Origin of the sequence: Mesorhizobium sp. Pch-S (assembly GCF_004136315.1) — a bacterium.
Taxonomy (GTDB): domain Bacteria; phylum Pseudomonadota; class Alphaproteobacteria; order Rhizobiales; family Rhizobiaceae; genus Mesorhizobium.
On the sequence record NZ_CP029562.1, the window covers coordinates 5,901,821 to 5,959,491 of the forward strand.

Annotated in this window: 39 protein-coding genes and 2 pseudogenes (2 of these 41 running past the window's edge); 16 read left to right on the forward strand and 25 right to left on the reverse strand. The window is 62.2% G+C overall.

Annotated features, from left to right (window positions below; genetic code table 11):
- Positions 1 to 372 carry the 3' portion of a LysR family transcriptional regulator gene (locus C1M53_RS27935; RefSeq protein WP_129415337.1) on the forward strand. 552 nt of this gene lie to the left of the window's left edge, so only the last 372 of its 924 coding nucleotides appear in the window; its start codon lies beyond the left edge, outside the window; its stop codon occupies positions 370 to 372.
- A 13-nt stretch (positions 373 to 385) separates the two neighbouring features.
- Here the strand turns inward: C1M53_RS27935 and C1M53_RS27940 are convergent, their stop codons facing one another.
- Together C1M53_RS27940 and C1M53_RS27945 are read right to left on the reverse strand one after the other, a co-directional pair.
- Entirely contained in the window at positions 386 to 11,725 is an 11,340-nt protein-coding gene (locus C1M53_RS27940; protein WP_129415338.1) for a LysM peptidoglycan-binding domain-containing protein, read from the reverse strand.
- A gap of 74 nt (positions 11,726 to 11,799) precedes the next feature.
- On the reverse strand, positions 11,800 to 12,645 hold the full coding sequence (locus C1M53_RS27945) for a MurR/RpiR family transcriptional regulator (protein WP_245488322.1): 846 nt from the start codon (positions 12,643 to 12,645) through the stop codon (positions 11,800 to 11,802).
- Between the two features lie 227 nt (positions 12,646 to 12,872).
- Between C1M53_RS27945 and C1M53_RS31825 the strand changes: the two genes are divergently transcribed.
- From C1M53_RS31825 to C1M53_RS27990, 10 genes are all read left to right on the forward strand, one after another.
- Positions 12,873 to 13,046, forward strand: a complete 174-nt coding sequence (locus C1M53_RS31825) for a hypothetical protein (RefSeq protein WP_165358259.1) — start codon at positions 12,873 to 12,875, stop codon at positions 13,044 to 13,046.
- 119 nt (positions 13,047 to 13,165) lie between these two features.
- A complete protein-coding gene (locus tag C1M53_RS27950) occupies positions 13,166 to 14,134 on the forward strand; it encodes an EscD/YscD/HrpQ family type III secretion system periplasmic domain-containing protein (protein WP_129415340.1) in 969 nt (322 codons plus the stop codon).
- Positions 14,131 to 14,562: a hypothetical protein gene (locus C1M53_RS31950; RefSeq protein ID WP_186307012.1), complete on the forward strand. Its 432-nt coding sequence runs from the start codon at positions 14,131 to 14,133 to the stop codon at positions 14,560 to 14,562. Before C1M53_RS27950 ends, C1M53_RS31950 begins: the two co-directional genes overlap by 4 nt.
- An 89-nt stretch (positions 14,563 to 14,651) precedes the next feature.
- Positions 14,652 to 14,891, forward strand: a complete 240-nt coding sequence (locus C1M53_RS27960) for a hypothetical protein (protein ID WP_245488323.1) — start codon at positions 14,652 to 14,654, stop codon at positions 14,889 to 14,891.
- The gene (gene sctV / locus C1M53_RS27965) at positions 14,888 to 17,041 is read left to right on the forward strand and encodes a type III secretion system export apparatus subunit SctV (RefSeq protein WP_129415342.1); all 2,154 of its coding nucleotides are present in this window, start codon (positions 14,888 to 14,890) and stop codon (positions 17,039 to 17,041) included. The genes C1M53_RS27960 and sctV overlap by 4 nt, the downstream gene beginning before the upstream one ends.
- Positions 17,042 to 17,107: 66 nt before the next feature.
- The gene (locus C1M53_RS27970) at positions 17,108 to 18,463 is read left to right on the forward strand and encodes a type II and III secretion system protein family protein (protein ID WP_129415343.1); all 1,356 of its coding nucleotides are present in this window, start codon (positions 17,108 to 17,110) and stop codon (positions 18,461 to 18,463) included.
- 10 nt (positions 18,464 to 18,473) lie between these two features.
- The gene (locus C1M53_RS27975; RefSeq protein WP_129415344.1) at positions 18,474 to 18,908 is read left to right on the forward strand and encodes a hypothetical protein; all 435 of its coding nucleotides are present in this window, start codon (positions 18,474 to 18,476) and stop codon (positions 18,906 to 18,908) included.
- Between the two features lie 77 nt (positions 18,909 to 18,985).
- Entirely contained in the window at positions 18,986 to 19,783 is a 798-nt protein-coding gene (locus C1M53_RS27980) for a tetratricopeptide repeat protein (protein WP_245488325.1), read from the forward strand.
- A gap of 23 nt (positions 19,784 to 19,806) precedes the next feature.
- On the forward strand, positions 19,807 to 20,847 hold the full coding sequence (locus C1M53_RS27985; RefSeq protein WP_129415346.1) for an EscU/YscU/HrcU family type III secretion system export apparatus switch protein: 1,041 nt from the start codon (positions 19,807 to 19,809) through the stop codon (positions 20,845 to 20,847).
- 88 nt (positions 20,848 to 20,935) lie between these two features.
- Positions 20,936 to 21,493 carry a PRC-barrel domain-containing protein gene (locus C1M53_RS27990; protein WP_129415347.1) on the forward strand — a complete coding sequence of 186 codons (558 nt, stop codon included), beginning with the start codon at positions 20,936 to 20,938 and terminating at the stop codon, positions 21,491 to 21,493.
- A 59-nt stretch (positions 21,494 to 21,552) separates the two neighbouring features.
- Here the strand turns inward: C1M53_RS27990 and C1M53_RS27995 are convergent, their stop codons facing one another.
- The 9 genes and pseudogenes from C1M53_RS27995 to C1M53_RS28035 form a co-directional block, all read right to left on the reverse strand.
- Positions 21,553 to 22,245 (reverse strand): ABC transporter ATP-binding protein, encoded by a 693-nt coding sequence (locus C1M53_RS27995; RefSeq protein WP_129415348.1) that lies wholly within the window; start codon positions 22,243 to 22,245, stop codon positions 21,553 to 21,555.
- Positions 22,242 to 23,954, reverse strand: a complete 1,713-nt coding sequence (locus tag C1M53_RS28000) for an ATP-binding cassette domain-containing protein (RefSeq protein ID WP_129415349.1) — start codon at positions 23,952 to 23,954, stop codon at positions 22,242 to 22,244. Before C1M53_RS28000 ends, C1M53_RS27995 begins: the two co-directional genes overlap by 4 nt.
- On the reverse strand, positions 23,941 to 24,810 hold the full coding sequence (locus C1M53_RS28005) for a branched-chain amino acid ABC transporter permease (RefSeq protein WP_129415350.1): 870 nt from the start codon (positions 24,808 to 24,810) through the stop codon (positions 23,941 to 23,943). Before C1M53_RS28005 ends, C1M53_RS28000 begins: the two co-directional genes overlap by 14 nt.
- Positions 24,811 to 24,869: 59 nt before the next feature.
- Positions 24,870 to 26,054 carry an ABC transporter substrate-binding protein gene (locus tag C1M53_RS28010; RefSeq protein ID WP_129415351.1) on the reverse strand — a complete coding sequence of 395 codons (1,185 nt, stop codon included), beginning with the start codon at positions 26,052 to 26,054 and terminating at the stop codon, positions 24,870 to 24,872.
- A 48-nt stretch (positions 26,055 to 26,102) separates the two neighbouring features.
- Entirely contained in the window at positions 26,103 to 27,200 is a 1,098-nt protein-coding gene (locus C1M53_RS28015; RefSeq protein ID WP_129415352.1) for a GTP-binding protein, read from the reverse strand.
- Positions 27,187 to 28,850: pseudogene (locus C1M53_RS28020) on the reverse strand (amidohydrolase). The gene C1M53_RS28015 and the pseudogene C1M53_RS28020 overlap by 14 nt, the downstream one beginning before the upstream one ends.
- 49 nt (positions 28,851 to 28,899) lie before the next feature.
- Positions 28,900 to 29,673, reverse strand: a complete 774-nt coding sequence (locus tag C1M53_RS28025) for an SDR family oxidoreductase (RefSeq protein ID WP_207213047.1) — start codon at positions 29,671 to 29,673, stop codon at positions 28,900 to 28,902.
- Positions 29,670 to 30,467 carry an SDR family oxidoreductase gene (locus tag C1M53_RS28030; protein WP_129415353.1) on the reverse strand — a complete coding sequence of 266 codons (798 nt, stop codon included), beginning with the start codon at positions 30,465 to 30,467 and terminating at the stop codon, positions 29,670 to 29,672. Before C1M53_RS28030 ends, C1M53_RS28025 begins: the two co-directional genes overlap by 4 nt.
- 3 nt (positions 30,468 to 30,470) lie before the next feature.
- Positions 30,471 to 31,865: a transaminase gene (locus C1M53_RS28035; RefSeq protein WP_245488328.1), complete on the reverse strand. Its 1,395-nt coding sequence runs from the start codon at positions 31,863 to 31,865 to the stop codon at positions 30,471 to 30,473.
- 157 nt (positions 31,866 to 32,022) lie between these two features.
- Between C1M53_RS28035 and C1M53_RS28040 the strand changes: the two genes are divergently transcribed.
- Positions 32,023 to 32,796 (forward strand): IclR family transcriptional regulator, encoded by a 774-nt coding sequence (locus tag C1M53_RS28040; RefSeq protein WP_129415355.1) that lies wholly within the window; start codon positions 32,023 to 32,025, stop codon positions 32,794 to 32,796.
- Positions 32,797 to 33,050: 254 nt separating this feature from the next.
- Positions 33,051 to 33,998 carry a helix-turn-helix domain-containing protein gene (locus tag C1M53_RS28045; protein WP_165358260.1) on the forward strand — a complete coding sequence of 316 codons (948 nt, stop codon included), beginning with the start codon at positions 33,051 to 33,053 and terminating at the stop codon, positions 33,996 to 33,998.
- Between the two features lie 197 nt (positions 33,999 to 34,195).
- Here the strand turns inward: C1M53_RS28045 and C1M53_RS28050 are convergent, their stop codons facing one another.
- The 8 genes from C1M53_RS28050 to C1M53_RS28085 form a co-directional block, all read right to left on the reverse strand.
- Entirely contained in the window at positions 34,196 to 35,170 is a 975-nt protein-coding gene (locus C1M53_RS28050) for a branched-chain amino acid ABC transporter permease (protein WP_165358261.1), read from the reverse strand.
- Between the two features lie 5 nt (positions 35,171 to 35,175).
- Positions 35,176 to 36,066 (reverse strand): branched-chain amino acid ABC transporter permease, encoded by an 891-nt coding sequence (locus C1M53_RS28055; protein WP_129415358.1) that lies wholly within the window; start codon positions 36,064 to 36,066, stop codon positions 35,176 to 35,178.
- Positions 36,066 to 36,791: an ABC transporter ATP-binding protein gene (locus tag C1M53_RS28060; protein ID WP_348630014.1), complete on the reverse strand. Its 726-nt coding sequence runs from the start codon at positions 36,789 to 36,791 to the stop codon at positions 36,066 to 36,068. The genes C1M53_RS28055 and C1M53_RS28060 overlap by 1 nt, the downstream gene beginning before the upstream one ends.
- Entirely contained in the window at positions 36,772 to 37,509 is a 738-nt protein-coding gene (locus C1M53_RS28065; protein WP_129415359.1) for an ABC transporter ATP-binding protein, read from the reverse strand. Before C1M53_RS28065 ends, C1M53_RS28060 begins: the two co-directional genes overlap by 20 nt.
- A 144-nt stretch (positions 37,510 to 37,653) precedes the next feature.
- Complete coding sequence (locus tag C1M53_RS28070; protein WP_165358262.1) at positions 37,654 to 38,856, reverse strand: amino acid ABC transporter substrate-binding protein; 1,203 nt, start codon at positions 38,854 to 38,856, stop codon at positions 37,654 to 37,656.
- A gap of 60 nt (positions 38,857 to 38,916) precedes the next feature.
- Positions 38,917 to 39,306: a nuclear transport factor 2 family protein gene (locus C1M53_RS28075; RefSeq protein ID WP_129415361.1), complete on the reverse strand. Its 390-nt coding sequence runs from the start codon at positions 39,304 to 39,306 to the stop codon at positions 38,917 to 38,919.
- Positions 39,307 to 39,320: 14 nt separating this feature from the next.
- A complete protein-coding gene (locus tag C1M53_RS28080; RefSeq protein WP_129415362.1) occupies positions 39,321 to 40,115 on the reverse strand; it encodes a MoaF C-terminal domain-containing protein in 795 nt (264 codons plus the stop codon).
- A gap of 18 nt (positions 40,116 to 40,133) precedes the next feature.
- Positions 40,134 to 40,922, reverse strand: coding sequence for an SDR family oxidoreductase (locus C1M53_RS28085; protein ID WP_129416398.1), 789 nt, complete (start codon positions 40,920 to 40,922; stop codon positions 40,134 to 40,136).
- Between the two features lie 196 nt (positions 40,923 to 41,118).
- Between C1M53_RS28085 and C1M53_RS28090 the strand changes: the two genes are divergently transcribed.
- The 3 genes from C1M53_RS28090 (at position 41,119) to C1M53_RS28100 (ending at position 45,886) form a co-directional block, all read left to right on the forward strand.
- Positions 41,119 to 42,621 (forward strand): aldehyde dehydrogenase family protein, encoded by a 1,503-nt coding sequence (locus C1M53_RS28090; RefSeq protein ID WP_129415363.1) that lies wholly within the window; start codon positions 41,119 to 41,121, stop codon positions 42,619 to 42,621.
- 4 nt (positions 42,622 to 42,625) lie between these two features.
- Positions 42,626 to 44,215, forward strand: coding sequence for a GMC family oxidoreductase N-terminal domain-containing protein (locus C1M53_RS28095; protein ID WP_129415364.1), 1,590 nt, complete (start codon positions 42,626 to 42,628; stop codon positions 44,213 to 44,215).
- A 249-nt stretch (positions 44,216 to 44,464) separates the two neighbouring features.
- Positions 44,465 to 45,886, forward strand: coding sequence for a coniferyl aldehyde dehydrogenase (locus C1M53_RS28100; RefSeq protein WP_129415365.1), 1,422 nt, complete (start codon positions 44,465 to 44,467; stop codon positions 45,884 to 45,886).
- Positions 45,887 to 45,901: 15 nt separating this feature from the next.
- Here C1M53_RS28100 and C1M53_RS28105 read toward each other — a convergent pair whose 3' ends face one another.
- From C1M53_RS28105 to C1M53_RS28130, 6 genes and pseudogenes are all read right to left on the reverse strand, one after another.
- Positions 45,902 to 46,795: a LysR family transcriptional regulator gene (locus C1M53_RS28105; protein WP_129415366.1), complete on the reverse strand. Its 894-nt coding sequence runs from the start codon at positions 46,793 to 46,795 to the stop codon at positions 45,902 to 45,904.
- Positions 46,796 to 46,896: 101 nt separating this feature from the next.
- A complete protein-coding gene (locus C1M53_RS28110; RefSeq protein ID WP_129416399.1) occupies positions 46,897 to 47,895 on the reverse strand; it encodes a YeiH family protein in 999 nt (332 codons plus the stop codon).
- Between the two features lie 213 nt (positions 47,896 to 48,108).
- Positions 48,109 to 48,795, reverse strand: coding sequence for a D-lyxose/D-mannose family sugar isomerase (locus C1M53_RS28115; protein WP_129415367.1), 687 nt, complete (start codon positions 48,793 to 48,795; stop codon positions 48,109 to 48,111).
- 66 nt (positions 48,796 to 48,861) lie between these two features.
- Positions 48,862 to 49,617, reverse strand: coding sequence for a heme ABC transporter permease (locus C1M53_RS28120; protein WP_129415368.1), 756 nt, complete (start codon positions 49,615 to 49,617; stop codon positions 48,862 to 48,864).
- A 124-nt stretch (positions 49,618 to 49,741) separates the two neighbouring features.
- Positions 49,742 to 51,517 (reverse strand): glucan ABC transporter ATP-binding protein/ permease, encoded by a 1,776-nt coding sequence (locus tag C1M53_RS28125; RefSeq protein WP_129415369.1) that lies wholly within the window; start codon positions 51,515 to 51,517, stop codon positions 49,742 to 49,744.
- Positions 51,518 to 51,794: 277 nt separating this feature from the next.
- Positions 51,795 to 57,671, reverse strand: a pseudogene (locus C1M53_RS28130) (glucoamylase family protein); it runs 2,684 nt beyond the window's last position.

The following is a 57,671-nucleotide window of genomic DNA, read 5'->3' on the forward strand; positions in this document are numbered from 1 at the left end:
TTGCAGGAGCTGACGCGTTTTCCGGTCATCAGCTATGCTCGCACCACGCGTCCCTATACCGAGCTCTACCGCAAGTTCAGCCGCGATCTTGAGGAAATGCCGCGCATATTCCCGGCCAATTCGATCGCTGCGGCGCTGAAGATGGCAATGACGGGAATAGGCATCGCCTCACTGCCGCGCGATGTCGTTGTGGAGCATACAATGGCCGGGACCTTGCGCATCGCCGACTGCGACTGGCATCCGTCCGACCTGGAGTTCACCGCGTCCTATTCGTCGGAGCCGTCCAACCCGCTGGCCGAGCAGGCAGCGCAACTGGCGGCATGCACGGCACACTCCTATTCGGTCCGCGCCAGCAGAGCGCGGACCCAATGACGGACGATCACAGTCAACCAACTGCAACGGTCGGCAGATAGATTCGATCGCCGGCGAAGATCACATCCGGGCTCACGATGTGATCCATGTTGAGCACCACGGTATCGGCCACATCCGCGGAGTTTGTCGTGGCAATGAGCCGGATGCTGTCGCCGTTTTTCACTTCGACCCAGCGGTAACCACCCTGCTCAAGTTTGGGATTGATGCGCCCATCGCCGTTGCTGGCACCATCTTTGTGGGCTGTTACGAGATCCGCCGAAACCCAGCCGGAATGCATCTTGCCATCAGGCCCGTAACCCTTGACGGGAAGCCATGCCTTTCCTGAACCATCGGTCGACGGCTTCGCCGTCTGCTCGACGAAGGTGCCGGGCTGCAGCACCGTGACGACGGTGGCGCCACTGCCCGGCTCCGTGCGCAGGTTCAGGCCGTCATCGGCAAGAACGACAAGCTGCGGGAAGGTTTCCGGCGGTTCTTTCTCCCCCGGATCAGGCTTGTCCGTGCCTTCATCGGGTTGAGTGCCGTCGGTTCCGGTTTTGTCGTCCGTGTCTTTCGGATCCGGCACCGGTGCGGGTTTGGCTGCCTTCCACGGTTCGCTCAGCAGAGCATCCAGCGAGAAGAGCAGCATGCCGACGCCGAAGGTGATGCCCAGGGTCCACCGGTCCCAGGCGGCCCACTTCTTGTCGGACTTTTCCGCTGCTGCGATGTCGGCCTCGGTGCGCGGCACGGAACGACTGTTGACACGATCCGTCCGGATCGCCGACGCCCAGAACTCGGCACAGCCAAAGGTGAACATCGCCCCCGCTACTGTAGCGATCGGCGCCGGCCAGGAGTTCACCGTATAGACGGCACAGCCCAGCACATATCCCGGACCAGCCAGATATTCGGCCAGATTCCTGATCACCGGGCGGCCGGTGAAGGATTGCAGCATCGACTTGGTGCCGTAGACCATGTTGCCGAGCGTGAAAGTGCTGTTGACGATAAGGTCCTTGCCTTGAACCACGCCTGTCGCGGCGCCCGGCGCCGCGGCGATGAATGTAGCTCCTCCCAGCGCGTTGAGGAACCGCCCGAACGGCTTGTGGGCCGCGGTCGCGTTGGGGAATATGGCCTGCGCTCCGAAAACAAGACCGCGTACCCCGAACGAGACGGCTCCTGCCGTTGCGCTCCAAGTCGGCGGCAGCGTGCTCCACAATGTGTAGGACGTGCCGGCCATGGCGCCGAACGTATCGAGCGCCGCCTGGTATTCCCTGGTCCGGGCGTAGGCCAAGGCACCGTCGACAAGGACGCGCTGATCCGGTGTCATCGACTTCCTGTGGGTCGCCCGGAATGTGGTCAACTGCAGGACCGAGAGCCCGTTGGTTTGGTCGACGCCCATCCACTCGAACTGCTCGAGCGTGAACTTGCGGAACTGGCCGGGGCTCATTTCCTCGAACTGCTTCGGCGTCACCGCCTCGATGTGCGGTTGTGTCAGTGCTTCGGTGTGGTGAATGGTGAAATCGCCCCACTGTTCGCGGGTCAGTGCCGGGATCTGCCTGCCGGTGAGCCACGGCACCTGTTTCGGATCGAACTTTGCCATGTCCAGCGAGCTGATCATGGTCTCGGGAATCGCCGGAACCTGGCGCTCACCGAGATTCTTGAACAATCCGGTTTTGCCCAGACTCTCGAATTGCGGTGACGTGAATTTCGCCACCTGGCCTGGCTTGAACCACGGAATCTGCCGGCCTTCCAAGGTCGAGACGTCCACAAATTCGATCTTGTCTCCCTTTATCGCCTGTACCTGTGGCTCGATCAGGTGACGCGTAAGGCCGGCGATGCCTAAATCCACGAACTGCTGGCCGGTCATGTTGCCGACCTGACCTTTGGTTACCCATGGGATCTGTTTCGCATCGAGACCCGCGATGTTCAGGAAACCGGTCTTCGACTTCGGAATCCCTCGCAACTGGCTTTTGGTCAGATACGGCAGCAATCCGGCCTGGTCCATGTCGTGGAACTGCTGTTCGGTGAACTCGGCCACCTGCTCACGCTTCAGCCAGGGAATCTGTGCTGGCTGGAAATCTCCCATGTCGAGATTCCGGACCTGGTCGAGTGGAACCGCCCGCACGCCATCTCGGGTGAGCGGTCCATTGCTCGAAGCCGGCTGCCCCTTGTTGGCAGGCGCAGGGGCATACGGCCGCCCAGCGTGAAGCGGGACCTGCCCTGTCTGTCCAGTCCCGTCTTTCGTCAAACGGAAATAGGAGCCAGTCTCGTCGGCGGCACGGGTTACCGTCAAACCCGGAACCCCCGCCACGGCCTCATTCAGTACATTTTGGTCCCCAACACCCATAAGATGAACCTGGCCACCGGGTTTCAGCCGATCAGACAGGACTTTTAGCGGGATCATTGTCTGATCCGCACTGCCTCCTTGCGGAAGCACATCAGTGCCTACGACAATGCGGTCAAATGCCTTGCCGCTCCGGAGTGCAGAAATGCCGCGGCCATGTGGAGACAGCGACGTTATGTTGAGATCGCTGGTGTTGCGCAGCACGGGGCCGTCATAACCAACAACAAGTACCCGTGCTCCCGGGGCAAGCCCTTCCAGGCCATGTGCCGCCTGGTATTGCTGGTATGTCGTATCGGCATAGCGACCATAGAACTGTTCGTAGGTGCCGTCGGACGTGCTTGGGGACTTTGCTCTGTGCAGCGCGGCCATCTTGTCGACGGCTTGTCCGACGCTGATCTCATTCGCCACGTAGCTGGCAAAGGCATCAGCTGCAATCTCGTTCTGTTGATCGCTCAGGAAGGAAGCCGGCTTGCCGCCATTCACCGCAAGCTCGTCGGCGACGGTGTACTGGGCGAACATCGCCTTGCCCTCGGGGCGCATGTAGGCGTCGACGGCCGCGTCTCTGAAAGCCTGCCCGTTCGCAAAATTCTCGGGCCGCAGATCGATCGGAACATCGCTTACATGCGACAATTCGTGGGCGAGCATATCGACGAAATCAGCGAGTACCGTGTCGCCGTCCGCATCGGGTGCACGGAAGGTTTCTGCGTCCACAGAGATCAGGCGCACATCGTCCCTGTACTGCGATCCGATCGCAGTCACGTCGTCACCGGAGTGTGCATCGACGATCCGAAGATCGCTCCGAGCCGGATTGACGATGCGCACACCTTCCGCCTGAGCGCCGCGCAAAAGAGACATCAGCGTTGGCGATCGAGAAATCTGGTCGGCGAGACCGGCCCTGGTGACTTCCTTCATGCCGATATTCTGAGGCAGCACCTCGCCCAGCAGGGTCAGCGCTTCCTGGCGATTTGCCGCGATTTCCGTCCCGCTCAACGGTTTTGCAGAAGGCGTTCCCCATGGCAGTCCAGTGCCTGTGCCTTGTCTCGGCCTTGGACCTGGGGCCGCCGGTGGCTGAGCGCCACCCAGCATGGGATCTTCCGACGCACCGCGGATCCAGGGCACGACAACAGGTGCGCCACTGTCGGGGTCGCGAACCAGGATATGCGTCTTGGTTGCGGTTTCAGGAGCATCCGCAGCCAGACGAGGCCCGTCGACCGGCGGTATGTAGACCTGTTCCGGGCCTCTGGGTTCGGTCCCCAGCATGGCAGCGACAATAGCCTTCCCGTCCTTGTCCCTGAGTTCGATGGTTCGAGACGCCTTTACGGCCGTCGGCTTGTTGTGACCGAAGATGTTACCGACGATTCCGGCTTGATCCAACGCGCCTTGGAGTTCCGCGGATGGAGGCGCGTCAAGGAAGACCCAGCGCGGCTGATAACCTGGATTCTCGTTGCGCAGGGCCACGTCCTTATTGACCTGCTCCTGCAACTTTGGCGTCAAGGGTACTTCGCGCGCCTGCGCCACACCGTCGGTGGTGATCCAGCGATGATACGTTTTGACTTCGATCGCCTCGATCTCGCCTTGGCTCTTGAAGACAGGCGCGTCTACGTAGCGGCCACCTTCACCGGTAACGGGGTGCGGTCCGTTTGGATTGGCGGCAACAGGGAAATGCACTTCGCCCAGCGAACCATTGAGCTCGCGGGTATAGACCTCACCAGCCTTCCACTTCTCAGGCTGCCGCATGTTGCGGATCTGCTGCAACGAAAAGGTGGTCGGCGGCGCTGCCTCCAGTGCTTTCCTGACAGGCGCTGTCTCCGTTCCCTTCCCACCGACGGGGCCAGCCCCGTCGTCCGGCTTTCCCAGGCTACCCGGAACATGCTCCTCCGAAGCGCCACGCGTCCAGGGCAGGACATAAGCTTCGCCGGTTTCCGGATCGCGGAAGAAGATATGCGACTTGTGCATCAGGCCGGGTTCGTCGCCGCGCGCCTGCGGACCATCCGGCGGTGGCACATAGACGCTCTCGGCACTCTTCGGCAGCGGCCCAAAACGGGTTGCCGTGATAAACTGGCCGTTCTCGTCCCTGATCTGCATCGGCCCGCTGTTGCGGCGTCCCACTTGTGAAGAGAGCAGTGTCATGAGGCCGTCGGCGACGTTCTGGCGCATGAAGCCGCCATCAACGATCGAGGCACCGAACTCGCTGCGGAACTGCGCTATAGCCGCCAGTTGATCGGGCCGCGCCGTCGTTTCCAGCTTGTCGAGAAACTGCTCGAGGGATTTCTTTGCACCCTTCGGAATGCCGGTGGCGGCACCATCGCGCGAAGGCTCGACGGCGCGCGCGATCCAGGCCGGAACGGACAGATCTGCGCTTTGCCCGTCGGCAGTCTTGAACGTTACCTGGGCGGTTTCGTTCTTCGCGATGGAGCGGGCGGCGCTGGGTGCCTTCGACTTGAACTGGACCCTGACTTCAGCGCTGTATGCGAACGCTCCCGCAGGCAATGGCGGTGTCGAAAGCGAGGCGGTGTATCGCGTCGCCGGCGTGCCATCCGCCCCATAGAGGTTCTTGTAGATATTGCCGGCGCCCGGCATGTAGCGCGGCTGCGGTGTGCCTTCCGGCTGGAAGCGGGCCGGCAGCCACGACTTGACCGTCGACTTCACCTTGTAGGTCAGCGACGTCGCGATCTTGTCGGGATTCGTGCCGAGCACTCCCGGCAATCCGTTGCGGTCGTTGAAGATGATATCGACAAGCAGCGCCTCCGGGTTGAGGACGCGCACTTTCTCTCCGGTCAGAAGGACGATGTCTGCGCTTGGCGTCTTGCCCGGAACAGCCGAGAGCCGCAACCCGCTGGTCGTCGGTTCGTCGGCATATGAAACGGTGTTGGCAGGGTCTATCTGGCCGGCCTTGACCAGGTCGCGGATCGACTGGATGCCGTTCCCCTCCCCAATGGCGATAACGAGATCCGCGGCTTTCACAGGATCCTTGACCACGAACTGGACCTTCAGCACAGTCGAGCCGAGACCGGACTGGATCTGGTCGTAGGTCTGCTTGGAGACGACATCGCCTGGCTTGAGCGTGTCCTTGACAGGCAGCTCCGGGCGCATCTCCACGCCCACGCGTGGAAGTGCGTCTACCGCGTCTACATGATTTGCGACGATGGGCAGCCGCAGGCCAGCCTTGGTCTCGGTCATGACGCGATCGAACGGCAGCGCGCCCTCCAATCTGACGTGGCCGGCCTTGTTTTCGGCAGGCACACCAAAGAAATCATGCTGACCCGGTACGAGCGTAACCGCTGTTCCCTTGAGCGAAGGGGAATAGGTCATCTCGATGACAGTGCCGACCCCGTCCGGTGTCTTGCCAGCGATGGTGGCATCGAGCGGCCTAGCATCATAGCCGGCCTTGTCGTTGAAGATGCCTTCGCTCGCCTTGCCGGACAGATCGCTGGCGCGGACCGGCAGAGCCGTTTGCTCGGAAACCGGCCAGACCCCTGCCTGAAGCGCGGTGATGTTCCTGTATTCACGAGCGCGATAGGAAACGACGCCCTGCGTGCTCAACGCATCCTTGAACGGCGTGACGCTGCGCTGGCTGAAACTGTCGACGATCGACCATCCGATGGCGCCGAAATCGGTCTTTGTACCAATCCCGAAACCAACTGCCGCTATGGTGGGTGAGCCTATGTCGAAGGCCTGCCCGGTGTTGAGGCGCACCCGGAATGTCACCCCGACCCGAAAGTCCGGCAGGCTCTCGCGCAGTGGCGTGCGTGCCAACTGGACACCATCCGGCCCGTAGCGTTCCGCCATTTCACGGCTCGAATAGTAGCTCTTCTCGGTTTCGTAGCGCTGCAGCAACTGCTCGTTGGTCAGGCCATCCAGATAAGCCGAAGGGGTGCGCTCGTCCTTACCGCTGGTGTAGGTGTAGCCGCTGTTGTCCCTTTCCGGCATGCCGCTGAAGGTGCGCGTCGTCGGATCCCAGACGAGACGTACGGGATCGTCGGCCACAACCGGCATGTCCGGCACGATGATGGGGTCGCTGTCGCCCGGTCTGCCAACATTCACCTTGATGGGGTTGCCGCCAGCTCGCGTTGACGTCGCGACAGGAGGCTCCCCATTGCCCGACGGATCTCCCTTGCCGCCAGTCGGCGGTGTTTGCTCCGGTCCATGTCCTGTGCCAGCCGGCAGAGCGCGCTGGCCCGTCGGATTGGTACCTTCCGGACCATTTCGAGTGCCGAAATTGGTCCCCGATCCGCCGGGTTCTTCACCGACCACCTCGCCCTGGATGACGATTTCATCCGGGCTCGGCATGACATATCGACCTGTCGGCCGGTAAACTCCATCCGCACCCGCCTCATAGACGTGGCGCGGCCGCGGCTCGGAGCCTGCCTCGCCCGCGGGCGGCGGAGGCGGAGTATCGGTTGGTGGTCCATCGTTGGACGAGGGGCCGTCACCGCCACGGGGGCCGGGTGCTCCCGGCATGTTGTGCACCAGCCCGCGGCCACCGAGGCCTGTACCGACGGCACCCGTCCCTATGCCCATGATGGCATTGGCGAGTTCTGCAAACGACATTTCGCCACCGTGCAGCGCCAGGTCTTCAGCAGACCGCATCAGGATCGGTACGCCGGTGGCAAGGCCGGCTGCATCGAGCCCCCAGGCGGCAGTGTTGAGCCTGCCGCCGCTCTGCATGACGCTGCTAACCTCGCCGGCGTAGGATGACTGGGATACATTTACCTTGAACTTGCCGATGCCCCAGCTGGCGTCGGCCATGCGCGTCATGCCGAAGCCACCCTTGAAAGCCTGGAACGTGGACAAGGATGCGCCCGACTTTGCCAGGCCGATTGTTCGCAATGAACCCGCACCGACCGGCAGGAATGAAACGACGCCTGTCGCGATATTCCAGGCAGACTGGCTGTCGAACTCGCCACCCTGCAGCAGGTGTTCGCCTTCCTTGTACAAGGTCTTGCCGCCAAGGGCCGCGCCGGAAGCGATTGCGATCGGAATTGCCCACTGCCCGCCAGGAATGAAGGACACGATGGTCGCGGCGCCTGCCACGATGCCCAGGCCTATGTCGGTGGCCTTGTCCCAGAAGTCCACTTTGCGCCCGTCGGCAACCTCCAGCTCGTCGAGCGTGAATTTTCCGTCGGCGCCGAGCGACATGTCACCGCCCTTTGCCATCACCAGCTTCCCCTTGTCGCTGAAGATGCGGTTCTCGTGCTGGAATTCGTCGAAGCTGCCGTAGTATTTTCCGGAACTGTCGACGTAGCCTACCTCCTTGCCGCCGCCATCCTTGATGGCAAACAGCGCTGTCATGGACTCCATGCCGCCATCCAGCGAGAAGATCGGCACGACCTTCACCTGGGCGTTGTCGCCGGCACGGTCACGAATTTCATCGGTAACGTTTTCGACCCCCTCGCTCGAAGGATCGAGGCCGAGCGTCTTGGCAACGGCATCCGTCAGCTCGCCGCCTTTGTATTGCTTGTATTCGCCGGTGAAACCCTTGTCGTAGAGGTTCTCGAACTGGACCTGATATCCGGCGAGTGCCTTGTCTCTATGCTCCTGGAAATATTCGTTCTTGAGTTTCGATTCACGCTCCCCCATGCCGCTGTCGTCGAGAAGCTTAGGGTGGCCGGCTGAGAAGCTGTACCAGTCGCGTGCCGCCACCATGGCGGGTCGTGCCTCAGTCTCCCATTTCTCCAGCTGGTTCTTTTCATCCTCGGCTCTGCCGCGATCGATTTCAGCGGCGGCGACCTCCGGATGGACCCACAGCTTTTGGCCATTCATCTCGATCTGGACTGCCTTGCCACTGTCGCCGATCGCACTCGGGCCCTGCTTTCCATAGGCAGCGGCAACCTCCGGCGCGACCCAAACGTCACGGCCGTTGACCGTGATCTTTACCGGCTGCTCGCCTGGCTTCAGTGTGCCCGCGGGGGCCTCGATGGTACCACCACCGTGGTCGGTGATTGCTTTTTCGAGAGCCGTATCTGCGTTGATGAGTTTGGTTTTCGCATCTTTCAACCCGGCATCGAGCTGCCCGACCTGTGTGCCGATGATCTTGGATTTGGCGGCTTCCAACGCCGATATCGAACCCGTGCCCCCCGGTGTGCAAACCGGCGCGGAGGTCGGCGTGCTCCGGGTCGACGACATCACGTCCTGCCACTGCTTGTTCAGGGAGTTATTTCGGAAGTCGTCCCTGATGTCCTTGTTGTTGAGATCGTAAGTGAGCTGAACCTTCAGAACATTGGTGTCGTTGTTGTTCTCATCCAGGAAATTGTCGTTCTCGTAGGTGTTGACCATATAGAGCTGGCCATTTTCCTCGATGAATTCCTGTTTCAGGAGCTTGCCGGTGTAGTCACCTTCACCGTTGGTGTACCCATTCTCGTCGAAATGATGCGGATTCCTCTGCCTGGCTTGCGCGATGATCTGCTGCTTGATCGGCTCGACGCGAACGGCCAGATCCATGGCATCCTTTTGCGCAACGCCGTATTCTGCATAGGCTTCAGCCAGTGCGACCTGGTTACCTGCCGCCTTTTGCAGCGTTTTCAAACCTTCGAGTCGGTCCGTTAGCGCCTTATGCTCCGGGCTTTCCGGTTTGGCATCTGTCAGTTTCAGCTCCAGTTCGGTCGCGCTGACCATCTGGTCGACAGTTGCCTTGTTGCCGTTGGCGGTATGCAGGCTTGACTGTATGAAAAGGTTGGAGACTTCCGAGTGCTTGGCTTTGGCGTCTAGATTGATCTCCATGTTGCTCGGCCCGCCCGACTGGCCGGCCGCTGGCTTGCTCGGATCGCTGATGGCCGGCAGAGTCGACTGCTTGCCAATCGCCGCAAGAAGATCCTTCTCGCCTTGCGCGTATTCGACCCTGGCCGTCGTGGCCTTTTCAAGCGCGTCGTTGGCGAGGGTCAGTCGCTCCTGCGCCTCGGCAAGCGTGCCTTTCGGGGTCGGTGCTTTCCATTCCAGGCCGTAAGGCGCCAAAGCCTTGTCGAGTGTCGACTTGGCGGCGGTCATCGCTCCCTTGTAAGCCGGGTCGAGGGCGTAGACGTCCAACTGTGCCTGGCTTTGCACGGGCTTGGCCTGGGCCTCACCAAGGCGTGCAACAGCTGCATTCTCCGCGGCGATCGCCTTGGCCACTTCCGGATCGAACCATTGCCAGCTGCCGTCGACCATGAGCGGCACCCAATTGCCGCCGGATTTGGTGGATTCTTTCGGTGGCGCACCGAACGGGCCAACCGTCGTGGTGGAGCCGTCGAGCTGCGGCGTTGCGGGCTTTCCTCCGCCGTATGTCGCGATAGCGTCCTTTACCGCCTGTTGCTTGTTCGTGACGTCCTTGAGCAGATCCGGGCTTGCTCCGCCGAGGATGCCTTCCAGGGTGGTTTTCAGAACCGTATCTGCCTTGGCTGTCTCCGGATCCTTGCTCTTGGGATTGATCGACACAAGCAACGTGGCCAGCGCTTCCTGTGCAGTACCAACCTTGATATCCAGGTTCGCGCCGGTGGTGTTGTTGTGCAAGGTCACGCTGCCATCGGGCTTGGTCGTCAGCGTATAGCCGTTCGCCGTGACCTCGACGGTCGTCCGGGTTCCGTTCTCGATCCTGACCTTTTCGCCGGGATGAATGAGGTTCGGATCGCGAGGATTGTCGAAAAGCTCCGGATTGGTCTTCCTCAGCTCATCCAGCGTCACGCCGTGCTGCTGTGCGATGAGAGTGAGGTTGTCCCCAGGTTTAACTTCGTAATCTATTGGTTTGCCATCATTGATCTTTTCGGTGGTCGTCTTGGTAACGCGACCATCCTTGTCGGTAACGATCTTGATCTCGGTGCCAGCCTTCGGATCGACGATGGTCGTGGTGGCTTCGCCCGTCTTGGTGTTGCGGGTGGTGTTCGTCGTCTTGCCGTTGCCGTCCACAGACGCCGTGGTTTCGGTATCGCCCTTCGTGGTGACTACCGTGCGTGTGTCGTGCTGGTAGTCGTAATAATAGGACGTTTTGTCGCCGGAATGCGGATCGACCAATTCGACTGACTGCACGTCGCCATTGTCACTCTTCGGATCCCCGGTCTTGACCTGGTAACCGGCTCCCTGCAGCTCAGCGATCACCTGCTCTTTGGTCAGGCCCCGCTCCTTGGCGATCTGGTCGATGCTCTTGCCAGCGGCAAGATCATCCTGAATGCCCTTCGTCGTTGCCCCGCCCGGATCCTGGGTCGGCGCAAGCACGGTTTTCTTCCCGTCCGGTCCGGTCACGGTGGTGACCGGTAGCGCCGGTCCGCCCTTCGGCGTCACCGTTTCAACCGACGCCCCGTTCGGCATCGAGGTCCGCTCGGTTGTGGTGCCCGAGCCAAGATCGTCCTCGTAGCGGGTGGTGATGGCTCCCGTTTCGGAATCGTGGCTGCTGGTCTGCTTGCGTCCGAGGCCATCTCGAAGAGGCGTTTCGGTGGGAGCAGCTGACCCGTCCTGCACGGCCGCATAATAGGTGTCATGCTGATAGTCATAGTAGAGCGTGACGGTCTTCTGGTTTTTAGGGTCGCTGGTGTCCTTGATAACCGTCGTCCGGACATCGCCGTTGTTGCTCGTCGGATCGGTGACGGTGACTTCCAGGTTGTTGCCCGCCCTGATCGCCGCGAGCACCTGTTCGTTTGTCATCCCTCGTTCCGAGGCGATCTTTTCTATGCTTTTGCCCTTCTTCACGTCATCGATGATGCTGTGGGCCGTCTTGTCCGCAGCGGGGTCCTTTTCGGGCGTGCCGGTATTCAGCTTGACCGGAGCAAAGGCCAGGGTCGTTGGTTGAGTGTAGAGCGCCGGCTGAACGCCCGTGCCATTGGCCGGCGTTCCAGCGCTTGCATTGACGGGCGTCGCAGCGGGCTGCTGGAGAGCGTCAAGCTTGCCGGTGACCTGGGTAAGCTCCTGGCGCGCCGTCGCTGCCCACTCGCGCTCACCCATCTTGTTGGCAAGCCGGATCTGTTCCCTGAGCTGGGCGGCCTGGGCTTCCAGTTGCGCGATTTGCGCAGCATTGGCTTTAGGGTCGACCCTGGGCGTGGGGTTCAGCTTCGGCAATATCGGACGAACCACGTGAACGACCTCCGCAATGTGCTCCGCCCCAAGGGGCTGGCCGAAGGTCGTCCGATAGGCATCCCGAAAGGGTGCTAGCGAGCGGCCTTCCAATAGACGCCGAAGGCAGCGAGCTGCTCTTGCGACTGTTTGAGTTTTTCGGCGGCATCGACATCGCCGAGCGGCGCAGCCAAAGCGACCAGGATTTCAACCGCGGCAAATGCCGGCACCATGCTTGGAAAGAACGAACTCGAGTTCGACGTCACCACGATGGTCTCGCGAGCCATGCGCGCCAAAGGCGAGACGCTGCTGTCGGTGATTGCAAGGATTGCCGCACCCTGGCTTGCGCACTGACGGGCGAAATCAATCGTGGCGCGCTCGTAGGGTGCGAAGCCGACCGCAAGCACGACATCGCCAGCACCGGCATCCAGCAGTGCTTCGGCACCGGCGCCATGCGAATCGGCCACGAACATGGCCTTGCGGCCTTCATCAAGAAGAGGTGAAACCGTCTGCACGAAATGGCTGACGACCGAGCGAGAGCTTCCGAATCCCAGACCGAAAATGGTCTTTGACCCGGCGATCAGCTTGGCTGCCGCCAGAAACTGCATGGCGCTGCCATATTCGCCGAGGCTGGCAATCTGAGCGGCGAGCGTGTCCGCCGCGATTCCGGCTGCGGGATAGTCCGGATCCTGCTGCGGCGATGAGCCGGATCGCCCCACCTCGCCCACACCGCGCTCGCGCAAAGCACGCGCGTATAGGCTGCGCATATCCTCATAGCCATCGAGGCCAAGCCAGCGCGCCAGCCGCATCATAGTGCTGTGCGACACGCCCGCCTGGTTGGCCTGCTCGCGCATGGACATCAAGGCGACGTCCTGAGGATGGTCGAGCACGAAACGCGCCGCGACCTGCAGCTGCGGCGGCATCGTTTCGAATCGCTCCACGAGCAGTTCCGACAAAGGACCTTTTTCCATTTCCTAACCCCAATTTGCCCGGTTCAAATTTACCTGCTGCTTGCAGACAATGCAACAGTTGGAATTTTCATGTTTTCGATATTCCAAATGGACTTTTCATTTCTGCAGCGCTGCACTAAGTTCGAACAGCAATCTAAAGGGAGTCCATTACGCCGGGCTGTCACGATTGCGTGGAATGGTTCCTCAAGGAGACAGTCATGACCACTACCCCTCCCGTCAACGGCGGAAGTCCGGAGCAGAACCTGGACAAGATGATCAAGCACCAGGAGCGGATGTTCGGCCTGGAGATCAACAAAGAGATCGCGAAATCTCAGCACGATATGTTGATGAGCACCGCCAGGACGCTCGGCCAGTCGGCCGAAAAAGCCTGAGGCGCAGGGTTTATCAGTCATTCTGCGCCGCCGGAGGTTACCGGCGGCGAGCCGCATCTCGGTGTATGAACTTTGGACCGACAGGCGTTTGAAATCGTTTTGGCGGGAGGTTGAAAGGCATGAGCGCTCACTCGACCCAAAAGCTTGAAGGTGGCGCGGGCAGGCTTGCGTTGCGTGCCCTCGCGAGCAAAGCCACAAGCCTGACCCCTTACAAACCCACGACGCTGGCAGTGACCGGCGGCTTTCATAGTGGTGCCAGCCTTGAGTTGACCGAACCATCTTATGTGATCGGTTCGGACAGCGGTTCGGATATCGTCCTCAGGGATCCCGGCATCGCCTCACTCCACGCCAGGCTTCACCGAAAGGGTAACCTGGTTGAAATCGAAGCGATCGGCGGGGACCTGGAACTCGACGGTGGCGAAACCATCCGCAAGGGCCAGGGCTGCCGGCGCCGGCTGCCACTCGGCATTTCGTTGGGCGATGCACGGTTGCGACTCACGGGAGCTGAACCGGTTAAAAGCCGCTGGACGCTCTCCCAGCGTCCGTTGCTTGCCGGTGGCGTTTTCATCGCTGCGGTTTTTGCCATTTCCGTTGCCGCCAACGGCCTGTCCATCGCGAAGACCGATGACAAGGCTGCCAAGCTTGCGCTCGCCGACGGCGAGGTAACGGGAAGCATTCCGGGCGCCGACGCCGAACATCTGGCTGCCGCACAAACGGCATTGATCGAGCGGCTCGGGCAATCGGGACTGGGCACCGTTTCAGTCGGACGTTCGGCCGAACGTCTGGTCGTTTCCGGCACGATACCCAATGCACAATCCAGCACCTGGACCGAAGTCCGCACATGGTTCGACCAGAAATACGGACAGGTACCCCTGGTGTCGAACATCGTGGTCGGCGATGCCGCGCAGCCACCACGTCTCACCCTGCAGGCGATCTGGTATGGTGAGCGCCCCTATGTGATCGCCGGCGACGGCACACGCTACCATGAGGGCGCTTTCACGAATGACGGCTGGACCATCAAGGAGATTGGACAGACCGCGCTCGTGCTGACAAAGGGCGGCGCCACGGTCGCGCTGAAATACCAGTGAACCGCCGCGTCGACGGGCCACGTTTCGACGCACGGCCAGATTCGATCGGCAGGGATGGGCATGCGAACGCTTCCCACCCTCAACCGATCGAACGCCGGCGCCTGAATGGCGTCAACCGGACCAAAACAAAGGGCGCAAACTCCGCTTCCGGCACCGATGGACTGGAAGCGGAAACCTTGGGCGGGCCATCTGCGAGCACCACGGGCAAATCGCTCGACGAGATCCTCGCGGAGTTCGTCATGCCGGAAATCCCCGAACCGGCGATCCTGCGGCGTTCGGTGCCCATTCTGCACCATTTCATCACGGAGGTCGTTCCCGATCTGGAGGGCGGTGAGCCGCTGAGAGCGCTTGCGAGAACGCTGATGCAAGACGAGATCGAGCGTCACCGGGAGTTGCTGGGACGTCTGCAAGGAGGGACTGGAACCTGACCGGGCCACGCGAGGCTGCACATCTGCTGCATGTCCTTGGCCATCTCTATGGATGTCACGGCCAGGCCAGGCGGGGGGCAGTCTATCTGTTGATTGCAGCACAGCTTTCCCCTGAAGACCCCGGCGTACTGAGAACATTGGCACACCTGCTCATCCTGGATGGAGAAGCGGACAAGGCGCTCGCCACAATCGCCAGGCTGGAGACACTGGAAGGAATGCAACATCCCACCCTTCACCTCCTGAAAAGCCGCGCCTTGCTTGTCGCGGGACGCAAGCCGGAAGCGCGTGAGGCGTTCCAGCGCTTCCTGGCGAAAAGGCAGGTGCAATGACCCTTTCGCAACGGCTGCTATACTTGCTCGGCAAAGCATCCCAGCGCGGTGACCTGGTCATTGCAGTGCTGATTCTGGTCGCTGTGGTGATGATGTTGATCCCGCTGCCGACTTTCCTGGTCGACGCGTTGATCACCGCAAACATCGCGCTCAGCGTGCTGATCCTGCTGGTCGCGTTCTACGTTTCGCATCCGCTCGAATTCTCTTCGATGCCCTCCGTCATCCTGATCGCCACGCTGTTTCGGCTGGCAATCACCATCACGACAACCCGCCTGATCCTGTTGCAGGCCGATGCAGGCGAAATCATCACCGCCTTTGGCAATTTCGTCGTTGGCGGCAGCATCGCGGTGGGGCTGGTGGTGTTTCTCATCATCACCGTGGCGCAGTTCATCGTCATCGCGCGTGGCGCCGAGCGTGTCGCGGAAGTGGCCGCCCGCTTCACACTGGACGCCCTGCCCGGCAAGCAGATGAGCATCGACGCGGAACTCCGGAACGGCGATATCGACCAGGCTGAAGCCAGGCATCTGCGCCGGCAACTGGAACGGGAAAGTCAACTCTTTGGCGCGATGGACGGCGCCATGAAATTCGTCAAGGGCGATGTCATCGCGGGCATCGTCATCATCCTGGTGAACCTCATCGGCGGCTTCACCGTCGGTACGTTGCAGCACGGCATGTCGATCGGGCAAGCCGCATCCACCTACTCCCTTCTCACGGTTGGCGATGGGTTGGTGGCGCAGATCCCTGCCCTGCTCGTCGCCATCGCGGCCGGCACGATGGTGACGCGTGTCGGCGGTGCCGATGGTACGGAGGATCTCGGCAGGCAGATCAGCTTCCAGTTGCTGCGCGATCCACGTGCGCTCGGCCTTGCCGCGCTGATCATGATGGGGCTGGCGCTGGTGCCAGGTTTCCCCAGCCTTGTCTTCGTTGCACTCGGCATCGCCTTCGGCGCCGGTGCCTTCATGATCCATCGCAATGCCCGCCGCGAAGACGAGCCGGCGGAGACCTTACCCGCAACAACTGTACAAGAACCTGAAGGCGTACTCGCGCTCGATGGTGGTGCGAGGCCGTTGCTCGGCTCCAGCCGCATCATCGTCAGACTTGGCAAGGCACTCGCCACCGAAGTGGCCGAGCCGCAATTTCGGCAACGGACGGAGGCGATGGGTCGAAAGATCTTCGAGGATCTCGGCGTCGAGATTCCAGCCATCGGAGTTGACGTCAGCGAGACGATTTCCCCGCGCAACATCCGCATCGACCTCGAAGGTGTGCCGATCCTGGAAGCCGAAATCCCGGCCGACCGGGTGCTGGTCGAAACGGAGGCAAGCCATCTGGAACTGCTCAGCCTCACCTATGAGGACGGTGCCGCCCTAGTCGGGCAACGCAAATTCTCCTGGGTCGACCGGGACGGCGTTCCGGCGCTGGAAGAGGCACAACTGCCCTATTCGGAGCCGCTTGATATCGCTTCCAAATGGACCGCGCATGCACTCCAGCTCTATTGCGGCCATTTCGTCGGCATCCAGGAAACACGCAAGCTGCTCTCCGAGATGGAGACGGACTATGCCGACCTGGTACGGCAGACCGCCGAGATCGTACCACTGCAGAAGATCGCCGACGTGCTCAGGCGGCTGGTGGCCGAAAACGTGCCTATCCGCAATCTGCGCCTGGTGCTGGAAGCGCTGGTCGAGGCAGGCCAGCACGAACAGGATGTCGTCCCGCTCACCGAGCATGTTCGAACGGCGCTGAGGCGACAGATCAGCTTTCGCGTTGCCGACCGCAACAACATCATCTCCGCCTACGTGCTGCAGCGTTCGGCAGAAGATCTCTTGCGCGATGCGGTGCAGAAGACATCGACCGGAGCTTTCCTCAACACGGCGGATGCTGGTGTTCAGGGGCTGGCGGCCGAGATCGAACGCCATCTGTCACGCGCTGCCGCCAGCGTCTCGCCGGTGATCGTGACGGCCGCCGACGTGCGCCGTCACATGCGCGCGCTTCTGGTGCAGAACGGCATCGAATTGCCGGTTCTTTCCTTTCCTGAACTCGCCCCCGAATTCAACGTCCAGCCATTGGCGACGATCTCGGGAAACTCAGGACGATCCAGAACCCCATCGCTGCCATCCGCCGGGGTGCTGGGGGGACAAAACACGGCCGGATGATTTGGGGACGAACAGCAACGGCATCGGGGACCAACGAATGCCGGGAATGCTCGAGAGAGGGACTGCATGCCTAGCCGCCATACCGCGAGAGCCGAACGACGGCGCACCTTTCCGGCCGGGATCAAGATTTCCTGGCTGGTGCTCGCTCTTGCCGTTTTCCTGACTGGTCTTGTTTCGTCGCTGACGGACCTCAAGGCGCAGGAGATTTCAGGAATGCCGGTGCAGCCGACGGTCGACCTGCCCGTCGGCCAGGGGCGTCTGCTGCGCTTCAACGAACCGGTCGAATCCGTATTGATCGCCGACACGACGATCGCCGACCTGCAGGTCGTCTCGCCTGGTGTGGTCTACGTCTTCGGTCTGAAGCCTGGCCTGACCAATCTGATCGCGATCACATCCGATGAACGTATCAAGGCAACGGCCCAGTTTCGTGTGACGGCCGACATCTCTTCGGCCAATCAGGCCAAAAAGGCCATGAGACCGAATTCGGCTACGAACCTTGCCATCTTCGGCAACCGCATCGTGACGACCGGGGAGGCCCGCGGCGTAGATGAAGCAACCGACATGGACAACATCGCCCGGACCTTCTCCCCGACCGAGGAACCGCCGATCAACAACATGACGGTGAAAGGCTCGCAGCAGGTCAACATACGGGTTCGTTTCGCCGAAGTCTCGCGCACCGAGCTGCAGTCCTACGGTGTCGATTGGAACGTCGGCTACAAGAGCGCCGGCTTCGAATTCAACATGTTTCAAAACAACGGTGTACCGAGCGGCAACACCGGAAATTTCGGTCTCAACCTGGGCCAGGATCATGGCATCAACTTCGATATCCTGATCGAGGCGCTGCAGCGCAACGGCATCGTCAAGATCCTGGCTGAACCGAACCTGACGGCGGTGACCGGCCAGACGGCGAAATTCCTGGCCGGCGGCGAAATCCCGATCCCCATCCCGCAAGGAAACGATGTCGTCACGGTCCAGTACAAGCAGTTCGGCGTTTCGCTGGGGTTCACGCCGACACTGATCGGGCGCAACCGGATCGCTCTCAACGTGCAGCCTGAAGTCAGCTCACTGTCCGACAGCGGCGCGGTAATTGGAGCCAACGGCTTTTCCTTACCGAGTTTCGTCGTACGCCGGGCTGACACCACCGTCGAAGTGGCAAGCGGTCAGACTTTCGCCATCGCCGGACTGTTCCAGCAGCGCACCTCCCGCAATGTCGAGAAGTTTCCGGTGCTTGGCGATGTGCCGGTGCTTGGACCGTTGTTCCAGTCGCAGCGTTTCCAGCGCGAGGAAACCGAACTGGTCATCCTGATCACGCCCTATCTGGTCGAGCCGGTGCGAGACAGCCTCGCCACCCCGCAGGACAGGCCGGCTAAACGCGCCAAGCGCAAAAAGGGCGGCTCGTCCGTCGGCCTGATCGTCAAGTAGGAGAACAGCGATGAGAGTGTCGAACACCTTTTTCGCCATCATCACGACCATCCTGCTGTGCGGCTGTGTCGGCAACACCAAGCCGGAACAGGATTATTCACCAGGCTACAGTTATGTGGCGACAGGCCCGGGCGGCTCGAACAAAAGCACGTCCGGCTCCGTTCTGGCGCCCAACGCCTGCCTGAACGATCCGGTCGATGATGACAATCCTCCGGCGAACTCGTCGGCGAGCCTGACACAGATATCCGGCGTTGGTCAGCACCTGCCGCCGGGCTGCGCCAACGCATACAACCTGCAGCGCATGATCGAGAGCCAGCGTGATCTCGTTGAGGGTCGTCGGATGGGATCCGCGGCGGCAGGCCCGACAGCGCGTGCGGCGCGGCGTTATCTGGACGGCGAGCAGCCTGTACCGGCCGCCGAGACGCCTAGCCTGACGACGAATTAGCCACAGGTCCTGCTTCGGGCCAGGCGGTCCGAAGCGATTTGAAACTGACCACAGAGGGTGAACGGGGAGAGATGGATATGCGTGTCGTTTTCCTGCCGGCATTGGCAATCTTGACGCTGGCAGGTTGCCAGACGGGAACCCACAGCGCCGTCAATCCGAAGAATGCGGCTCCCGCTTCGCCTTCAGAACGGCTGATCAAGCTCGCCGACGACATTGCGAAGCGGGGCGACAGCGACACGGCGATCGCGCTCTACCAGAAGGCGGCGGCCCTGCCCGACGCCCGTCCGAGCGCCTACGTCAAAACGGGTGATGCTTACATGCGAGCCGGCGATCCGGACCAGGCCGCCAAGGCCTATGAAGCGGCGCTCGCCAAGTCACCGAATAATGGTGAAGCGATGCTTGGCCTGGGGTCAGCGATGATGGATGCCGGCGACTACAATGCCGGGATGCGGGCACTCGCCCAGGCGGCACCGCTGGTCAACACCAGCAGTTCCTACAATCGCCTCGGTGTGGCGCAGACGCTTTCCGGCCACACCCAGGAAGCGCAGGTCACCTTCGGTCAGGCGCTCAAGATGGCACCTGGCGACCTCGATATCGAAACCAATATGGCTCTGGCCGCGGGTCTCGAAGGCAATGCCGGTGTAGCGTTGCCCCTGGCGCAAAAGCTGGTCGGAGCCTCCAACGCGCAGCTTCATCACAAACGTAACGCCGTCATCGTCTACGGGCTGCTGGGCCAGGGTGATCAGGTCAGGGCGACACCTCCAGTGGGCCTGCCAACGCAGGAGATCAACAAGCTGCTGTCGCAGGCGCAGTCCATCCGCGCCAAAGGCTCAACACAGGCCAAGGCACAGGCCCTCGGTTCCGTCCTCGGCTAGCGACGGAAGGCCCGAGGGGCGAGATGGCCGAAGAAGCCGAGGAAAAAAGACTACCGGCATCCGACAAGAAGCTGCGCGATGCCAAGCGCAAAGGCCAGGTTTCACAAAGCCGCGACTTTGTCTCAGGTTTCGGCCTGTGCGCGGTGCTTGCCTATGTCTATCTGGTCTGGCCGACCGCGTCGGCGCATTTTTCCGAACTGATCGACACGATCACGGATTACAACGTCCCTTTCGGCGAGATTTTGCTGCGCAGCGGCCGTCACGCATTTTTCCTGCTGATGTACATCACAGTGCCGATGGTTGCGATCGTCGTCGCGGTCACCCTCGTCTTCGGCATGCTGGCGACCTTCGGTCCGGTCTTTTCCTTCGAAACCATCAAACCGCAATTCGACCATATCAACCCGGCCAAAGGCCTGCAGAAGATCATGTCCCTGCGCAACGTCGTGGAGTTCGTGAAGGGCCTGGTCAAACTGATCTTTCTGTCCACCTTGTTCGTGGTCATCCTGGTGCAGTGGCTGCAACCTTTGTTCGATGCGCCGGGATGCGGCATGTCCTGCATGACACCGATGCTGTGGGGGGTGATGGTCCCTGTCGGCATTTCAGCCGCTCTCGCCTTTCTCGCGATCGGAATCTTCGACGTGCCGCTGCAGCGCTGGTTGTTCCTGCGCGACATGCGCATGACCACGACCGAGTACAAGCGCGAGCACAAGGACATGGAGGGTGATCCGCTTATCCGCCAGGAGCAGCGACGCCAGCGGCGGGAGGCGGTGCAGCAGCCGGCGCGGCTGGGTGTCCAGAACGCCGTCATCGTGTTTGCCGGCGACGAACTGGCGGTGGGGCTGCGCTACATCAAGGGCGAAACGCCGGTCCCGACAATCGTGGCCAAGGGACAGGGCCGCGCCGCACTCGATATCATCGCTCAATCCCGGTCAGCCGGCATCCCCATCGTGCAGGATGCGGCATTGGCCCAAGATCTCTTTGAAAAGACCAATATCGGAAACTATGTCGGCCAGAACCTGTTCTCGCCGATCGTGCGTCATCTCGTCCGTCACGGCCTGACATAATCTCTATCCGAACCCTCAACTTTTCGGAACGATCCCTTCGACGTGCCGTTGGGTCCTTGTGCATCCGTTGCAGAAAAGGAGATCAGGCATGATGAAAACGGCACTTCTGGGCGCGACATGCGCGTTGCTGATTGGTGGCTCCGCGTTCGCGCAAACCGCAACGCCAAGCGCCGGTGGTTCGACGGAAACCGAGATGTCGGTTTCGACAAAGGATGTCTTTACGGCGCCTCCGGGCACCGACGCCAACACCGTGGGTTCGATCCAGCCGAAGGATGGTCAGATCCTGGCAACAAACTTCATCGGCCAGAGCGTCTATGAAAGCGACAAGGCCGATGCGGCTACCGTCGGCAAGGTCAATGACCTTATCTTCACGCCTGAAGGCAAGATTGAAGCCGCGGTGGTCGGCGTTGGCGGGTTCCTTGGCGTCGGCGAGAAGGACGTCGCGGTCAGCCCCGACCAGTTGCAGATGGCGACACGCAGCGACGGCAAGACCTGGCTGGTCATGAAGGCCAGCAAGGATCAGCTCAACAGCGCACCGGCTTTCGACAGGAACAAGCTTGCGGAAGGCGTGGCGGCCCCTGGTGCATCCGATAGCGGCACCACGGCTCCGGCCGGAGGCGGCACGGCCTCTCCGCCGGCGCAGTAAGCAACAAGTCGCAATATTCAATCCGGCCCGGTCAACCGGGCCGGATTTCCTCCGTAGTGCTATCCCCCCAAATACAGCTTGTGCAGTTCATCCGGCGAGCGCAGCAGTGTCTTGCAGTTGCCGTCATAGACGACGCGGCCGCGGCGCAGGACATAGGCGCGATTTCCGATGCCGAGCGCAAGAGCGGCGAACTGCTCGACGAGGAGCACGGCAAGACCGGCGTCAGCCAGCTTGCGCACTGCCGCCATCAGCCGCGAGACGATGACCGGGGCCAGGCCCGCCGACATTTCGTCGATCATCAGCACTTTCGGCTGGGTCAGAAGCGCTCGCGCAATGACCAGCATCTGCTGTTCACCACCCGAGAGCAGGCCGGCACGAACGGTGCGACGCTGCAGCAGCTCCGGAAACAGGCCGTAGGCTTCGGAAAGATCACTGCCGTCGCGCAACGCCACCTTCATATTCTCTTCGGTGGTCAGCTGACTGAAGATGGTACGGCCCTGTTCGACGTGAGCCAGGCCTTGGCGCGAGCGCTGGCCCGGCCGTGCTTTCTGGATTTCATGACCGTCGATGGCAATGGTTCCGCTCGCCACCGGAATGATGCCCGAGAGACCTTCGAGCAGTGTCGTCTTGCCGGCACCGTTGGCTCCCAGAACAACACTGATCGAACCGCTTTCGACACGCGCATCGATCCCGGTGACCACAGGCAGTTCGGAGCGGCTGATCGACAGCGAGGAAATGACAAGTTCACTCATGCCGCGACGCTTTCCTCGATGCCGAGATAGGCTCGTTTGACGGGACCCTGATCCAGAACCACGGCGGGCGGACCGGATGCGATGACGCGGCCGAAGTCGAGCACCGTGACCTGGCTGCAGGCAGCGCGCACCAGATCCATGTCGTGCTCGACCAACAATACGGAAGACCCGAAACGTGCGGGAATTTCCGCGATGCGCTTGCCGAGCCTAAGTGTCTCTTCATGGGACTGGCCGGCTGCCGGCTCGTCGAGCAGGATGATGGCTGGTCTTGCCGCAACCACGCCGGCAACATCGAGCAAGCGGCGTGTGCCGGCATCGACTGCCACCACCGGCGTTTCCGGGTTCGGGCAGTCCAGCCAGTCCAGCATGGCGCGAACCTCGGCCTCGCTAAGATTGCCGGCGGCAAGGCGCAGATAGCCGCCCACCGTCAATTCGGGCGCGATACGATTGGTCTGCCATGTCCGGCGCACCCCTGCCCGGGCCCTGAGATGCGCGGCCTGCCCCTCCAGCGGCGTTGCACCCAGCTTGATCGAACCTTCATAGGCGGCCAGGAAACCCGACACCGCGTCGATAAAGGTTGATTTTCCGGCACCGTTTGGCCCGATCAGGCCGGCAACCGAACCGGCTGGAATGGTCAGGTCGACGCCATCGAGTGCCAACACGGTGCCATAGCGTACGGTGAGCTTGTCGACTGTGAGTGCTGCGCCCTTGGCATGTTCGACGCGCACGGGGAGATCTCCCTCGGATGATCTGCCGCCGCTCGGCCTGCGCTTTGGCGCCAGCTTGCGCAGCAAACGACGGTAGGTCTCGCTCATCGTCTCGCCGGTCGACAGCGCCTGCGTGGCGCCGAGCGCGAACAGCACGTTGCCGATGTCCTGCGGCAGGTCGAACCGGCGCAGGATTTCCGGAAACATGACGACGAGGAGACCACCGATGATGGCGCCTTCCGCGAAATGCGCGCCGGTCATCACCGCGACCGCATAGAGGCTGAGCGACTGCATCATCGAGAAATTCTCGGCGACCAGCGTACCGAGATAACCGGCTAGCAGTCCGCCGGAGATACCGGCGATAAAGGCGCTGATGGCAAAGGAAGACAGCTTGGCTTTGGCAACACTGACGCCATGGGCTGCAGCAGCGCGTTCGGAGTGGCGTACCGCCAGCCAGGAGGCGCCCAGCCGCGAGCGTGCCAGGAACTCCAATGCCACCGCAATGACCACATAGAAGATCAACGCGAAAGCGAAGTAGCCCTCGTCGCTGTCGAACAGTGCCGGCCTCGGCACCTGGATGAAGGCGGTCTGGCCGGGAAAAGTCATGGTCGCCAGGATGACGTCGAATGCCGCAGCGAAGGACAGCGTGATGATGGCGAGGTTGATGCCGCGGAGCCGCAGTGCCGGAAGACCGATGGCTACGCCCAACGGTACGGCAGCGAGACCGCCGAGCAGGATCCAGAGCGCCAGGCCACCCGGCGCTTCTGCCAGGTTGAGATAGCCCACCGTCCAGGCGCCGACGCCGGCAAAGGACATCTGGCAGAGCGCAATCATCCCGGTGCGACCGGCGACCAGCCCCAGGCTCTGCAACGCCACGCCGGTGATCAGCACCGACGTCGCCAGGAAAACCCAATAGGACGACAGAAGCCCAGTGATGGCGCCGCCCAGCACGATGGCGGCGATGATAATGACGAGCGAGGCTCGAATGCTAGCGCGCTTCATCCCAGCGGGCCTCCCTTTGCGACCACAGAAGCACGGCCAGGATGACCAGGAAGGGAATGGCGCTGCGATATTGAGCGATCGAGTCGATCGAGCTCGCCAGCCCCTCCAGCACACCGAGCAGAATGCCGCCGGCGAGCGTCAGCCAGAAGCTGCGGAACAGTCCGACGAGTGCCGCCGCCAGAGCCGGTACCACCAACAAGCTGAGCGTCATGAAATTGGGCGAACGCTGCGGCGCGATGATCATCAGCGCGAAGGTGGTGAAGGCGCCGGTGGCACCCCAGACCAGCAGCGACAGCAGTCTCACCTTCACGCCGATCAGTTCGGCGGCAAGCGGCCGGTCCGACAGCGCGCGCAGATGTAAACCGATGCGGGTGCGGTTGAGAAACAGATCGGACAGCACTGTGAAAAGTACGGCAAGGCCGATGGTGAGGGCCGACGCGATGGTCACCTCGACGCCGGCGAGGCGGAAGGCCGAGCCAGGAAACAGGTCCGGCATGACGCGCGGATGCTGGCCACCGGTCAGCCTGAGACCGATTGCGATCAGGCCGACCAGCAGGGCCGCGGTTACCGCGGCCTTGGTCGAGGGGTTCGCTTCGGCAAACCAGCGGGTCATGACGAAGCCGATCAGCACGCCGACGGCCGCACCGACCAGAATGCCCGCAATCACGGACGGAAACGTCGGATAACCGGACTCGGTCAAGGCAATCAGTGCGAAGGTGCCGGCCGAACCGATCGCCGCGCCGGTAAAATTGACGACGGCGACAAGCCGGTAGGTGAAGACGGCGCAGACGCCGAGCAGCGCATAAGTGCCGCCTGCCGTCAGCCCCGCAATGGCGGGTGTGAGAAACGAATTCATCGATGATCCCGAGTGAAAAAGAGGACGGCAGAACATGTCTGCCGTCCTTCAGTCAGCGGCTACTTTGCGTCAGGAAGCACGACCCATTCAGGTGTTTCCACCTTCCAAGCCCCGCTTTCGAGCTTCATGACCTTGGTAGCGCGCATCGGCGAATGGGTCTTTGCTTCACCGAATACGTAAGGCGAGCCGGCGAGCGGATCCGAGATCGGCTTCATTTCCAGAAGCGCCTTGGTCACGCTTTCGCGCGTCACTTCGCCGTCGATGCCCTCGATCACCTTGAGGAACATCTTGGCAGCCAGATAACCACCCTGCGAGAAAGCGGTGAGCGGCCGGCCGGCCTTGTTCATGTCGGCGATCCACTGCGCGTTGGCGGCAGATCCGGTCTCGGTGAAAGGCTCCCACTCTGTGCCGACATAGATCGGCTGCTTGGTGTCGGCGAGTGCCTTCGCCACCTGCACGGTATAGCCCGGGGCGAGGAACAACCAGTTGATGCCGCTGATCTTCTGGGCGTCGACGGTCTTGATGAGCTGCACCACCTGCGGCTCGACCTGGTTGGTCAGCACCGTGTCGCAGCCAGCGTCGCGCGCCTTGATGACATATGGCGTGAGATCGCCCTGGAAGGGCAGCGTGAGGTCGAGCAGATGCACCTTCTGGCCGCTGATCTTCTCCCAATCTTCGATGCCCTTCTTGTAGGCCTCCTGGGTGCCGCCGATGATGATGAAGAAAGCGCAGAATTTCTGGCTCTTCAGCACGTTGGTGGCGTAATAACCCATGGCGGTCGACAGGGTGAACGGACCGACATTGACAGGTGCCACGCTGGGTGAGGAGAAACATGCAGCGTCGACGCCAAGCCCTTGAACCGAAGAGATTTTCTTACGGTTGTAGTTGACGGCGTTGACGGCGCAGTCGAGCAGGCTGCCCGAACCGACAAGAGCGACGGCTTCCTTGTTATCGATCAGGTCGCGGGCCGCCTGGGCGGCCACCGCGGGATCAGCCTTGTCGTCGGCGATGGTGTATTCGATCTTGCAGCCGTTGATGCCGCCAGCCGCGTTGACGGCGTCAAACGCCGCCTGTGTCGCCTTCGGCACCTCGCTGAAATCGGCAGGGCCGGTGATGGTCGAAACCGCACCGACCTTGATGGTGCCGTTGGCGCAGGTCGGACCAGCGGCCGCGGCGCCTCCCGTCAGGGCGCCGATGCCGATCGCGGCAAAGACGCCAGAAAGCAGAGTTGATTTCCAATGCATTTTCTCTCTCCCCTTGTTTCAGGCGTGTCTACACGCCTTGATTGATTGCTACGCCGCATGCCTTTCGGACGCCTGGGCCGGGCGAACTCCGGCGAATTTCGCAAGCGTCCGTTCGATGGTCTCTCGGGCGATGTCGCGCACGATGAAGACGAGCCGGGTGCGGCGATCCGGCGACGGCCACGTATCCAGCCTGGTCGGTGGGTGAAACACGTGCTGCACGCCATGCAGCACCAGCGGCCGATCGATGTCGTCAGCCACACAGACCAGCCCCTTGAGGCGCAGAAGGTCCTCTCCCTTCAAGGCCGCTATGTAGTCCAGCCACGTTGCAAACGTCGTCCATTCCACCGGCCTGTCGATAACGAAGCTGTAGGACTGGATGCCGTGATGTAGCCCATGACCTTCGTGATGATGATCGTGGTCGTGGTGCTCACAGTGCGGACCGCATTCGTGTTCATGGTCGTGAACCGACTGTATCGCCTTGTCGAACCAGGCTGCGATCCTGTCCGCGCGCGCATCACCCAGCGTTTCCGCGTCGAGCAAGGTTTCCAGCGCTGCGTCCGCCACGAGGCAGCGTTCAGCGGCTGGTGCGAGTGCGGCCAGCCTGTGCTGCAACGCTTCCACCTTCCAGCCATCGACAAGATCGGCCTTGGTGATGATCAGACGATCCGCCACCGCCACCTGCTTGGCGGCTTCGGCGTGACGCTCCAGCGTCGCCGGACCATTGACGGCATCGACCGTGGTAACGACGCCGGCAATGCGGTAGCGGCTGGCGAGATCCTGCTCCGCAATCAACGTATGCAGGATCGGTGCCGGGTCGGCCAAACCGGTCGTCTCGATCACGACGCGGCTGAGTTCCGGCAACTCGCCGCCGACAGCGCGCCGATGCAGTGTCTTCAGCGTCTCGACCAGATCACCGCGTACCGTGCAGCAGACACAGCCATTGTCGAGCAACTGGAACTGCTCTTCGCTGGCTTCGATCAGCAGGTGATCGAGCCCGATTTCGCCGAATTCGTTGACGATGACGGCAGCCCCCGCCATCGACGGCTGCTTGAGCAGCCGGTTGAGCAGCGTCGTCTTGCCGGAACCAAGGAAGCCGGTGAGGATAGTGACCGGGACAGCTATGCCGGCAGGGTCAGGTTCGCTCATACACCACCCTTCCCTCGAACCAGGTCGTCATGACCTTGATGTCGGCGATCTCGTCGGCAGGGATTTCAAGCACGTTGCGGTCGAGTTCGATGAAGTCGGCCGACTTGCCGACCTCGAGCGAGCCAATCGTCTCGCCGAGCCCGATGGCGCGTGCGGAATTGATGGTGAAGATCTCCAGCGCTGTGGCGACGTCGATCGCCTCTTCCGGCCACAGCGCCTCGCCGGCGAACTCACCGTTGGGATTCTGGCGCGTCACCAGGCCTTCGATACCGTTCCACGGATCGGGATTGGGCATCACCGGCCAGTCGGAACCGCCTGCCAGCAGCGCGCCGGCGGCAAGCAGTTGCTTGTTCGGCCAGAGCGCAAGGCGCGCTCCACGCCCATCGCCTGCTTGTGACCTTCCAGGAAGCTGGTCGGATACCAGAGGAACGGCGAAAGGTCGGCAGCGACGCCGAGTTCGGCAAAACGCGGGATGTCGCTGGGTGCGATATAGCTGGCATGCGCGATATGGTGGATCAGCCTGGTCGGGCCGTTGAAAGAGCGCACGACATCGATGGCATCGAGCGCCTGTGAGACGGCGGCGTCGCCGGCGCAGTGAATCTTCACCGCAAGCCCGAGCTTCTCGCATTTGCCGACCCAGCGGATGAGATCCGGCACCGTGACGATGGTCGAGCCGCGAAAGCAGCAGCCGAGGATCGGATCGGCGACATAGGGTTCATGAAAGGCGGCCGTCTTGGCACCCGGAACGCCGTCCAGGAAGACCTTGACGAAATCCGGCTTGGCGTGAGCGCTGCGATACTGCTCCTTCAGCGCGATCAGCTCATCGCCTGCGATGCCGAACATGAAGGAAGGCTCAACCGCCGGCATGGCGGAGACGGACCAGGCCGTCAGCTCGCCGCGGTCGTCCAGCCCTTTGAGCGCCGCCAGGATCGGCTGCATGGCGGCCGCGTCCAGGAACGCCGTCACGCCGTAGGAGTTCAGCGTGGAGATGGATTGCGCCATCGCAGCCCTGTCCATTTCCTCGGTGTAGTAGCCGGAATTGGCGATCACGCTTTCAACCAGACCCGAAGCAGATTCGATCATCAGGCCGGTCGGCGCACCCGTCGCAGGGTCGCGGCCGATGGAACCCTGATCGGGATCAGGCGTGTCCCTGGTAATGCCAGCCAGTCGCATCGCTTCCGAATTGACCCAGCGGTTGTGATAGCTGTCGTCACGCAGCATCACCGGACGGCCCTGCGCGGCGGCGTCCAGTTTGGCGAGCGCTTCCAGACTGTTCAATTTGGCGTGCAGGTCGCTACCCCACTGGCCGCCGATGATCCAGCTGCCCGGCTTCGTCGAAGCTGCCTTTTCGCGCACCTTCTCGACAATGGTCTCGAAGCTCGAGGTCGAGGCGTAACGCAGCTCGAACAGTTCCGCCTGGCCGCCCATCATCAGATGGGCGTGGACGTCGACGACGCCCGGCATCAGCATCGCGCCCTTCAGGTCGACGGAGCGCGTGCTGCTTCCGGTAAACGGTGCGACGCTTGCCGCATCACCGACCGCCACGATGCGCCCACCCTTCACCGCCAGATGCGATGCCCAGGGCTGCTTGCGGTTCATCGTGTAGATGCGGCCGTTGCCGAGAACCAGATCGGCACTTTTGTCAGGCATTCCATTTCCTCCACCCAATTCACCCGGCCGCCATACGACCGTACACTTCTCACACCGCCCGGTTATGGGTCGGTGCGCGCCCTCCTCCGTCGGCGACCAGCACCGCGCCCGTCACGAAGGATGCCTCGTCGGAAGCCAGAAACAGGCAGCACGACGCGATCTCGGCAGGGTCGGCGATCCGTCGCAGGGCAATACGACTTGTCAGTGCCGCGAATTCCTGTTCCGGCGTCGAGCCGTTGGCGGTTGCGGCAACCTCCATCTCCTCCTCGCTCATCGGCGTGCGTACCCAGCCCGGCGCCAGCGCATTGGCGCGAATGCCGTCCGGTCCGTGCGCATACGCAAGCGAACGGGTGTAGGAGACCAATGCCGCCTTGCTCGCCGAATAGGCGGCATTCTGGGCGCTGGCGTTGAAGGCGCCGACCGAGGCGATGTTGACGACGGAACCGCCCTTCTTCTTCAACAGCGGCAGCGCTGCGCGGCAGACCATCATCGTGCCGGTGACGTTGACGCCAAAGGTCTTTTCCCAGACCTCGTTGGACACGGTTTCCGGCTCGTCCGGGATCAGCAATCCGGCGGCGTTGACGAGGATGTCGACCTGACCGCTGCAGGCATCGATGGCGCGTGCCACATCAGCGTTGTCCGTGATGTCGCCATGTACGGCCTTGCCCCGGCTGGCCTTGGCGGCATCGTCGAGAGCCTCGCCTCCGAGGCCAAACAGTATGATTTCAGCGCCCTCTCTGCCGAAGAGTTCGGCCGTCGCCCGTCCCATGCCGGTGGCAGCCCCGGTGATCAGCGCCTTGCGCCCCTGCAGACGTCCGCTCACGACAGCCCCCAGTGCTTTTCGACCGCGTAGCCGGTTTCTGGCAGCGTCGACCCACCATCGACGACGATGGTCTGGCCCGTGGTGTATCTGGCCTCGGCAGACGCCAGATAGAGCATGGCGTAGGCGATATCGTCGGCCTCGCCGTAGCGTCCGACGGGGATGAACTGGCTGAGCCTGTCTGCCACTTCCGGCCGACTCATAGACCCGCGATCCTTGGTGATGAAGCCGGGCTCGACGCCATTCACGGTGATGCCGTCGCGCGCATATTCGAAGGCGGCACCCCGGATGAAGGCATTCACACCGGCCTTGGCCGCCGAATAATGCGCCCCGCCGGCCATGGCGACCCGTGCCGACACCGACGACGTCACCAGGATCCGGCCGAAGCCTTGCCTGCGCATGATGGGTGCTGCCGCCTGTGTCAGCCAGAAACAGGCCTTGAGGTTCAACGACAGCGCCTGTTCGAGCTTGTCTTCGTCGAGTTCATCGATCGAAGCCCAGGGACAGCCTCCCGCATTGTGTACGACGATGTCGAGCCGGCCCGCACCTGAGGCGGCATTGCCGACGACCTCGTGCAACTCCGAGCGCCCGAGACCGGGCAGCGGCATGGCGCGAGCCGACAGGTTTCGGGTGGCAAGTCCGGCCACCAGCGCTTCCGCAACATCGAGGGTACGGTTGGCGATGACCACCGAGGCTCCAGCCTCGGCGAAACGCGTGGCGATCGCGGCCCCGATGCCGCGTCCGCCGCCTGTTACCAGGGCAACCCGTCCGGTCAGATCGAAGCCCGGCGTGCCCATCGCTCAGGACACTCCCGCATCAGCGAGAAGATCGACGAAACGCCCGAACACTTCCGTATGGCGGTCGACCTGTTCGGCCGTCGTTTCCGGGCACATCAGGAACATGGTGTGGAACGGCGTCACCAATATGCCTTCGTTCATGTAATAGGCATGCAGCAATGTCTCGAGATCGCCGCGCCGGCTGGCAATGACCTCGGCACCGTCGCGTGGCGGCTTCGGCATGAACATGATCTCGGCGCGCGCGCCGATCTGGGTGACGTGCCAGGGCAAGTCGCGGGCCTTGATGATATCGCGCGCCCCTGCGGCAAGCCGGGTTGCATTGGCGGTCATCAGCTCGAAATTCGCAGGTGTAAGGACCTCTTCCAACACCGCGCGCATGGTGGCTACGGTCAGCGCGTTGCCGGCCAGCGTGCCACCGATACCGAGATGAGCGGACTGCCGCACACGCGGATTGACCTTGGGCACGATCGCCCAAAGCCGTTCGGCGATCTCCTGCGACACGCCGAAAATGCCGGCAGGGATACCGCCGGCGATAGCCTTGCCGGCAACAAGAACATCCGGCTCCAGACCGTGCTGGCTTGTATAACCGCCCGGGCCGTTCGAGATGGTATGCGTCTCGTCGATGATCAGTACGGTACCGGTGCGCCGCGTAATGTCGCGCAGTGCCTTGTGAAAACCATCGGCGACCGGGATCATGCCGAAATTGGTCATCAGCGGTTCGGTGAGGACACAGGCGACGTCGCCGGCCGATAGCGCCTGCTCCAACGCCTCGACATCATTGAACTCGACCACCCGCGACACCGTGGAATGGTCTACGCCGTTGGGATGGATCATGTTGCGCAGGCCGACGCGACCGTCGCGGATTTCGACATGCGCTTCCTCGACGCCACCATGATAACAGCCGGAGAAGACAAGCACCTTTGGCCGACCCGTGATCATCCGGGCGATGCGGATGGCACCACGATTGGCGTCGGTGGCCGACGTGGTCAGTGTCCAGTAAGGCAGGCCGAAGCGGCGGGTCAGCTCGGCGCCGACCCAGAGGCTGTCTTCAGTCGGCAGCATCATGGTGGTGCCGTTCTGCAATTGGCGAAGTGCCGCGCGCGTCACCGCTTCCGGAGCATGACCGCACATACCGCCGGTATCGCCGAGCGCGAAGTCGACATAGTCCTGACCGTCGATATCGCGGATGTGCGCGCCCTTGGCCTGCGCCGCATAGACCGGAAAACCGCCTGCCCACCGCCGCATCCAGTGCGATGGACCGCCATAGAGAAAGTGCCGTTGTCCTTCTTCCCAGGCTTCGGCCGAACGAGGATGGGTAAGCCGGAAGCGCTCCTGCTCCTGGTCGAGCAATTCCGCGATGGTCGCGGTGTTGCGGTCAGATCGTGCGGCAAGCGTCAAGCTGTGAAATCTCCCTGTACATGCCCCCACAGGCATGGCTACAATTTGCATCGGTTCATTATTTGAACCATCGTTTTATTTGTTGTATGCAAACTGCAGGCTCGATAGCCCGCTGTCAAGTTAATTCACACGCTAAGTATCGTTTTAGAAGCTGATCATGAGTACCGTGCGCAAGGCTGTGTCGCTGTTGGAACTGTTCACGCTGGAGGAGCCGGAAATCGGCCTTTCCGATCTGGCCAGAAAGGCCGACCTTGACAAGGCGACAGCGCGACGCCTGCTGGTGGCGCTGGCCGAACATCGGCTGGTCGAACAGGAACCGGCAAGCCGCCGCTATCGCCTCGGCGCCGGCCTGACCCGGCTCGCCCGCATCCGCGACGCGCAACTGCCGCTGACGCGCGTCGCCGTGCCGATCCTGCGGGAGCTGTCACAGCGAACCGGCGAGACTGTCCATCTTTCGGAATACAGTGCCGGTGCCCTGCTCACCATCCATGTCGAGCTCTCGGCGAAGGCCAACCGCGTCAACGTCAATGTCGGCCAGATCCTGCCATTGCACGGTACCGCGTCGGGCATTGCGCTGCTCGCCTTCGCACGCAGCGACGTGCGTCGCCACTGCCTGGAAACGCCGCTTGTCGCTTTCACCCCTCACACCATGACGGATGCGGAGAAGGTAAGGCAGGCCGTGCAACTGGCCGCCGGGCGCGGTTATTCGCGCAGCGCGCAAGGTTATGAAGAAGGTGTGCACTCGGTGGCCGCGCCGATCCTTGGTTCCGATGGCTATCCGATTGGTACGGTGGCAATCGCATCGCCAGTTTCGCGTGCGGATGATTCCGTGGCTGCGGCCCAGGGTGCGATGGTGATGGAAGCGACACGGCTGATCACGTTGCGGCTGATTGGCGAAGACGTCGAACCTGCGGGCCGGATGCTGGGCTGACCGCTCAAGCAAGCGTCGTCGCCAGCATCCGAACCATTCCTCCGGCTGTGTTTTCCCACGCTCGCGGACCGATGAGAACAAGGTGAGAAGCAAGCGCTGATTTCGCTTGACCGACTTGCTTGCGACGGCTTGCATGAACGTTGCGAAAAGAATGATTAGCGTGTTAAGTTCCGTTTCAAAATATGTCACGCCACTTGCCTGGCGTCGTCATGCAAACCCGCACCAAGACGGGAAGCGCCACCGAGGAGGAACCCATGCAGCATGCCGCCCGACATGTCAGCATCGCCGACGGCGAAGCTTTCCTGTCCACGTCCCGTATCCTGTTCGGTCCGATCACCCAGCGTTTCGCGCGCGGCTCGGTCGAATCGATCCCCAAGCTGCTTTCGGTCAATCTCGGCCCATGCCGGCTGTCCGAAATTCGTGCAAAGGCGCATGTCGTGGTCAACGACCGTGCCCATTGGCGCAGTTTCGATCCCGATGCCATCAAGATCCTGGTGCAGGTCGCAGGGCGCAGCCACTTCGAACAGCAATCCGTGGCCGTCGATCTCAACCCGCGCTCGGCGATCATCTACGACCCGGTGCGCAGCTATTCCCTGCAAAACCTGACCGGTGTCGACCAGCTCATCCTGCAGGTGCCGCGTTCCACCTTCAGCGACGACACGCTGGCGCGGCTGGCGGCTCCCCTGCCCCTGCCCGGCGATGATGACAGTCTGACGCACATCGTGTCCGGGCTGATGCGCATGGCGATCGACGATGGCCGCAGGCTGGACGAAGCCAATTGCCGGCGCGTTGGTGAAAGCCTGATCCAGCTCGTGAACGGGCTGATCTGCTCCAAGCCTCAGCCTGTCGACCAGCGTCGTTCGCCATTGGAAGCGTTGCGCGAGCGCATCGTCGCCTATATCGACGCCAACCTGTCGCGCAGCGACCTCTCCGCCGACGAGATCGCCCGCCACATGGGCTGCTCACGCCGTTATCTGCATCGTGCTTTCGAAAGCGAGGACATCACGCTGGAGCGTTTTGTGTGGGACCGCAGGCTGGAGCGCAGCCGCGAGGCACTGATGGCGGGAAACGGCGCCTCGATCTCCGAGATCGCCTTTGCCTGCGGCTTCAACTCAAGTGCCCACTTCTCGCGCGCATTCAAGGCAAAATACGAAGTCTCGCCGCGCGAATTGCGCGACACCGTGCTCGACCGGCTGCACTGACGTGCTTTGCCTTCCCGGTTAGGGAAGGCAATTGCATCCATAGCTCCACCGACGCACTGTCACAGCAGAACCAGCGCGGGACCGGGTGAACGCCTCGCATTCCATATGCCGTCAAACGATCAGAGCGGCTCTCGTTCGGTGAGCCGCTCTGATCTGGTTTTGCCATTGTTGCGGCCGGAAAACAGCGACGCCCTGCTCTAGTTGCGCGCCATCGACATCGGCAGAATCTTCCGCACCAGTCCCTTCGGCAGGAACAGCATTGCCAGGATGATGGTGAGTCCCGAGATGATGGGGTGATAATCCGGCACGAAAATGCGGGCGATGTCGAAGACGGCATACATGATGAAGGCACCGATGATCGGCCCGAGTACGGTGCCTGTCCCGCCCACCACGGTCATCATCAGCGGCAGCAGCATCCAGTCTAGGTTGAAGACGGAATCCGGCCCGACATGGAAAATGTAGTAACTGTAGAGGCTTCCCGCGATGCCGGCGATGAAGGCGCTGCCTGCGAAGGCAGCAACCTTGACCTTCAGCGTGTTGATGCCATTGGCCGATGCCGCCATTTCGTCGTCGCGGACAGCGATGAGTGCGAGGCCGTAACGTGACCGCATCAGCCAACCAACCGCAAGCGCCGTTCCAACGGTAAGCCCGAGCCCAACATAGTAGTGCGGCATCAGCGTCTCGAAGGTGCTGGAGGGCGTCACAAGACCGAACGCACCACCGGTGAAGTCGCCGCCGTTGACGAAGATCACCTTGAGGATTTCGCCAAAACCCAGAGTGCCAAGAGCAAAATAGTCGCCCCGCAGCTTGGAAAGCAGCGGCAGGCCAATCAGCGCAGCCGCCAGCGCGGCGACCAGCCCGCTCAGCACCATGGTCACGGGATCGAAATAGTAGATGCGAGGGAATGTTTCGTAGAGCGAACCCCACAGATAGTTACCGCTCCACAGGATGGCCGTTGTGTAGGCGCCGAGCCCGAAAAAGGCGTGCGAACCAAGGCTGATCTGCCCGCCGAAGCCGGCAACGAGATTCCAGCCCTGAGCCATCACCGCGTAGACGAAGACGAAGAACAGGAACGAAAACAGGTAGCTGTCCAGCGCTCCAGGCCAGAACGGCACAAGAGCAAGAATGACTGTGAGGAGCGCTGCCGCCCATTTCCACGAAACATTAGCCATGGCGGTCATGCCTTCTTGTAGGGCCGGCTGAACAACCCTTCCGGCTTGAACATCAAGACAGCCAGGAAGACGCCGTAGGCGATGGCGTTGGTCCAGCCACCGGAGATGAAGAACTGCGTGTAAGCCTCGATGAGGCCAAGGATAATGCCGCCGGCCAGTGCGCCTGCGACATTGCCGATGCCGCCGAGCGCCAGCGCCACCAGCGCCTTGAGGCTGAAGATGAAGCCGGCGAATGGATTGAAGGGAAAGGTGGTCGCCACTGCAACGCCTGCAGCGCCTGCCAGTGCGATGCCAATCGCGAAGGCGATCGCATTTACTTTATGCGGGCTGATGCCCATCAGCGTCGCCGCTGTCATGTCCTCCGATGCCGCACGCACCGCCTTGCCGACCAGTGTCTTGCGCAGGAACAGCACCACCAGCGCGGTACCTGCAAGCGCGATCAGGAAGCCCATGGAGCGGGTGAAGGAGGCACGCACGCCGAGCAGTTCGATGCCGCTCGCGGTGTAGCTGGTGACCACGGCAGCGGTGTTGCCGCCCCATATGACGGTCATCAGGTTCTGAACCAGGAACATGACGCCAACGGCAATCAACAGCGAGATGTTACGGTCTTCCTCGGCCGCTGCCTTGCGAAAGAGTCCCTGATAGATCAGCCAGCCGGCCGCCATACCGACCGGCACCATGATGAGCAGCGACAGGAACGGGTCGATGCCGAGGTGCTGGAACAGGGCACGCACCAGATAGGCGGCCAGGATGATCATGGCACCCTGTGCCAGGAAGATCAGCCGCATGGTGCCGAATATCAGGCTCAGGCCGACGGCGGCGACGCCATACATGGCTCCGCCGAGCGCGCCGTTGATCGAAAGCTGCAGCAGTATCTCCGGCGATGGCAAGGTCATTACAGCTCCAATACGCCCATATAGGCTTTCTGCACTTCGGGGTCGGCGATGAGCTCGGCGCCGGTGCCCTGCATGGCAAGTTCACCGGTCTTCAACACGAATGCGTAGTCGGCGATCTTCAGCGCCTGGTGAATGTTCTGCTCGACCAGGAGGATGGTGACGCCCTGCTTGTGCAGGGCCTCGATCAGCTGAAACATCTGCTGCACCACCAGCGGCGACAGGCCGATGGAAGGTTCGTCGAGGATCAGCAGCGACGGCTCCGACATCGTGGCGCGCGCAATCGCCAGCATCTGCTGTTCGCCGCCCGACAGCGAACCGGCCTTCTGGCCGGCCCTCTCCTTCAGACGTGGAAACAGGTCATAGGCCTTTTCCAGCGCGCGTTTCATGTTCACCCGCGCCTTGGACTGGAAGGCACCCAGTTCCAGGTTCTCCAGCACGGTCATCTGGCGAAACAGCCCGCGCCCCTCGGGCACATGGGCGAGGCCCAAGCGGGCGATGTCTTCCGGAAGACGGCCAAGCAGGGATGTGCCGGAGAGCTTGATCTCGCCACGCTTGGCAGGGACAAGTCCGGAAATGGCTTTCAGCAGCGTGGTCTTGCCGGCACCGTTGGCGCCGACAATGGCGACCACGGAACCCGCGTCGACATGGATCGACACGCCCCAGAGCGCACGCACGTCGCCATAGGCAACTTCGAGATCTGTTACTTCAAGCAGCCGGTTCGCCAAGATAGGCCTCGATGACTTTGCGGTTGGCGACGATTTCGGCGGGTGTGCCGTCGGCGATCTTGACGCCGTGGTCGAGCACGACGACGCGGCTGCACACCTTCATGATGGCATCCACCTTGTGCTCCACCCACAGGATGGAAATGCCCTTTTCGGAGCGTGTCCGACGGATGACCTCGACCATCTGCCTGATCTCCGTCGGATTGAGTCCGGCCATCGGTTCATCGAGCAGCAGCAGTGACGGTTCCGATGCCACTGCGCGTGCTATTTCGAGCAGCCGGCGGTCGGACAAGGTCATATGCGCCGTCGTCACATCGCGCTTTGCGCCGAGGTCGACCAGATCAAGCGCGGCTTCGGCTGCCTCCCTTGCATGCCGCACCCGTCCGCCGGAACCGTAGACGGCGCCGACCATGACGTTCTCAAAGGCTGTCATGGTGAGGAAGGTGCGCACCAGTTGGAACGTGCGGGCGATGCCATGACGGCAGATCAGATGCGGCGCCGCGCCGGTGATATCCTTGCCCTTGAAGCGGACTTTGCCGCGCGTCGGTGCGTAGATCGCCGTCATGACGTTGAAAAGCGTCGACTTTCCGGCGCCGTTGGGGCCGATCAGGCCAACCAGCTCGCCCCGGCCGACGACCATATCGATGCCATCCAGCACCACCAGACCGCCGAAACGTTTGGTCACCGCCTCCAGGCTGAGCACGGTTTCGTCAGACTGCATGCTTGTTCGGTTCCTTTGCCCACTGGCTTCAGGGAAAGACTGCGTGGATTTATGTGGCCATAGCTACGGCGCGTCGGTAACTGCGTGCACGACGGGACGGCGTCGGCACAAAGCCAGACGTCGTCCCGACGGCACCCCCAACGTTTAGCGCTTGTCCCAGGCGGGAGCGGGCTTGTAGGTCCAGGTTCCGTTCGGGAACAGCAGCTGATGCTTGCCTTCCCACCACTGCGTTGCAACCGACGGGATCAGGGCGAAGCCGGTCTCGTCGAACTTCAGCGGGCCAACCACGGTGTCCTTGAACTCCTGGTTGAAGATGGCGTCATGCACTGCCGCGGCATCGGTCGATCCGGCGCGCTCGATGGCCTGGAACAGCACCTGGGCATTGGCGTAGAAGGCACCGACCGTAACCGAGTCCTTCTTGTATTCGGCCTCGTAGCGCTCACCCAATTCCTTGGCGCCGTTGTAGGGATAGCTGGCCGACCAGAAACCGTCGGTCAGGACGTAGTCGGAATCCTTGCCCAGCGCGTCATGGAATTCGCCGGTCCAGGTACCCTTCCAGCCATGGAAATACGGAACGCTGAAGCCGAGTTCCTTCATCTGGCGGATCAGCGTGACGGTGTCTGCCGGAGAGCCGAACACCAGCATGGCGTCCGCATCGGCAGCCTTCAGCTTGGTGATCATCGCCGAATAGTCGGTAGAGCCGGTTGCCCACGGATCATTGAAGGCGAAGGTGTAGCCATATTTCTTGGCTGCGGCCTCGAAAGCGCCGCCGAAGCCCTTGCCGTCTGGCGAATCTTCCGTGACGAGAGCCGGACGCTTCGGACGCTCATTCTCCGGCAGCTTCTGCCAGATTTCGAACGGCACTTCGGCACCAGGGCCGGGATGGAAGAAGAACAGCGCCGAATATTTCATCTTGAGCGGCTGCCACTCGAACGGGAAAGCCGCCGTGATCATGTAGAATTTCTTGTACTTCTCGGCGACGATCGCACCGGCGACATTGAGCGGGCCGGAATGGGTCGAAAGCAGGATATCGACCTTCTGCACCTTGACCAGGTTCTCGATTGCCGAAGCGACCTTGGCTTCCGTGCTTTCATCGTCCGCGATGACCAACCTGACAGGAAGCTTCTTGCCGGCTTCCTTGACCATGATGCCGCCAGCCTTGTTGATATCGGCGACTGCCTGCTTGTAGGCCCATTCCTGCTCCTTCCCGTCGCCGGCGAACGGACCGGTCAGCGAAACCGGCGCGCCGATGACGATCTCGTCACCAGCGGCGTTTGCGATGACGGTTGCACCGGTGGTCAGCACAGTGGACAGCGCGAGCGCCGCCAGCATTCCTCTCAGGCTCATTTCCATGTTCTCCTCCCAATTCCACTCCCGCCGGAAACCGGCCGGGCATGCCCCAGATCGTCAGCCGGTCGCCTGCGCGACCAGCTTGGTGTCGGTGAACTGCTCGAAACGCAGCACCTTGCCGTCCTCGACGTCCCAGACGTGAACGACACGCGCCTTCATCGGCTTGCCGGTGCGTTTGTAGGTGCCTGAATAGGTGCCTATGCCGAGGATGGTCGAACCGCCGTCGATCAGCCTTTCCAGTGTGAACGTGTAGCCTTCCCACTCGTCGCCGATGCGCTTGAACACGCCTTCGATAATGGCGACTGTGCCGACATAGGTACCGGCGTAGGGAAAGCCTGCCATCTCGGTCCAGGCGGTGCGGTCGGTGATCGGTGCCATCATCGCCGCCAGGTCCTTGTTGTCGGAGCCGAGGTAATGCGCCTTGATCGCTTCGTAATTCTTGCTCATGGCTTTGCCCGCGCTCAAACCGGCGCCGGTCCCTTTCCGTAGTCGGTTGTCGATTTCTTGGTGATGAACGCACCGGCTGGCTTGTTTTCGATGGCGCCGGTCGAGATCACGCCGAGGAACTTGCCCGTCGAGCGCATGTCAACCCAGTTGTAGAAGAACAACGAAGCCACCGGGATGATGAATTCGCGAAACCCGAAGACGTATTGACCCTCGGCAAACTTCCAAGTCGTGGCCAGGTCGACATCGCCATGGCCGCGCTGCACGCCGACCAGGTTTTGCCAAGCATAGCGCTGCGACGACAGATAGATGTGCTCGTAGACGTGGTTGGGGCTGTATTCATAATGCGCGGTGAGGCCGACGAGATCGCGCGACGGGGCGGGTTCAACACCTTCCGGCGCAACAGAAGGATCGCCGAGCACGCCCGCCAGCCATGTCTGCGCGACACGCGGCTCGCCCGGCGCCTCGCCGGCTTCCCGGACCCGTTCGCGCACCGAAAGCACGCGCCTGGTGCGGATATTGACGATGAAGGCTTCGTCTTCGGTCGGACGGGCGGCGAACGTCATGTTGATGAAGACGGTGTCGGCCGCAACTTCGAGCGCCTCGTACCAATCGACACCGGCATCCTTGCCCTCGCCCCACGCGACGGTATCCGCCGACGTGAAAGCCAGATCGATCTGGCGTCCGCCGTTCAGCGTGATCTTGAAGGTCTGGCCAGCCAGGACCTTGGTCGTCGGCAGCCGGTTGGTGGCAATGCCGGCGGCGAAATCGTCGAAATGCTTCCAGTCGGCCGGTCTGTTCACGTCATTCATCGCAAGGTCCTCGAACGCTCAATCAACAAAGGCTAGGGTCGGCAGGTCGACCACGGTGGCACCGCCATCGACGGTCAGTATCGAGCCATTCATCATCGCGGCCTCTTCGGAGGCGACAAAGCAGATGACGTTGGAAACTTCTTCCGGCGTGGCGGGACGGCCGAGCGGCACATCCTTGGTGACCAGCCTGTAGGCCTCGTCCACGGTCGCCAGGCCATGTTTTTCGACGATGACCTGCATCTGTTCGTCGGCCATTGCGGTTGCCACCCAGCCAGGGCAGATGGTGTTGGTGCGCACGCCCCGGCGGCCATAGTCACGCGCCAGCGATTTGCCCAATCCGACACAGGCATGTTTCATGGTCACATAGCCGGCGGCGGCGGGACCGGCGAACAGACCGGCGATCGACGCAACGACGACGATGTTGCCGCGCTGCGAGATCAGGTCAGGCAGGATTTCACGGGCACAGACAAAGGTGGTGTCGAGATTGGTTCGGGTCGAAAGCGCCCATGTCTCGTCGCTCATCGAGATCGTCGGCCCAACGCCGTGACCGCCTGCGTTCGCGATCAGGATGTCGACAAGACCGAACCTGGCGTGAACTTCCTTCAGCGCGGCGCGTACCGCCTCGGCGTCTGCCGCGTCACCCTGAACGATCAGTGCATTGGTGTCGTTTGCAACCGCCTCCAGCGGTTCGCGACGGCGGCCCATCAGAACGATGTTGGCACCCTCCCTGGCCATGCGCCTTGCAACGGCTGCACCGATACCTGTGCCGCCGCCGGTAATGAATGCGGTCTTTCCGGAAAATCTCATCATCGCCCCATGTTGACGGACCGCCGAGTCCGGCCCGTTCGTGTGCATCGATAGTGCGATGCCGCAGGGTGCAGCGTCTTGTCCGAGCGGGAACTTTGTTTTGACTGAACGTGCACTTGCCCGGTCTTTGCCTTGAAGCGCGTGCGCCGTCCTCCTACCGCTCAAACAACGGCCAAGTGGCCGGCAGGAGGATTTGATGAACGAGAGAGTTGCCCCCCCGATCAGTGCCGCGGCATCGGCATTCCTTGCCCGCACGCACCGTCCTTTCGTCGGAGGGAGCTTTGTCGACGTCGACCAGGATGGTGCATTGCCGGTCGACGACTCCGCGACAGGTGAAATCGTTGCGCGTGTGCCCGAAAGCGGTCCTGAGGTGGTTGATCAGGCCGTGAGGGCTGCACGTGCCGCGCTCGAGGGCCCATGGGGCTCGATGGCGCCGGTCGAACGCGAGCGGTTGATGCTGAAACTCGCCGACGCCGTCGAAGCGGATGCGGATCTGCTTGCCGAAATCGAAAGCATCGAAAACGGCAAGTCACTTGGCATCGCCAAGATGCTGTCGGCGGGCGGCTCGGCGAACTGGCTGCGCTACTATGCCGGTTGGGCGACGAAGATCGAAGGCGCGACCATCAACGTCTCGATCCCGGTGCCGCCCGGAGCGAAGCACCATGCCATGACCGTCATGGAGCCGGTCGGTGTCGTCGGTGCCATCGTGCCATGGAATTTCCCGCTGATGATCGGCGTGTGGAAGATCGCTCCGGCGCTCGCCGCAGGTTGCACCATTGTCATCAAGCCGCCGCAGGAGACCCCGCTCGGCCTGCTGAGGCTTGCCGAACTGATCGAGGCCGTCGGCTTTCCAGCCGGCGTGGTCAACGTCGTCACCGGTTCGGGTGCCGTGACCGGCGAAGCGCTGATCAGGCATCCGGGTGTCGACAAGCTGACCTTTACGGGTTCGACCGAGGTCGGCAAGCGCGTGGGTCACGCGGCCGTGGATCGTGTTGCCCGCTTCACGCTGGAATTGGGCTCGAAGTCGCCGATGATCCTGCTGTCGGACATGGAAGACGGCATCGAGCCCCTGCTCGCTGGTCTCGGCATGTTCTTCAACCAGGGCCAGGTCTGCACATCGGCCGCACGCATCCTGATCGAAAAATCCATCTATGACCGGACGCTGGCAAGGCTGGCTGAAATCGCCGACGGCATGACCCTTGGTGCCGGACGCGACGAAGGCGCGCAGATCAACCCGGTCGTCTCTGCAAAACACAAGCAAAGCGTGCTCGGCTATCTCGACCGTGCCTTGGCAGCCGGCGGCGAGCGTGTCAGCGGCGACCGGTCCGTGCCGGGCAGAGGCCACTACATCGCTCCAACCATCCTGCACAATGTGAAGCTCGACGCCGAAATCATGCGCGAAGAGGTGTTCGGGCCGGTCGTCGCGGCGATGCCCGTCGCAGACCTCGATGAGGCGATCCGGCTTGCCAACGACACGCGCTACGGCCTTTCCGCGTCGGTCTGGACACGCGATCTCGGCAGGGCGATGAAAGCCGCCCATGGCCTCAAGGCCGGTACGGTGTGGGTGAACTCGCACAACACCCTGGATCCGGCCGCGCCGTTTGGCGGGTTCAAGCAATCCGGCATCGGTCGCGAGCATGGCAAGGCTGCGCTGGAGAGCTACCTCGAGACGAAAACCGTCATCATGCGGTATGCCTGAGCCGATGAGGGAGATTTTCGACTACATCGTCGCCGGCGCGGGATCGGCCGGCTGCACCGTTGCCAACCGGCTGGTGACAGCCGGCAAACGTGTCCTGCTGCTGGAGGCCGGTCCGCGCGACAACGACAAGTTCATCCATATGCCGGCGACCTTTGCCAGGGTCATCGGCACCAATCGCAGCTTCATCTACGAGTCCGAGCAAGAGACGAATGTCGGCGGACGGCGACTGCCGATCCCGCAAGGGCGCACGCTCGGCGGTGGCTCATCCATCAACGCAATGCTCTACATCCGAGGCCAGCACGAGGATTATGACACCTGGCGCGACCTCGGCTGCCCTGGCTGGGGATGGGACGAAGTGCTGCCGGCTTTCAGGCGGCTTGAGCGCAACGAACGTCTGGACGGCATCTATCACGGCACAAATGGCCCCTTGCCCGTGTCGGATGCGCGCCACAGGCACCCGCTTTCGCTTGCCTATGTGAAAGCCGCACAGCAGGCAGGATACCGCTACAATGACGACTTCAACGGTGAACGCCAGGAAGGCGTCGGGTTCTACCAGCTCACCACGCTCGACGGCGTCCGCCAGTCGGCGGCGACGGTGTTCCTGAAACCACTCGCCGGCAACCCCAACCTGACTGTCGTCACCGATGCGCAGGTGAACACGCTGACGCTGGAGAATGGCGCGGCGAGCGGACTTGCCTATACGACCGCCGACGGGCGGGTGGTGCAAGCCACGGCCAGGGAAGAAGTGATCCTGGCTGCGGGCGCTCTGGCGACGCCGAAGATCATGATGCTGTCGGGACTAGGCCCCGCGGCGCACCTCGCGGAACTGGGCATTCCGGTCATCCGCGACATGGCAGGCGTCGGCAAGGACCTGCAGGATCATGTCGCGACACCGGTCTACGCAGCGACACGCGAGCCGATCTCGCTGCTCGGCCAGGACAAGGGCCTGAAGGCATTGCGCCATGGGTTGCAGTACATGCTGTTCGGTACGGGCCTGTTGACCTCGAATGTCGTCGAGAGCGGCGGATTCTTCGACACCGATGGTGATGGACGACCAGACATCCAGTTCCATGTGCTGCCGGTGATGATCGAGAATGCGGTGCACGGCTCGGTGGCCGAACATGGTATGGAGCTGAACCCTTGTGTGTTGCGACCGAAGTCGCGCGGCAAGGTGGAATTGCGCTCACGCAACGCGAACGATCCGATCCGTTTCACCACCGGTTTCCTCTCGGACCCGGATGATCTGAGGCTGCTTGTCGAAGGCGTCAAAGTGGCACGCAACATATTGCGCCAGCCCGCCCTGCAGGCGGTGATCCGCGAAGAACTGAGACCCGGCGGGGAAACGGACCTGCCGGAAGAGAAGATCGTCGACCACATCATGCAGACGGCCAAGACCGTCTATCACCCGGTCGGCACCTGCCGAATGGGCAAAGACGATGAGGCCGTCGTTGACCCCCAGCTTCGCGTGCGCGGGGTGCCACGCTTGCGCATTTGCGATGCGTCGATCATGCCGCGCCTTGTCAGCGGCAACACCAACGCGCCGACGATCATGATCGCCGACCGGTGTGCCGACTTCATTCTCGCGACGGGCTGATCTTCCTGTCTCCGGTGTGCCGAGATGTTGGCCTGGGCAGCTTTCAGCAACCTTGGCCGACCCTCGGCACGCCACAAGCGAAGGCAAACCTTCCGTTCCGGCAACTCCAGCTCTGTCACAAAGCTGTTGACGCTCAGGCAAATCAGGCGTTCCATTCCCGTATGCGTACGGAGTACTTCAGTACGCCAGCGTGCTTTATGCGGTTTCAATGCTTTGCGGCAGAACGATCAAGCAGGGGTGGAGCTGACCATGTTGCATGTCAAACCCGATTTGCTGCGCGAGCGCTTCGACATGCAACGACGCGCCTTCGCATCGGAGCCGTTTCCATCTCTTGCCGTCCGCAAGGATCGTTTGAAACGCCTGCAGGCCCTGACTGAAAATCACGAACAGGCGATCTGCGAGGCGATCGACGCCGATTTCGGCAGCCGTTCAGCGCATGAAACACGTTTTGCTGAACTTTTCGTGGTGCGCGCGGGCATCAACCATGCGCTGTCGCATGTCGGCTCCTGGATGCGTGCCCGCAGTGTTGGCACCAGCCTGCCCTTTCTGCCGGGCAAGAACCGCCTCTTGCCTCAGCCTCTCGGCGTGGTCGGCGTCGTTTCACCGTGGAACTATCCGTTCCAGCTCGCTGTTGCCCCGGCAACGGCAGCGCTCGCGGCCGGCAACCGGGTGCTGATGAAACCATCCGAACTGACTCCACGCTTTTCGGCCCTGCTCGCCGATCTGGTGGCTGAACATTTTGCGCCAGAGGAAGTCGACGTCATCACCGGTGACGCTGAAACAGGCAAGGCTTTCGTGTCTTTGCCGTTCGATCACCTCATCTTCACAGGCTCGACGGCGGTCGGCCGTCACGTGGCGCTTGCCGCCGCTGCCAACCTGACACCGGTAACGCTGGAGCTTGGCGGCAAGTCGCCGGCGATCCTCGACCCCTCCTGTGACATGGACGCGGCCGTGCGCAGCATTGTCTTCGGTAAGCTGCTCAATGCCGGCCAGACCTGCATCGCACCCGACTATGTGATGGTGCCGCAGGGCCAGGCCTCGGCTCTGACGAAGCGATTTGCCGAGATCGTCCGCAAACTCTATCCGAGTTTGCAAGCCAATGACGACTACAGCTCGATCGTCTCCGACCGCCACTACCAGCGGCTGAAGAGCCTGATCGAAGAGGCGGCTGCCGGCGGCGCGGTCGTGACCGAGATCAATCCGGCCAACGAAACACTTCCCGCCGAGGGCCGCAAATTCGCACCAACCCTGGTGGAAAAAGCGCCCGAAGACAGCCGCCTGATGCGGGAAGAGATCTTCGGCCCGGTTTTGCCGATCCTTGAATATGCGTCGCTGGACGATGCGATCGCCCACGTGAACCGGCATGACCGGCCGCTTGCACTCTACTGGTTCGGCACCGATTCCGCCGCGCGCGAACGTGTGTTGCACGAAACCGTTGCCGGCGGTGTGACCATCAACGATTGCCTTCTGCATATCGCCCAGGAACGCCAGCCTTTCGGTGGTGTCGGCGCCAGTGGTACCGGCGCCTATCACGGCGAATGGGGGTTCCGCACCTTCAGCAAGGAAAAGCCCATTTTCCTGCAATCGCGCTTCAACGGCGGAGCGCTGCTGCATCCTCCCTACGGCGCCATGTTCGAGCGCGTGCTGAAGATGCTCAGGCTGGTGACCTGAGCGAGGCAAAGCCCGCTACGGTTCCAAACGTCCTTCGCCGATCAGTCGCATGAATTCGGTCTCGGCAGCGGTGACGTAGCGCTCCTTGTGACGCAACATGAAAAACCTGCGGCGTGGCACCGGATAGTCGATCGCGATCAAATTGCCGGCAGCAAGTGCATTGGCCGCAACGAGACGAGACATCACGGTGACGCCTGCCCCCGCCGCAACAGCTGTCCGCACGGCTTCATTGCTCGGCAGCACCAGACCGATATCGATATCGGTCTCTGCGATACCCTGCTGGCGCAGCATGGCGGCAAGGGTAGATCGTGTGCCGGAACCGCTTTCGCGCAGGATCCAGCTTGTCGTGGCAAGGGAAGGTTTGGTGTCCCTGCCAAGCCGGCTCCAGGGATGATCGGGCGGAGCCAGAAGCACCATCTCGTCCTCGGCCACCGTGGTGACGGCTAAGGCCGGCTCGTCGACTTCACCCTCGACAAAGCCAAGATTGGCTTCACCGTCGCGCACCTGAGCCGCGACAGTCTCGGTGTTGCCCATGGTGAGCGACACGGCGATGCCGGCATGCTGCGAACGGAATGCGTGAATGAACGGCGGCAGCCAATAGTTGCCAACCGTCTGGCTGGCGGCGAGACCGAGCGAACCGACTTTCAATCCGGCAAGATCCGCGAGCACCAGTTCAGCCGCTGTCGCGCGGGCCAGGACCGCTCTCGCCTCGATGAGGAAAAGGCGTCCGGCATCGGTGAGCGCGATGCGGCGGCCAACACGATCGAACAGCTTCGTCGCATAGCGCGCCTCGAGAGCCGCCACGGCAGCACTGGTTGCCGATTGTGTCAGGTTGAGATCACGCGCGGCATTGGTCACATGCTCGCGCTCGGCGACGGCAACGAAAATGCGCAACTGCTCCAGCGTCATGCAAACTCCTTAGAGCGCCATAAAACTGTCTGGAGCGCCCTAAACTTCTCAATCGGCCCATCGTGCTCGCCGGAAATCGACCCGGTTTTCGAGCCGATGCGCTAGCCCACCAGTTTGACCAGCAGCAGGCTGAAGCAAGCGATAAAGACAAATGCCGAAAGCGCAAGCAGCAAGGGGCGAAGACCGCGCGAGCGAATCTTGCCGATATGGGTCTGCAAGCCCATCGCCGCCAGGCCGACCGACAACATGAAGGTGGTGGCGAAAACGATCACCGACTTGGCTTCGGTAGGCACTTCAACAGCGCTGTTCAATGCGACCACGGCGACAAAGGCGAAGACAAACCAGGGCATAGGCGGCTTCGCGGTCTTTTCAGCGGCGCTGCCCCGTGCAGCCATGACGCCGAGCGCTATCACCATCGGCGCCAGCAAGGCGACTCGCGCCAGCTTGGCGATGGTGCTGATTTCGCCAGCCTGCGGGCCGACCTGGAAACTGGCACCGATCACCTGCGCGATCTCGTGGATGGAAGCACCGGCCCACAGGCCGAAACCATGCTGATCGAGCCCAGTCGTGATGGCCAACAGCGGATAGCCGAGCATCGCGATGGTGCCGAACAGTGTGACCGAAGCCACTGCATAGGCAACATCTTCGTCGCTGGCGCCGGTCACCGCGTTGGTCGCAACGATGGCTGAGGCGCCGCAGATCGAAGTTCCGGCAGCGATCAACTCGGTCAGCTTGCGCTCGACACCAAGCAACCGGCCCAGGCCGAGCGTGAAGCAGAAGGTTGCCAGAAGCGACGACGCAACGATGGCGACACCGCCCAGTCCGATCGCGCCCAGTTGCGTGACCGTCAACTGGAAGCCCAGCAGAACGATGGCAAACCGGAGCAGCGTCCGTTGGCAGAACGCGATGCCGGCGCGTGTGTTGGCCGGCAGGCCAACCAAGTTTGCAAAGACGATGCCAACGATGACGGCAAGGATCATCGGGCTGAAAATGCCGAGCCCCGGCAATTCGCGCATCGAAAAGGCCGATGCTGCGACGATCGCCGCCAGCACCACGCCGGGCCAGATCGTGGTTTTGTTGGCGGACGCCGGCTTGCCCATCTCGGCGGGCGGGGCGACCGGGCGATCAAACGATACGGCAGACACGGCATTCTCCAATTCCAAGCAGAATTGGAATGCCATTCTCCATCCTATCAATCCAACGCATTGTTCGTGTCGAATCATTCGATTCAAACGAACGATCTCGCTGCTGAAGGATCAAAGTACGGATACGCGCCGGATTTCTCCCGGCGCGCACGGCAAACAAAAGACGGATCAGCCGACCCAGCGTTCGTAGTCGGATACCAGCAGGTGCAGCGGTGTCTCATCTTCTTCGATATCGGAGAAGCGGCCGATCGGGTCGCGGAAGATATTGTCGGTGAGATCGTCGTTGACGGTCGAGACCTCGCCGATCAGCACATCCTTGCCCTCTGCCCAGAACGCGTGCCAGACGCCGGGCAGTAGCGTGACGCTCTCACCGGGATCAAGCTTGAGCAGGCCACCGGCCGGCAGCTTGCGAATGGTGCCATCAACCGGAACCGAGACTTCGGCTTTCGGATCGACACCGCCTTCCGCATCGGGCATGAACAGCTCCAGCACCAGTTTGCCGCCGCCGCGGTTGATGATGTCTTCCGCCTTGACGACATGCCGGTGCATCGGCGACAGCTGGTCCTTGCGCGTGATCATGATCTTCTCGGCATACAGCATGCCGGCACCCTTCTTCATGTCCTCAAAGCGGCCGTTGCGCACCGTGAACAGGAAAAGGCCGAGCTCGTCGAACTTGCCCTGGCCGTAATCGGTGATGTCCCAGCCGAGCCGGGAGTCGAAGACGCCCGCGGATGTGCCGCGGCGCGCCTTCATGTCCTCAGGCGTCCAATAGGCGAAAGGCGGCATGACGTACCCGAAGGAGCGGATGAAGGCATCGCCCTCGCGAATGATGGCGTTGACGGTCGAACGTTTCATGAGGACGGTCCTGTGAAAGCTATGCGTTTCGCATAGCGCAACGTCCGTCCGCTGTCGATGCGCTCGTCAGGCGTCGGCGCGCCGTGCCGCCATGCGGCGCATGGCAATGACCCGGCGACGCCGGATCTCGGTTCGCATTGCGATCATGTGCAACGCAAAGAACAGAACCGTGAAGCCGATTGCCATCACCAGAAGCGGCCAAAGCAGGCTGGGATCGATCGTCGGTCCGTCCAGCCGGAACACCGAGGCCGGCTGGTGCAACGTATTCCACCATTCCACCGAAAACTTGATGATCGGGATGTTGATGAAGCCGACGAGCGTAATGATCGCGGCAGCCCAGGCCGCACGCGCGGCATCATCCAGTGCCCGCGTCAGCGCGATAATGCCGAGATACATCAGGAACAGCACAAAGACCGAGGTCAGGCGGGCGTCCCACACCCACCATGTGCCCCACATCGGCTTGCCCCAGATCGAGCCGGTGATCAGCGCCAATGCGGTGAACACGGCACCGATGGGAGCAGCTGCCTTCAACGACACGTCAGCCAGCGGATGGCGCCACACCAGCGTTCCTATCGCGGAGACGGCCATCAGCGAGTAACACATCATTGCGAGCCAGGCGAACGGCACATGGATGTACATGATGCGGACGGTTATGCCTTGCTGGAAATCCTCCGGCGCAGCGAAGCTCATGTAAAGCCCGACTGCCAGCACAAGCACCGCTATACCCGTCAACCAAGGGACCAGCCTGTCGGCCAATGCCACAAAGCGCGTTGGGTTAGCCAGGTCTGCCCAGCTCGAGGGGCGTGTGCTCGTTTCGCTCATCAGGTGTTCTTAGAACCTTTCGCTCGAGCTTTGAAGCCATGGCGAAAGGACAACACCGCGCACCCTGAAAGGACGCGCGGTGTTGAATTTGACTTTACGGCAACCAGGGCCAGCCCTGGAACGATCAGGCGGCTTCGCCGGTCACCGACACTATGCTGAGCCGAGGCCCCTCTTCGTCGGCAAGCAGGCCACCGGCACGCAACAGCGAAGCGAACCGGCCGTTGCGCATCGACAGCTCCTGGAAGCCGCCCATCTCGACGATACGTCCCTTGTCCATGAAGATGACCTGGTCGGCATCGCGCACCGTCGTCAGGCGGTGGGCAATGACGAAGGTGGTGCGACCGCGGCGCAGATCGTCGAGCGCTTCCTTGACGCGCCCCTCGGTCTCGACGTCGAGCGCGCTGGTCGCTTCGTCGAGCACCAGGATCGGCGCGTCCTTCAGCACGGCGCGGGCAATGGCGATACGCTGGCGCTCGCCGCCCGACAGCTGGCCGCCGCGCTCGCCGACGACGGTGTCGTAGCCGTCGCTCTTGGCCAGAATGAAGTCCTGCGCCACGGCGGCGTTGGCAGCCGCGTGCACCTCTTCGTTGCTCGCACCATCGCGACCGACGCGGATGTTGTCCTCGATCGACCGATTGAGCAGGCCGGCATCCTGGAAGACCGTGGCGATCGAATGACGCAGCGACTTGCGGGTCACAGTGCGTGTATCGATGCCGTCGATGAGGATACGGCCTTCGCTTGGCGTGTGGACCCGCTGCAGCAGGTTGATGAGCGTGGTCTTGCCCGCCCCCGTCGGACCGACGATGGCAACCGTCTGGCCGGCCTTCACATCGAACGAAACGTCCTCGACGCCCTGCGTGGAGTTGGCGAAGTTGAAGCTGACATTCTCGAACTGGATATGGCCGGTGACCTTGCCGAGATCGCGCAAGTCCTCAGGCTCGGCGGCTTCAGCGGAATCCTCTTCGAGCTTGTAGAACTCCTCGAGCTTGGCGCGGGCTTCGGAAATCTGCGTCACGAAATTCGAGACGAGGTCGAGACGACCGATCAGCAGCGTCGCGAAACCGGTAAAGGCAACGACGTCGCTGATGCGCAGTTCGCCATGCATGACCAGATAGGAACCGATCATCAAAACGACCATCATCGAGACCGTCGACGACAGCCGGTTCATGGCGCTGGCCAGCGCCCACCAGTCGAGAACAGGGTTCTGCGCGTTGAGCAGGTCCTTGATGTAGCGCTTCAGGGTGTCGGCTTCGTGGCCGATGCGGTTGTAGCTCTGCAGCACGGCGACGTTGCTGACGGAATCGGTCACATGAGCGAATACGGTGTGGTAGTGACGCTCGACGTTGGCCTGGCCCTGCTTGGTTTTGCGCATGACCAGACGGCCGATGGCGAAATAGAACACGCCGAGCACGAGGAGAACGGCGGACATACGAGCGTCGAGGCTGATTGCCGTAGGCACCAGGAACAGCAGTGCGACAACGGTCGACAGGTGCTGCCGCATGAATTCCAGCCACAGCGTGAATAAGGACTCGACCGCGCGCAGCAGCGTCTGCAGCGAGTTGGAAGTGCCGCGCTGCTGGTGCCAGGCGAGCGGCATGGTGATGACGCGTTCGAAGGATTCGCACAGCACTTCCGAGCGACGCTTGTGGGCGAAGCGGTCGGCACCGCGGGCAACGAGAACGACGGCGATGATGTTGAAGGCGCCCAGGCCTGCCCACATGACCAGTTCGCTGAACGGGTTGGTGCGCTCGGCAATCGCGCCGATGACCTTACCCAACAGCAACGGTTCGTAAACCGCGACCATTGCGAGCATGACGTTCGCCATGCAGATCAGGATGAGACGCTTCTTGTCGGCGGTGAGGTAGCCGAGCGCTCTCCAGTAGATTTGCAGCAGGGACAACTCAATAACTCCCGCGTAACGATCCATAGTGCGCCGCATTATTGCGGTGAACACCTAGCCCCAGATGGGTGGCAAAACAATGCCCGCCTATGCCTTCTGCTCCGTTCCGACGAACAAAACATGACAACGGGCAGAAATCTGCCGTGATCGCGTAACGGTTTGAGATAAAAGGTGAAATCCCAACCCTGCGGCAAAATTGCGGCAGATGCCCATTACTGCCGCATTTTTGTGCAACCGGAGGCCTTTCGACGGGCCTCCGGAACCATTTCCGCCTCTATCAGGCTGGAATCTTGACAATAATCTCGCTGGAACCGCCATCCTTCAGGTCGAAGGCGTTACCTTTCACCTTGGCACCATCAACCTCCAGAGAGATGGTCTTTGTGCCCTTGGCGCGCACCACACGGACGTCGTGCTCGGTGCCGCCGATCTTGAGCTTCGCCGAATAACCTTCCCATTCCTTGGGCAGCTTCGGCGTGATCTCGATGCGGTTGCCACGCCGCTCGATGCCGAGGATCCCCTCCACAGCGGCACGATAGAGCCATCCTGCAGAGCCGGTGTACCAGGTCCACCCGCCACGGCCGCCCTTGCCCTCGCCGGCATAGATGTCGGCCGCCACCACATAGGGTTCGACGCGGTAATGTTCGGCAGCCGCGTCATCCAGGGCGTGATTGACCGGGTTCAGCATGGAGAAGCAACGATAGGCTTCGTCGGTTCGGCCCATTTCAGCCAGCGCGATGACGAACCAGGTCGCAGCGTGCGTATATTGGCCGCCGTTTTCACGCACGCCCGGCGGGTAGCTCTTGATGTAGCCCGGATCCTTCTCCGTCTTGGAGAAGGGTGGCGTGAACAGCTTCACGATCTTGAGCTCGTCGTCGACAAGATGTTTGACCGCCTGATCCATCGCCGTCTGGGAACGGGCCGGATCGCCCTCGCCCGACAGCACGCTCCACGATTGCGCGATCGAGTCGATCTTGCATTCGTCGGACCTGCGCGAGCCGAGCGGCGAGCCGTCGTCGAAACTGCCGCGGCGGTACCACTCACCGTCCCAGGCTGCATTCTCCAGCGCCCGCTTCAGGCTGGCCGCATGCGCTTCCCAGGCCTTGGCACGCTTGGCATCGCTTTGCGACTTGGCCACCGGGGCAAAATCGGTGAGCGTCCTCAGCAGGAACCAGCCCAGCCAGACGCTCTCGCCCTTGCCGCCGATGCCGACGCGGTTCATGCCATCGTTCCAGTCGCCACCGAGGATCAGTGGCAGACCATCGGTACCGGTTCTCTGGACAGCAAGATCCAGTGCCCGCGCGCAGTGCTCGTAGAGCGGAGCAGTCGTCTTGGAGACCTGAGGTTCGAAGAAGGAGTCATGCTCGCCTTCAGCCAGCGGCTTGCCCTCGATGAACGGCAGCGCCTCCTTCAGGATCGCCTTGTCGCCCGTCACCAGTATGTAGCGCGACACCGCATGAGCCAGCCAGACGACGTCGTCCGAGATCATGGTGCGAACGCCGGCGCCGGTGCGAGGCAACCACCAATGCTGCACGTCGCCTTCGGCGAATTGCCGCCGGGCTGCGTTCAGGATCTGCTCGCGTGCCAGTGACGGGTCATGGGCCAGCAAGGCGAGCGTGTCCTGAAGCTGGTCACGGAAACCGAAGGCGCCGCTCGCCTGATAGAAAGCCGAACGCGCACGGATACGGCAGGCCAGCGCCTGGTAGGGCAGCCAGTGGTTGACCATGGCATTGAGCGCCTTGTCAGGCGTCTCGACCTGGATCGTGTCGAGGAAGCCGCGCCAGCTGCTTTCGTTCTCGGCAAGCCGCTTGTCGAAATCCTTGGCGCGATGCGTCTTTACCAAGGCACTCGCTTCTTCGGCGGACCCCGCATCCCCCATCAGCCAGAGCAAGGTGACATCGCCACCCGCCGGGATTTCGACGTCACGCGCCAACGCTGCGCACGGGTCGTCGCCGGCCTCGACACGACCCGACAAGGCGGCGCCGGTGACGACGGATTGCGGCGTTACCGTGCTGCCGTCACGGCCAAGGAATTCCTGTCGATCGGCCGTGAACGACTGCGGCTCACGATCGCTGGCCAGGAACGCCACGCGGTCGCTGAAGTCGAGCCCATAAGGGTTCTGCGCCAGGAGCGCCCCAGTGGCCTCGTCCCGTTGCGAAAGGATGGTGGCAGCCGTCTTCGAACGATGACTGCCCAGAACCCATTCGGCATAAGCGTAGATACGCAACCTGACGGGTGCCGAGCCTGCGTTCTGGACACGCAGGCGCGAAATGCGTACCGGGTCGGCAGGATCGACGACGTGGGTCAGATCCATCGACAGTGCACCACGCCTGGTGCGGAACGTCGAGAAGCCCTGCCCATGCCAGGCTTCGTAGACCATGGCCGGGTCGCGCAGCATCGCGGCCGTCGGTGAATAAGATTCACCGCTGCCGAGATCGTGGATGTAGATGCCTTCACCCGGGCGGTTCGTGACCGGGTCATTCGACCACGGCGTCAGCTGATAGTCGCGACTGTTGCGGCTCCAGGTGAACCCGGCACCTTCCGCCGAGGTATGGAACCCGAAAGCCTCATTGGAGACCACATTGATCCAGGGCTGCGGCGTCGAACGTTCGCCCGTCAGGCGAACGACGTAGTGGCGGCCATCTCCGTCAAAGCCACCGTAGCCGTTCCAATAGTCGAGTCCGTTGCCATCAGCAGCTGTCGCAGCTTCCTTTTTGGTCGGTTTGCGCAATGCCGGCACAGGCACCTCGCGAAGCGCTACGGCGCCACCGGGATGCAACGCGTCGCGCGCCTGGATCGCCGCGGTCTCGGCGCGCTCGATCTGGTCGAAGATCGTGCCGTTGCGGGTATGCAGCACCACGCGCGCGACAGCGAGCAGCGTCTTGTAGGTGGTCTCGTCCATCAGATCGCGGCGTACCGCGAAGATGTGCTGACGCGAACCGAACTCATTGCCGCGCAGGCGGCTGTTCTCGCACAGCGCATCGATCGCCTGCTGCAGGTCCTGCACATAGGACGATGCCTGCTCGTTGACGATGACGAGATCCGCGGTCATGCCGCGTGCCCGCATGTATTCCTGGAAGCGCAGTGCCTCGGCAACGATCTCCAGATCGGCAACGTCGCCGATACGCACGGCAAAGATCGGGAAGTCACCCGAGATACTGGTCGGCCACAGGCTCGACTGGCGACCGAGCCCCGGCGCGATCGCGTCGGAGGGCAGACGCAGGAACGGATCCGGATAGATCAGATAACGCGCGAGCTTCTGCACGTTGGAAGCATCCGTCAGGCTCAAGCCCATATGGCGGGTCTGCACCTGCGAGCGGGTCCAGGCCAGCATCGACTGGCGGGCGAAACTCTCGGCATGGTCAAGCCGCGCGATCGCCTCGTCCAGCTCCGTACGGCTGGCCCCAGTGACGGTCCAGAACGTGAGCGATATCTTCTTGTTCGCCGGTACCCGCACTCGACGCCGCAGCGCTGCAACGGGATCCAGCGTGAACCCGGCATGGCCCTCCAGTCGAGCACCCGGATCGAAAGCAGCGGCATCGGCTATGGTGCGGCCGCGGCCAATGAAGGCACGGCGATCGGTCTCGGCCTCGCCATCGCGGGCAAGCCCGGACGGATCGGTGACGAAATGCGCCGCCGCGATGTCCGGATCTCCGGCATCACGCTTGCGGCGCGTTGCGAAGATGGCGTTGTTGTTCGGTGCGATCTCGGTCTCGATGAACATCTTGGAGAAGGCAGGATGCGCATAGTCCGCTGCCTCCTGACCAAGCACCAGTTCGGCGAACGAGGTCACCTCGATATGCCGGTCGGTGGCACCATCGTTGTAGAGCGTGACCCGCCTGCCCTCGCCATTGCCTTCCGAAATGACGATGCATTCAACCTCAGAGCGCAACGAGTGCACGGTCTTGATGAAGGTCGCCTTGTCGTCCGAGAACTGTGCCTGCGCGGTTTCACCCGGCGCACGCTTCGGCTCGACCGTCGCCGACCACCAGTCGCCGGTGTCGGCGTCGCGCAGGAAGATGTAGGAGCCCAGCCGGTCCTCGACCGGATCCGGCTGCCAGCGGGTGACGGCAAAGTCGCCCCAGCGCGAGTAGCCCGAACCGGTCGCCGTCACCATGACGGAGTAGCGACCATTCGACATCAGGTTGGTGGCGCGCAGCGCCCAGGCCGGATCCAGCACCACGCGCATGTCGGGGGTCTGCGCCTCGGTCTCGTCGGCGACAGCCTGTTCCTCCGCGTCGGTGCGCACCGTGTCGGCCGGAATCTCGCGCGGCGCCTTCTCCTGCAGCAGCAGTTCGGCGGACTCGATCACCGGGTCGCTGTGAAAGCGATCACGCAGGCGTCCTTCGAAGACGGCATCGGCGATGGCCGCGATCGACATGCCGGAATGGTGTGCGAAGTAGTTCTGCACGACCGCGCAGGTCGCGCCTTCCGGTACGCGCTGCGGCGTGAAGTCGACGGCATCGTAGTAGCCGTGGCGGCCAAGTGCCCCGATCTCCTTGAGGCGTTTCAGATTGGCAACGGCCTCGCGCGGCAGAAACTGCGCGCTGAGGATGGTCGCATAAGGAGCGATGACCGTGTTCTGGCCGAGACCACGCTTGAGACCGAGGCCAGGCACACCAAAGTTGGTGTACTGATAGTTCATCTCGCGGTCCCGGGCATTGTATGCGGCTTCGGAGATGCCCCACGGCACTCCCTTCGAGCGGCCATACTGGATCTGTCGCTTGATGATGAGCTGGCTGGTCTGGTTGAGGATCGAGCCCTGCGGCTCCTTCATCACCAATGGTGGCATCAGATATTCGAACATCGAGCCGGACCAGGACATCAGCGCGCCCCGGAAACCGATCTCGACGATCGGGCGGCCCAGGCGGAACCAGTGTTCGGTCGGCAGGTCGCCCTTGGCGATGGCGAACAGGCTGGTCAGGCGACATTCGGAAGCGAGCAGGTCGTAGCAGGCCTCGTCAAGCTGGCGCTCCTCGACGCGGTAGCCGATCGACAGCAGCTTGCGGTCCTGCCGCAACAGGAAGCCGAATTCCATCTCGAAGGCGTAGCGGCGGGTGCGTTCGTGCAGTTCGAGCAGCTTGGCACGCATGGCCTGGACCGACTTTTCGTCGGCCTGGGCATCCTGCACATGCGCCTCGCAGGTGGCTTCCAGCCGTGCGGCCCAGTCGACGATGATGTCGCTGGCGGTCGACTTGGCCTCGGCGTGGATGGCTGCGGCGAGCTTGCGGATCTCCCCTGCGAGCACCGTCAGGTTGACGGTGCGAGCCAGGGCCATCTCCGGCTGTGCCTTGATCGTGCGCACGGCGCGGCGCATGCCATCCAGCCGATCGGCGAGACGTTGACGCAACGGCCTGAGCTGACGGCGGTCATCCGGCAATTCGTCGAGGCTTTCGTCCAGGATTGCGACGGTGTCCAGCACGCCTTCGACGTCGCCATGCAGGTGCACGGATGGTGCCTCGGCCCATTCGGTGCAGGTCGCGGCGACCGTGACCAGATGGCCGGCCAGATTGCCGCTGTCGACCGCTGAGATGTAGGTCGGGCGCAGCGGATTGAGCGTCGTCGTCTCGTACCAGTTGTAGAGATGGCCACGGCTGCGCTCCATGCGCTCGATGGTCGACATGGTGGCATCGATGCGCGCGATCGCTTCCGAAAGACTGATCCAGCCGAAATCGCGCGCCGAGACGACCGACAGCAGGTAGACGCCGATGTTGGTGGGCGAGGTGCGCGAGGCGACGACCGGCTTCGGGTTTTCCTGGAAATTGTCCGGCGGCAGATGGTTCTGTTCAGCCGTGACGAAATTCTCGAAGTAATGCCAGGTGCGGCGGGCGGCGATACGCAGCGCATGCACATCCTGCGGCAGCAGGTGCAGCCTGTCTTCCGTTTCGGCCGAGCGGCTGACCAGCCAGGCGAATGCCGGCGATCCGATCCAGAACAGCGCGAAGGCAAAGGCGACGAACGCGCCGGTGGAATCATCGAGAACCGGGATGGCGAGCCCGACGGCGCCGATGATCACGGCACCATACATCATGGAATAATAGGAGCCGATGTCGTTGCCGCTACCCTGATGCGCCTGCGAGGCAGTGCGCCATTCGAGCAGGTTCTTGCGGCTGACGAAGAGACGATAGAGCGTGCGGATGATGGCATCTCCCATCAT

Bases quoted from the DNA above. Each gene is read 5' to 3' on its own strand.
- C1M53_RS31825 (WP_165358259.1), top strand. From the start codon at position 12,873: ATGACCACTACCCCTCCCGTCAACGGCGGAAGTCCGGAGCAGAACCTG.
- C1M53_RS27950 (WP_129415340.1), top strand. From the start codon at position 13,166: ATGAGCGCTCACTCGACCCAAAAGCTTGAAGGTGGCGCGGGCAGGCTT.
- sctV (WP_129415342.1), top strand. From the start codon at position 14,888: ATGACCCTTTCGCAACGGCTGCTATACTTGCTCGGCAAAGCATCCCAG.
- C1M53_RS27970 (WP_129415343.1), top strand. From the start codon at position 17,108: ATGCCTAGCCGCCATACCGCGAGAGCCGAACGACGGCGCACCTTTCCG.
- C1M53_RS27975 (WP_129415344.1), top strand. From the start codon at position 18,474: ATGAGAGTGTCGAACACCTTTTTCGCCATCATCACGACCATCCTGCTG.
- C1M53_RS27980 (WP_245488325.1), top strand. From the start codon at position 18,986: ATGCGTGTCGTTTTCCTGCCGGCATTGGCAATCTTGACGCTGGCAGGT.
- C1M53_RS27985 (WP_129415346.1), top strand. From the start codon at position 19,807: ATGGCCGAAGAAGCCGAGGAAAAAAGACTACCGGCATCCGACAAGAAG.
- C1M53_RS27990 (WP_129415347.1), top strand. From the start codon at position 20,936: ATGATGAAAACGGCACTTCTGGGCGCGACATGCGCGTTGCTGATTGGT.
- C1M53_RS27995 (WP_129415348.1), bottom strand. From the start codon at position 22,245: ATGAGTGAACTTGTCATTTCCTCGCTGTCGATCAGCCGCTCCGAACTG.
- C1M53_RS28000 (WP_129415349.1), bottom strand. From the start codon at position 23,954: ATGAAGCGCGCTAGCATTCGAGCCTCGCTCGTCATTATCATCGCCGCC.
- C1M53_RS28005 (WP_129415350.1), bottom strand. From the start codon at position 24,810: ATGAATTCGTTTCTCACACCCGCCATTGCGGGGCTGACGGCAGGCGGC.
- C1M53_RS28010 (WP_129415351.1), bottom strand. From the start codon at position 26,054: ATGCATTGGAAATCAACTCTGCTTTCTGGCGTCTTTGCCGCGATCGGC.
- C1M53_RS28015 (WP_129415352.1), bottom strand. From the start codon at position 27,200: ATGAGCGAACCTGACCCTGCCGGCATAGCTGTCCCGGTCACTATCCTC.
- C1M53_RS28030 (WP_129415353.1), bottom strand. From the start codon at position 30,467: ATGGGCACGCCGGGCTTCGATCTGACCGGACGGGTTGCCCTGGTAACA.
- C1M53_RS28040 (WP_129415355.1), top strand. From the start codon at position 32,023: ATGAGTACCGTGCGCAAGGCTGTGTCGCTGTTGGAACTGTTCACGCTG.
- C1M53_RS28045 (WP_165358260.1), top strand. From the start codon at position 33,051: ATGCAGCATGCCGCCCGACATGTCAGCATCGCCGACGGCGAAGCTTTC.
- C1M53_RS28050 (WP_165358261.1), bottom strand. From the start codon at position 35,170: ATGGCTAATGTTTCGTGGAAATGGGCGGCAGCGCTCCTCACAGTCATT.
- C1M53_RS28055 (WP_129415358.1), bottom strand. From the start codon at position 36,066: ATGACCTTGCCATCGCCGGAGATACTGCTGCAGCTTTCGATCAACGGC.
- C1M53_RS28065 (WP_129415359.1), bottom strand. From the start codon at position 37,509: ATGCAGTCTGACGAAACCGTGCTCAGCCTGGAGGCGGTGACCAAACGT.
- C1M53_RS28070 (WP_165358262.1), bottom strand. From the start codon at position 38,856: ATGAGCCTGAGAGGAATGCTGGCGGCGCTCGCGCTGTCCACTGTGCTG.
- C1M53_RS28075 (WP_129415361.1), bottom strand. From the start codon at position 39,306: ATGAGCAAGAATTACGAAGCGATCAAGGCGCATTACCTCGGCTCCGAC.
- C1M53_RS28080 (WP_129415362.1), bottom strand. From the start codon at position 40,115: ATGAATGACGTGAACAGACCGGCCGACTGGAAGCATTTCGACGATTTC.
- C1M53_RS28085 (WP_129416398.1), bottom strand. From the start codon at position 40,922: ATGAGATTTTCCGGAAAGACCGCATTCATTACCGGCGGCGGCACAGGT.
- C1M53_RS28090 (WP_129415363.1), top strand. From the start codon at position 41,119: ATGAACGAGAGAGTTGCCCCCCCGATCAGTGCCGCGGCATCGGCATTC.
- C1M53_RS28095 (WP_129415364.1), top strand. From the start codon at position 42,626: ATGAGGGAGATTTTCGACTACATCGTCGCCGGCGCGGGATCGGCCGGC.
- C1M53_RS28100 (WP_129415365.1), top strand. From the start codon at position 44,465: ATGTTGCATGTCAAACCCGATTTGCTGCGCGAGCGCTTCGACATGCAA.
- C1M53_RS28105 (WP_129415366.1), bottom strand. From the start codon at position 46,795: ATGACGCTGGAGCAGTTGCGCATTTTCGTTGCCGTCGCCGAGCGCGAG.
- C1M53_RS28110 (WP_129416399.1), bottom strand. From the start codon at position 47,895: ATGGGCAAGCCGGCGTCCGCCAACAAAACCACGATCTGGCCCGGCGTG.
- C1M53_RS28115 (WP_129415367.1), bottom strand. From the start codon at position 48,795: ATGAAACGTTCGACCGTCAACGCCATCATTCGCGAGGGCGATGCCTTC.
- C1M53_RS28120 (WP_129415368.1), bottom strand. From the start codon at position 49,617: ATGAGCGAAACGAGCACACGCCCCTCGAGCTGGGCAGACCTGGCTAAC.